We start from the raw sequence: 54,385 nt of genomic DNA, 5'->3' as shown, positions 1-54,385 counted from the left end.
CGCCGCTGCCGGGAGGAACCGCCTGCCGAGGGACTCGCTTTTGATGAGGATGTAGAGGACGGCGAGGGGGGAGACGCCGACGAACGCGGCCATCCAGGTGGTGGCGCTCACCGCGAGGCCGAACGGCGGATCGAACCCGGCCAGGACGAGTGCGCCGGGCTGGGTGAGGACGAGGAGGAGGAGGTTGATCAGGAGAAAGTCCGCTCCCGTGCGGTGTGAGGAGCCCATTTATGTCTCCCTTGGCTGCCGGGCTTTAAAGGCTTTCCGTTCCGCGCCGGGTCTCTGATAAAAGGGGATGTGAGATTTTAGAGCCCCAGTTTTGCCCGCTTCCCCTCGATGTGCGCGAGGATCCCGTCCGTCGCCGCCTTTGCGTCCGTTTCGACGTGGAGCACCCCGCCCGTGATGCCGGGCAGGTCCTCGGTGAGGAGTTTCACCAGGTCCGGCCCCCCGGTCACGGTCGGGATCGGGTTGACGTAGGTGTAGAGGCCGAGCGCGAGCGCAAACAGAGCGTCGATCGTCGCCTTCTGCTCCATGTACTCAGGAGCCGCGACGGCGACCGGGAGGTCGGGGAGGGGGACGCCGCCGAGGGCTTCGGAGACCGAGAGGAGGAGGTCGGCGCACCTGCCGGTATCGGTGCAGGTCCCGAAACCGAGCACCGGCGGAACACCGAGCGCCGTGCAGAGGCCTTTCAGCCCCGGCCCGGCCTTCTCCTTCGCCTCCGGGGAGCAGAGCCCGGCGACCTGGAGGCCCGCGACCCCGCAGCCCATCCCGAGCACCAGGACGTCGCGGGCGATCAGGTTCTCCGCGACCGCAACGGTGTGGACGTCCTGCCCGGAATCACGCAGCGTGGTGCAGGAGACGAGCCCCACGATTCCCCGGATCGTCCCGTCCTTGATAGCACCGAGCAGCGGGTCGAGGCTCCCGCCGAGCGCATCGACGATGCTCTCGGGAGCAAAGCCGACGACCGCCTCCCGCACGGGAAGGCCCCGGATCGGTTCGATCGTGTTGTGCCGCTCCTTGAAGTTCTCGACCCCCATCCGGAGGAGAGTCGCCGCCTGCTCCTTTGCCTCCTCGGGGACGTACTCGAGCCGGTCCGTTCCGCCCTCGAAGACCACGACCTCGCTCACCGGGATCAGCTTGAAGTGGTACTTCTCGGCGTAGATGGGGTCGAGCGGGAGGGAGCAGTTCATGTCGGCGGCAAAGACGTCCACCGCCCCGGTGGCGAGGACCGCCTCCTGCATGATCCAGTTCCCCGTGTAGCCGTAGAAGACCTCGTCCATCTCCCTCCGCTGGATCAGCTCCTGCCCGGTCTCGATGTTCGCGATGATCCGGAGGCCCTTCGCCCCCGCATCCTTCGCCTTCTGCTGCCACTCGCCGGTGCGGGCGAGGTCGATGAGGGCAAACCCGAGGAAGGGTTCGTGGCCGTTCGGGAGGATGTTGACGTAGTCGGGGTCGAGCACCCCAAGGTCGACCCGCATCGGGTGCGGGCGGGGGATGCCGTAGAGGATGTCCTGGATATATTCGAGGACGATCTGGCTCTGGTAGGCCATCGCGACGCCGAGGCGCATCGCCCGCATGGCGTGGCTCGCGAACCAGCCGTCGACGTTCGTGAGGGTCGAGGCCGTATCGACGATCGTCTCCCCGTAGATCCCGCCGGGGAAGAGTTTGAGCCGTTTCCAGGCCTCTTTCCGCTCAGGGGGAGCGAGCCGCTCCACGATCCGGCTCGGCTCGTGGGTGAACCGGTGGAAGTCCTCCTCCACGAAGTCGCAGAGCCGGAGCGCGACCTCGGCGTCGCTTCCGCCGGTCTCGATGCCGAGCCGTCCCGCAAACGACCGGAGTTTCTCCGGCTCCGCGATCGAGAACGGGGTCTTCCCCTCCGCGGTCGCCCGGAGGGTGCGGACCGCCTGCGCTGCGTGGAAGTGGTAGTTCGACGCGCCCATGACGTTTCGAAGAAGCATCATCCGCATCGCCATGCCGTCGGCGTTGATCCCGCAGACGCCCCGGTGGTTCCGGGAGGCGTCCGCCCGGCAGGGGCCGTTCGAGCAGAAGTCGCATCGTGCTCCAGCCTGGCAGTAGCCGCACCGCTTGTCGGGGTCTTTCCCGAGGCCCTGCGCCTCGTAACGGTCCCAGACGTTGGACATGCCGTCTCTCCTGAGCCGCTCGTAGACGGTCCTCACCGAGTCGTGGTATGAGATCCTGTTGCTCTCCATGGTCATGGGGGACTGACCTGCGGTGCAGTCATAAGTATCTGTCGGAGGACCCCCGGCAGCCCGGTCCCTGCCGGTCGTCTCCCGGACGCACCGGGACAGCCCAAAGATATATCGTGTCTCCGGTCCCCGGGCCCGCATGAAGAGAGTATTGGGTCTTCTGATCCTCACCCTGGTGGTGGGGTGTGCGGCCCTCTCCGCCGGGGCGGCCGCCCAGGAGGAGGGTGCGGAGAACGCGACCGCCGGACCGCGGGTCTCCATCGTCGAGCCCACCGAGGGGGCGATTCTGGCCGGGAACGTGACCGTCCGGGTGAACCTGACCAACTTCACCCTCGTCGAGCCCCCCGGAGAGCCGGACGCTCCGGGCGGGGGCCTGCTGCACTACTACCTGGACGCCCCGGTCCCGGCGAACGCGAGCGCTCCCGCCGTCCCGGAGACCGGCTGGTACGCCGCCTCCACGAACACCACCCACACCTGGGAGAACGTGACGCCGGGCGAGCACAACCTCTCGGTGCAGCTCGTCAACGACGACGGGACGCCGCTCGTCCCGCTCGTCTTTGAGACGGTGAACGTCACCGTCGGGGACGATGCCGCCGTGATGAATCTCACTGCAGCGGATTTCGCGTTCGATACGGAGGCCATCACGGTCCCGGCAGGAGCCGTCGTGACGGTCTTCTTCAGGAACGAGGACCAGGGCATCCCCCACAACCTCGCGGTTTACGACAGTTCACTCCGGTCGGAACGGTTCTTCATGGGCGAGTTCATCACGGGGCCTGCCGAGACCGTCTACACCTTCATAGCACCTTCATTGCCGGGGACCTACTACTTCCAGTGCGACGCCCATCCTTTCATGAACGGCGACTTCATCGTGGGGTGATGGCGGAGCAGGGGCGGATCAGATATTTATACCCCGGTCGCGATGGGATACCCGATGTCTGATGGAATGTTCCGGTGCCGATACCGGCGGGAGTGGCGGGGATGAGCGGGGACCTGAACGCCGGGAACGGGCCGCGCATCGTCTCCTGGAACGTCACGTCGCGGTGTACCCTCGCCTGCGCCCACTGCTCCATCGACGCGGACGAACACGGGTCGCCCGGCGAACTCGATACCGGCGAAGGGAAGGCCCTGATCGATGGGATAGCCGCCCTCGGGAGGCCGATCCTTGTCCTCAGCGGCGGTGAGCCCCTCCTCCGGCCCGATATCTTCGACCTCGCCGCCCACGCCGCCGGTCGCGGGCTCCGGGTCGCGATGGGGACGAGCGGCGTCCTGATCGACGACGCGGCCGCGGCCCGGATCCGGGAGGCCGGCATCGGGAGGGTGGCGGTCAGCATCGACTCGACGGACCCGGCCGTCCACGACGCTTTCCGGGGCGTCGACGGTGCATGGGAGCGGGCGGTCGACGGCATCCGCGCTCTCCGGGGGGTGGGCATCCCCGTCCAGATCAACGCCTCGATCGGCGGGGCCGGCGCCGCCGAGGTCGACGGGATCGTCGCGTTCGGGAAGGATCTCGGCGTCTTCGACTACCAGTTCTTCTTCCTGGTCCCGACGGGCCGGGCGGAAGACCTCGCCGGCATCCCGCCGGAAGCCTGCGAGGCGGCGATCGGGCGCATCCTCGCGCACGCCGGGGAACCGGGGCTCTCGGTCCGGCCGACCTGCGCCCCGCAGTTCGTCCGGGTTGCCGCAGGGATGGGGCTCGATACCGGCGGGTGGGGCAGGGGGTGCATCGCCGGCACGGCCTACTGCCGGATCACCCCGGCCGGGGACGTGACGCCCTGCCCGTACCTCCCCGTCGCGGTCGGCAACGTCCGCGAGACGCCCTTCGGCGAGATCTGGCACGGCTCCCCCGTCTTTGCCGCGCTCCGCGACCCCGACCGCCTGGGAGGGAAGTGCGGGGAGTGCGAGTACCGCCGGGCCTGCGGCGGGTGTCGCGCACGTGCCTACGGGGTCAGGCGGCGGCGGGACGACGCCTGCGGGGTGCCGGTCCGCTCATGGGGGGCGGCCGGGGATATCCTCGCGGAGGACCCCGGCTGCCCTTACCTGCCGGGCGGGGGGGGGTGAAGCATGACCGACTGCTGCCTGGACCCTCTGGACAGACGGCTCCTTGAGGTGCTGCAGGACGACTTTCCCCTGGCGTCGCGGCCGTGGCGGGAGATCGGGGACCGCATCGGGATACCGGAGGCCGAGGTGCTCCGGCGGGTGCGCCGGCTCACCGGCGAGGGGATCATCCGGAGCATATCCCCGGTCGTCGAGTCGGCACGGCTCGGCCTCGCCGCCTCCACGCTCATCGGCATGCGGGTGCCGCCGGACCGGGTGGACGAACTCGCGTCGGCGATCAACCGGGAGCCCGGCGTCTCGCACAACTACCTCAGAGACCACGACTACAACCTCTGGTTCACGCTCGCGGCCCGCGACGAGGCCGCCCTGCACCGGAAGGTGGAAGAGATCGCCGTCCGGACCGGCGTCTCCCCGCACGACCTCCTGAACCTGCCCTCGGTGCGGCGGTTCAAGATCGGCGTCCGGTTCCGTTTCGCTCCAGACGGAGGGGACGGCTTATGAACGGTTCCGACCGTTCGCTCCTCCTCAGGCTCCAGGACGGCGTCCCCCTGGTCGACGAACCCTACCGGGCGATCGCGGAGGAACTCGGTATGACGGAGACTGAGGTGATCGCCCGGACCCGCGACCTCCTCTCGCAGGGCGTCGTCCGGCGGTTCGCCGTCCGTATCGACCACCGGAAGGCCGGGATCCGGGTCAACGCGATGGTCGCGTGGCGGGTGCCGCCCGGCGACGTGGCGCGGGCGGCGGAGGTCATGGCCCGGTTTTCGGAGGTGACGCACTGCTACGAGCGTGCCGTCGCCCCCGGCAGGTGGGAGTACAACCTCTTCGTCGTCCTGCACGGCCGGCGCCGCGAGGAGGTCGACCGGGATATCGCCCGGCTCTCAGGGGCGACGGGTCTTGACGACTACGCGGTCCTCGTCAGCACCCGGGAGTTGAAGCGGGCGCCTCCCGGCCGGGCGCTCCTCATGCAGGAGGGATCCCTGTGATACGGTTCACGTACCTCATCCACGGCGAAGCCCCGGTCAGCGGCCGGGCGGCACCGCAGAGCGCCCTTGCGCTTGCGGAGAGCCGGCCCGGCCCGGTGGTCTTCTGGAACATGACGAACGGGTGCAACCTCGCCTGCACCCACTGTTACCTCAGGTCCGGGCCCGGCCGGAAGCGGGAAGACGAACTGACGACGGACGAGGCGACGGCCCTCATCGACGACCTGGCCCGGGCGGGCGTCCCGCTCCTCCTCCTCTCCGGCGGGGAGCCGCTGGTCAGAGAGGACTTCTGGACCCTTGCGGCCCACGCCCGCGAGCGCGGGCTCCGGACGGCCCTGAGCACCAACGGGACCCTGATCACCCCCGAGGTCGCCCGGAGGCTCCGGGACGTCGGGATCGGGTATGCCGGGATCTCGCTCGACGGCGCGACGGCGGCGACCCACGACCCGTTCCGGGGCGTACCGGGGAGTTTCGACCGCTCGGTGCAGGCGCTAGAGAACTGTATCGCCGCGGGCCTCCGGTGCGGCGTCCGGTTCACGGTCACGAAGAGGAACCACGGCGAGCTCGGGCGTCTGATCGCGCTTGCCCGGGAGGTCGGGGTGCACCGGTTCTGCGTCTACTGGCTCGTCCCGAGCGGGCGGGCAAGCGACGTCCACGCCGATCTCCAGGTCGGGCCCGCGGAGGTGCAGGCGGTGCTCGACCGGATCTACCGTGAGACCATCCGGACCGATCCTGCGGTCATGGAGTTCCTGACCGTCGACGCCCCACAGGACGGCGCCTACCTGCTCGCAAGGCTCGAGGCGGACGGCAACCCGGCCTACGACCGGGCATACCGGATCCTTGCCCGCACGGGCGGGTGCAGCGCCGGAAGGCGGGTGGCGAACATCGACCCCTCCGGGAACGTCTACCCCTGCCAGTTCGCGCAGTCCCCGGAGTTTCTCGCGGGCAACGTCAGGGACCGGGCGTTTGCGGAGATCTGGAGCGACCCGGAGAACCCGGCACTCAGGGCGTTCCGGACCGCCGGGGCGTGCCCGCCAGGTCCGTCGAGCGCCTGCGGCCGGCAGGAGATCTGCGGGGCGGGGTGCAGGGTCCGGGCCTATGTCAGGAGCGGCGACCCCGACGGCGGGGACCCGCTCTGCCCGAAGTACGGGTGAGCATGAGGGTGGGCGATCCCGGCACAACTGTTATCAACCCGGATGCCCTGTCCTGCCCTGCATGACGAACATTACCCCTGTCATAGCATCCCTCCTCCTGGTCCTCGCACTCGTCGTGGGTGCGGGCGCACAGGTGGTGGGATCGAGCAATCTCAGCGATATCAACGAGAGTTCAAACCAGACGATCGAAGGCATGGAGAACATGAGCGGCAACGCGACGGACCTCACGAACGCGGAATCTCCGCTCGCCGCGATACTTGAGAACGGCACGCCCCTGACGAACCTGACGGTCTCGAATGTTACGGCCGAGATCGGCCTTGAACTCGTGGCCGGGAACTTCACCGCGCCCCTCGCGGTCGCGGCCCCCGACGACGGGACCGGGCGGATCTTCGTCGTGGACCAGATCGGCGTCGTGAACGTCGTCGACGCGAACGGGACCACGCTCCCCGAGCCGTTCCTGGACCTCCGGGAGGAGATGGTCGAGCTCCGCCCGACCTACGACGAGCGCGGCCTCCTCGGCTTTACGTTCCACCCGAACTTCTCGGAGAACGGGAAGGTCTACGCGTTCTACAGCGCACCCCTGCGCGAGGAAGCCGCCGAGGACTGGAACTGCACGAACCATATCTCCGAGTTTGAGGTCGACCCACAAGACCCGAACCGGGTGAACGTGACCTCCGAGAAGGTGCTGATGTACATCGACAAGCCCTACCATAACCACAACGGCGGCCCGATCGCCTTCGGTCCCGCCGACGGTTACCTCTACGTGGCGCTCGGCGATGCCGGAAGGGCGAACGACGTCGGGATAGCCCATACCACCGGTATCGGGAACGGCCAGGACCTCACGAAGATCTACGGCAAGATCCTCCGGATCGATGTGGACAACGTCACCGACGGGAACGTGACGGCTCCGCAGAACGTGACCCCTATGGGGAACCAGACCGATGATGCAGCCGTCAACCTGACGGAGAACCCGCCCGAGCCGACGTGGACGACGTTTGCCGGCAGCCTCTACGGTATACCCGACGACAACCCGTTCGCGGAGAACCAGACCGAGATCCTCGACGCCTACGCCTACGATTCCGTCCCGCCCGAGATCTACGCCTACGGGCTCCGGAACCCGGCCTACATGTCCTTTGATTCCGGCGGCAACAACGCGCTCTTCGTCGCGGACGCGGGCCAGAACCTCTTTGAGGAGGTGGACGTCATCTATGCCGGAGGCAACTACGGCTGGAACATCCGCGAGGGCACGCACTGCTTCGACCCCGACAACCCCACGGAGCCGCCTGAGTCCTGCAACGTCACCGGATACCTGGGAGAGCCGCTGATCGGGCCTATCTTCGAGGGCGGCCGTGACCTCGGCATCGTCGTCGTCGGCGGCAACGTCTACCGCGGCACCGCGGTCCCGGAGCTCGAGGGCAGCTACGTCTTCGGCTACTGGAGCGACAGCCGGACGGTGGGCAACGGCACCCTCCTCGTCGCCACGCCTCCTGAGGGGTGGGCTGAGGGAGAACTGCCGCAGTCCGCCGGGAACCTGACGGCCGAGCAGAACGCCATGTGGGAGACCCGGACGGTGAACATCACCGGCCAGGAGAACCTCGGCATGTTCCTGCGCGGGTTCGGTGAGGACGCCGACGGCGAGCTCTACGTGCTGACGAACGACGTGGGCGGTCCCGACAACACCACCAGCACCGGCAGGGTCTGGAAGATTGTGGCGCCCGCCGCCGCCGGCCCCACGCCGACCCCGACCGGGAACGTCACTCCGGCTCCGACGATGAACGTCACCCCGGTCCCGACCGGGAACGTGACTCCGCCGGCGACGGCGAACGTGACCCCGACCCCGACCCCGACGGCCGGGGCTGCCGTGACGGTGAACGTCACCGCCGACGACATGGCCTTCGATACGGATGCCATCACGGTGCCGGCGGGAGCGAACGTGACGATGGTCTTTGAGAACCTGGACGACGGCATCCCCCACAACGTCGCTGTCTACATGGACTCCTCGGCGAGCGAAGAAATCTTCGTCGGCGAGGTCATCACCGGACCGGACGAGGTCACCTACACCTTCACGGCCCCCTCCGAGGCCGGGACCTACTACTTCCGGTGCGACGTGCACCCCTCCATGAACGGCGATTTCATCGTGGAGTGATGCGGAGAGCGGGGTTACCCCTCTCCTCCTCTTCTTCTTCTCCGTGCGGTCTCTCTCCTTTCTGCAGCGCCTGAATTTTCGGCAACCGGCGCCTCCCGTCTCTGCGAGCGGCATCCAGGAGAGACGCCTGCGGTGCGGCGTCAAAAAAAAGATGGGTTAGTTCTTCCTTCTCGCCCAGAGGAGGAAGGCCAGCGGAGCGAGGAAGGGCGCGTAGACGAGCGGTGCCGCCGGTGCCGTCGTCGGCACGGCGGTCGTCTCCGGCGTCGCCTCTTCGGTCACGTTCCCGGTCTCGGTGACGGTGACGTTCGGCTCCTCCGTGACCGTGGGGACCGGCTCTTCGGTCGGGGTCGCGTTCACCGGCGCCGCGACGATGGCGAAGGTGGAGAAGCCGGGCGTGGTTGCCCGGAACCGGTAGTTCCCGTTGCCCTCGCCGATGACCTCGGTCTCCAGGCTCTGCCATTCGCCGTTGACGCAGCGCATGAGCACGACGTCCTCAGGGGCCATGCCGTGCGCCTCAAGCCACGCGGCCGGGATGGTGAAGGCCACGGTCGCGCTGCTGACGTCCTGCGGGTTTGCCCAGTTGAGGGTGATCTCGACGTACTCGAAGATCTCGCCGGCAGGAGGCTGCGCCCCGGAGGGTGAGCCTGCACCCTTCACGGTCAGCATCAGCCTCGGGATGGTGCCGGACGCCGTGACGGAGACGCTGTCTACCGACGAGGTGGCGATGCCCGAGAACGTGAACGTCTCGCCGTTCCTCAGGTTCTCGCACGTCCCCGCATCGAAGGTGGGCCTGCTGCTGCCGCCGCTGCCTCTCGACGAGCCCGAAGAGCCGCCCGGCGTGGAGCCTCCGGCGACGGTGACCGCCACCGTCCTCTCCACGCTGCCTATCGAGGCTTTCACGGTTGCGGTGCCCTCTGCAACGGCCGTGAAGAGGCCGTTCCGGTCGATCGTGCCGACCTGCGGGTTGGAGCACGACCATGCGACCCTGACCCAGTCCATCTCGTCGTCGCACTGGTCAAAGACCGTGGCGATGAACGCCCGGCTCTCCCCCGGCTTGAGCGTGGCCGAGGCCGGTGCGACCTCGATGCAGGCCGGGACGGAGAAGGAAGGCTCGACGGTCACGCAGGCGATGCCCGAGATCCCGCCGGCCGAGGCGGTGACGGTGGCGGTCCCTGCCGCGAGGGCGGTAAAGACTCCGTCCGCACCGATCGTGCCGACATTCTCGTCGTCGCACGACCAGGCAATCCCGGGGTCTGCGACGACGTTGCCGTCCGGATCGAAGACCGTGGCGGTGAGCGCCACGCTGTTGCCGGCGGCGATGGTGAGGTCGGAGGGGCTGACCACGATCCGGCCGGGCGCCGGGAGCACCGGCCGCACGGTCACGGTCGCGGTTCCGGTCTCGCCGGTCTCTTCGACCAGGGCGGTGACGGTCGCGGTCCCCTCACCGGCGGCGGTGAAGAACCCGGCCGTGTTGATCGTGCCGACGGCCGGATCGTTGCACGACCAGATCACTTCAGCGACGGGCATCTCGTTGCCCTCCGGGTCATACAGGGTCGCGATGAACTGCCGCGAAGCCCCGGCATCAAGGGCGATCGCCGCAGGGGAGACCACAAGCCCGGGAGCGAGGCTGACGACCGTTACGGCCGCGGTCCCGGTGACGCCGTCTGCCGAGGCGGTGACGGTCGCGGTGCCCGCGGCGAGCGCGACGAAGGTTCCGTCGGCACCGATCATGCCGACATCTGCGTCGCTGCAGGCCCAGATTACTCCGACGTCCGGCATAACACGGCCGCTCTGGTCGTAGCCGGTGGCGACGAAGCGTTCGGTCTCGCCGGCGGCGAGGGTGATCGCCGACGGTGCGATGCTGATCGAGGCAAGGGCCGGGGCATCGTCGCGGACCGTTACGGCCGCGGTCCCGGTGACGCCGTCGACCGAGGCGGTGACGGCCGTGGTGCCCGCGGCGAGCGCGGTGAAGATTCCGTCCGCGCCGACCGTGCCGACGGCCTCGTCGCTGCTCGCCCAGAGGACCTCAGCGTCCGGGACGATCCTGCCGGCCCGGTCAAAGACGATCGCCTCGAACTGCCGGGCATCGGCGATGCCCAGGGTGACTGCGGACGGGGAGACGGCGACCAATCCGATCGGCTGTTCGTCGGCGGCGACGGAGACCGTTGCCGTTCCGGCGACGCCGCCCGCCGAGGCGGTGACGGTCGCGGTGCCCGCGGCGAGTGCGGTGAAGATTCCGTCCGTGCTGATCGTGCCGACGGTCCCGTTGCTGCTCGTCCAGGTGACTGCGGGTCCCGGCAGTTCGTTGCCGAACTGGTCGAGGACGGTCGCGATGAACTGCTGGTGGTCGTTCACGGCAAGCGTGGCCGCGGCGGGTGCGACGGTGATGCTCGCGGCGACCGGCGCTTCGGCGGCGACGGTCACGGTCGCGGTCCCGGTGACGCCGCCCGCCGAGGCGGTGACGGTCGTCGTGCCCACGGCACGTGCGGTGAAGGTGCCGGCGGCATCGATGGTCCCGACGGTCTCGTTACCGCTCGCCCAGGTGATGGGAACCCCGCTCATGGCGGTGCCGAACTGGTCGAGGGCGGTTGCGGTGAAGGCCAGCGTCTCGCCGGTCTCGACGGTGGCCGTGGCCGGTGCGACCTCAATCCCGGTCAGGACCGGGGACGCCGGGGCGATGACCGTGACGGCTGCCGTTGCAGAGAGTCCGCCTGCCGTTGCGGTGAGATCGGCCGTGCCTTCGGCGAGGGCGGTGAACGTGCCGCTCTCATTGACCGTGCCGACGGTCGTGTTGCTGCTCGCCCAGGCGACCGGGACGCCGGTCATGAGGTTGCCGGACTGGTCGTAGCAGGCGACGGCGAACTCTCGTGTCGTGCCGACCGCGACGGTGGCCGTGGACGGCGCGATCTCGACGGTCGTGAGGATCTGCTCGGGGGCGTCGACGATGACGGTCGCCTGTGCGGAGACCCCGGCCGTCGATGCGGTGATGGTCGCGATGCCTGCGGCGGAAGCGAGGAAGTAGCCGCCGGGGTCGATGAACCCGACCGTGGCGTTGCTGCAGGCCCAGGTGACCTTCAGGTCGGGCATGGCGTTGTCGTCCTGGTCGTAACAGGTCGCGTTGAACTTGAACTCCTCGCCGATCTCCATGACGGTCGTGGAGGGCTCAACCTCGATCCTGGTGACGATCTGTACGGGCTCGTCGGCGACGTAGGTGTAGATGCAGATGTTCGCGAAGTCGCCCCGGTTCTTCTGCCAGACGATCGTGTTGCCGCTGACGGCCGGGTAGATCTGCTCGCCGCCGGCGGTGGGCACCGACATCTCCTCGCCGCCGGGGAGGTCTGCGAGGTCATACATGTAGATGCTCCACTGCCCATCGCGCTTGTCCTCCCAGGCGATGATGCTCCCGCTGAGTGCCGGCGAGACCTGTTCGGCGCTCAGCGTCGTCAGCTGGCGCTCGCTCCCGGTGCTGAGGTCCTTGAGGTAGATCGCGGACTGCCATGCCGCTCCCCACCGGTAGTCCTCCCAGGCGATGAGGTCCCCGGCTATCGAGGGCCACGACTGGGGCATGCTGCTTGACGAGACCGTCCGCTTTGTTCCCGTGGCGATCTCGTAGAGCCGGAGCCCCGAGCCCACCTCTTCCCAGGAGACGTAATCGTCCGAGAGCGCGGGCTTGAACTTGGTCGTGTCGGTGCCGAGTTCAGGGTTGCAGCCGATCATGCCCTTCTCTTTCTTGGCGCTGATGTCGTAGAGGCAGATGTCGGTGCTTCCTCCGCGGTTGTCGTACCAGACGACGTAGTTTCCGTGGATGACCGGCAGCCACTGGTCGGCCGGACTATCGGTGAGCTGGAGGGTCTCGTCCTTCGAGAACGAGTAGAGGTAGATGTCCCAGTTCCCGTTCCGGTTCTCCTGCCAGACGACGTAGTCGCCCGAGATGGACGGCCGCTCCTGCGGTACGTTGTCGTTCGTGATCGGGCGCAAGCCGGTGCCCGATGTGCTCATACAGTAGATGTCTTTTGGTCCATTGAGCAGACTGCGCTCAAAGACGACCATATCGCCGTCGATGCTCGGATGCTCCTGCCCGCCGGGAAGGACGTATTCCCGCGGCGTTCCCGGAGCGGTACCTACCGCGAGGGCCGGCGGTATCAGCAGTCCGAGGACGATGACTGCGCACAGGAGTGCCAGGTGTGTGTGTTTTGTCATTCGTTTCCCCCTTGAATGAATCGCAGTTCGCCTGCAGGACCGCGGTACATACCTCACGGTAAGCACAAACGGGCTGGCTAAAGCAGTCACTCGCCGGAGCGCCCGACAGGCGAACTGCGAATTGCGATTAAGGCCCGGTCATAGGGTAGCCGGTGAATGCGTGAATGGCGGTATAAATATATATCCTTTACGGTGATTTATTCTCAAAATTTTATAATAAAAACAGGACGGTCCGGTATGCCCGTCAGGCTGCAGGGGGATCGTGGGAGGCTCTCCACGGGTCGCCGCCTGCCGGGGAACGGGGGGGCAGCGGCTGCGGCTATTCGTCAAAAGATGGATCCGGCTGGCGATTTTTCCATCAGTCCCCTGCGTGAGGAGCCGATCAGCGCATCGCGGCCAGGTCCCTCCGGATCCTCCGCCGGAGCACCCGCTCCACGATCCTCCCTATGACGTCATAGAGCGGGTTGACCGGGGCGTCCGTGTAGTAGCGGGCGCCCGCATCGAGCCAGCCCTGCTCCTTCCAGTAGGCGTGGTCGGTCGGGGCGGAGTCGGCGAGCTCGTCAAACGACGCCCGCTGGGCGTGGAAGATGATGACGCTCCGGAGCCCGGGCCGCCGCTCCCGTCCCTCCGCCAGGGCACGGTAGAACTCCCGTGCAGCATCGTCGAGTATTTGGTCGTTTGCCCGCGCCTGTCCGGGCGTGATATTGGGATTCGTGACGATGCCGGCGCTGGAGGCGACGTCAAAGCCCCATATGCTCGCGACGGAGTCGAGATAATCGACGACGTCCTTCTCGCCCACTGCACCGGAGGTGACGAGGAGGAGGGCTTTTTTGTCGAAGAACCGGGGGCGGTGGAAGACATAGGAGAACCGGTCGATGAAGGTCTTCATGAGGGCGGTGACGGCGAGGCCGTAGACCGGGGATGCGAAGATCACCCCGTCGGCGTCGTGCAGTTTCTGCCCGACGGCGGGGGCGTCGTCACGGACGGGGCAGCGCTCTTCGCCCCACTCGAAGCACGCCATGCAGCCCCGGCAGGGTTCGAGCCCGACGTCCCTGAGCATGAGGTATTCGAACTCGACGTCGCCGAGGGACCGCATCGTCTCCTCGATCCTCTGCGCCGCCCGGTAGGTGTTGCCCTTCCGGGGACTCCCCATGATGACCAGGACCTTCATATCTCCTCCGTCTCCCTCCGGGCCGGTCCCGCTGTTTGCGGTGGCACGGGCGGGGATGCTGCCGTGTGGCGCGGGATGTGATAAGGGTTGCCGGGGCGGACGGTTCCGGGTTGCGTAAGCGCCTCTGGCGAGAAAGATCCGGGATGAGGCGATGCCTGAACGTCCGGCGCCATCTGTCCGGACGCTGCTGTATCATACCTAATCACTGAATTATGATACACTAACTCGTCTACCGTAACAGTCCTCCCTGTTACAGTGATACTCCGCCAGCAGTTCCAGCGCCCCGACGTTCAGGGCGGCAGCTCCCTCTGTAAGGCGCTTTAACCTTCGCTGGACTTTGTATCTCACTCAATCCCCAGGTCCCGCTTCAGTGCCTCGTGCGTTACAAACTCGCCCCGCCGGATATCGTCGAGCGACGCCTGGATATCGGCGATCGTCTCCAGGCTCAGGGGTTCGCAGTCCTCGGCCTGCTCCAGCAGCCGGCACACTCTGGAACGGTAAGGTTCTCGGGGATAGCGACGAAGGCGGTTCAGCCTGTCCCGGTCGGACGCGAAGATCTCGATTGTGGTCGTCTCCTCGGGCATACCGGGTAGTATGCCGCCGCGAGGCATGAACCTGGTGCTCCGGGAGGCCCGGCCCCCGTTTCCGCGAAGAACATTTCCCGCGGTTATACCCGCATCGGAAGGATACCCGCGTCCCGGTACAATATAGACAGCCTTATCATGGGGCGCCGGGGATAGTCCTCTTTCATATGGTGCGTGCGGATACGGACGCCGGGGTCTCGGAGGTGGTGAGCACGGTCCTGATGGTGGCGCTCGTGGTCATCTTCGCCGCGGTTGCGGCATCGATGATCTACGGGATACAGATGCCGGAGGAGCCCAAGACCGTCGCGGTGACGGCGGCCCGGTCGGGGGAGACGGTCACGTTCATGGTCCACGGCGGGATGAACATGGACCGGGTATCGGAGATCCGGTGCTGGATCGGCGGGGTCGGGGGGACGAACGAGAACTTTACGCTGGACTGCCGGGCGGGGGCGGCCGAGAGTCGCAACATCACGGATGCGACACGGGTCGTTGTCGTCGGGACGTCTGTTAATAACGAGTCGTGGATACTGTTCGATAAGACGCTTTAGGTGGTGGGGGTTATCTAGCTTGATCCTGGTGCCAGATGGCCGACCCGGGCTTCCTACGGGGCCTGCAACTCGCACCTGCGTAGCTCCGTTCGCTCCACTCTCACGCTGCATGAGGGGCGCCAGATGCCTGCATCCCTCGCACCCTCGCGTGAATGGACAGGGGCAAGGGGGCCATGGGATGCCCTGGAGCAGGGGGCGAGCGATTAACGAGCGATTGCCGTTATGAGGGTTGGGGGCTGCTCCGGGAAACGCGGAGCCAGGGTTGAATCCTCCGCACCCGATCACTCTTTCCGGTACGGGTTGGTGACCGTGATCCCGGGGATGCGCAGGAGATGGGCATCTTCCGTGATGATCGTATCGATGCCGGACTCGATCATGGTTGCGGCAAGAAGTGCGTCCCAGAAGTGGACGTGATGGCTGTCCCGGATCTGGTGGGCAGCAAGGATGGTCCTGCTGCCGTAGCCGACGACGTTCCAGCCCTCAAAATCCTGGATGTTCCGGACGAACCGGGTCACATCCTCGACCGGCATCGGGTTTTCGACCTTCTCGGTCACGACCACCGAGAACTCCGCGAGGTTCTGCACCGAGACCGAGTAGCGCTTCTCGGACTTCCAGCACGCTGCAACAAGGTCCCTTGAGATCTGCCGTTTTTCGGGGGCATCCGCGTCGAAGAGGTAGACGAGGACGTTTGTGTCAATCAGCGGCGGGTTGCCGGTCATACAGGTCCTTCCTTGACGTATACTTCTTTGCCCCGAAGTGGTACGCCTTCCCGGTCAGCTCGAGGGCGTCCTGCGCAATCTCCTCCTGTGTCTTTGTTTTGATCCAGATCTTCATCGCCTCGGTCGCCGCTTCACCAAGGGCTCCCTTCCGCTTCCCGAGGATCTTTTCGACCAGTCCCCGGAACTCCTGCTCCGTCCGGTCGTCGATGCTCAGGGTTATCGTGCCCATGTCCGTAAGTATATTTTATAAATATTTAAATATTTCAAATATGTAAATTCAACCGCCACGACCGGCAGCCGACGGGGGGAGGGGGGCAGGTCGGGGCTGTCTGACTCTCCCGGTACGAGGGAAGATCCTGCATGATGTCCCGGGACCCCGGCCTTCAGAACGGGAAGATCGCGTACTGGATGTACCAGACATACTGCACCATCGGTATCCAGAAGTGGTAGCCCTCCCAGCAGCTCGTGGCGAACCGGAAGTCGACGACGAGCTCCCAAGCGAGGGGAAAGAGCATCAGCACCGGGACCGCATAGGCGAAGAGGCGGGGGGAGGCGCGGCGGGCGAGCACGGCAATGTAGAGCACCGCGGCCCCGGCGAGGAAGATATAGGTGAGGGTCGTGACGAACGTGACCTGCCCGCCGAAGTCTCGGCCGGCGATGACCTGGAGGACGACGAAGATGAGCGGGAGGTCGATGACCGCGAGCCAGAAGAGCGTCCGGAGCGCCTCCCGCACCCCGTCTCCGTCGAGGCCGGCGTGCTTCAGGGCGTAGACCCCGATGACGAGCATGGGGAGGTAGGCCGGGGAGAGATAGCGCATATCCGGGATGAACCCGGGGTCTGCCGACATGCCGGGGATCTGCCTGATGTAGGTAAGCACCACCAGGACGGCGGCGAGGGCGAAGAAGGCGAGGAGCCGTGCGTCCCGTGAGTCTATCCCGAGCGGCCTGCGGCGGATGAGTGCGTATCCGATTACCCCGGCGAGGAGGAGGGCGAAGAACGAGAGCGGGGAGACCTGGAAGAAGGCGGCGGCTCCGGCCCGGGCGGGCTCGAAGAAGGCACCGTAGAGGCCGGAGAGGAAGCTGTCAGGCCGGAGGGCATAGTGCCCGGTCACGGTGCCGAGGAGGCCCTGCGATCCGGACGGGAGCACGTCCCCTCCGGCGGAGGCGTACCCGCGACCCGGGCGTGGGAGATCGTGGAGGCAGGTTGTAAAGGGAGGGGGGTTTCTATTGGCATCGATATGATGACTATTCTGGAGTGCCACGCGGCCGATTACATGCCCGTTACATACCTTGAATGGCGATATGCAAGGGGGTATGGCGATATAGTGTTCGGTCCAGAGTTTTCTAAAGAGGGGAGACCCGGCTCTGCGAGCCGTGATGTACATGCCGGGGTCGTTGTGGATTACATACCCGTTACATATCGAAACTCAACTTTCCCTGACGCATTCTCGAAAAATCTTCCGAAATGGGGTTTTTCGGGATTGGGGGCAGAACGATCCATACCTGTGGATTACATACCTCATGCCCAGTACGGGACATATCTTCTGGTTCTGTTGGATCGAATTTCCGGATCCTGCAGTCGGATCAGACCCGTTCGTCCACAAAATAGATTTGGCACTTCATCAGATCCGCAGGTCTTCACGCATTGCATATCTCCGGACCAGGTCCGGGTTGTGAATCCAGCAGATCTTTCCCTGTGAGTCGCTCGCTATCTGGCCTGACTCATCGAGATACTTGATGATCGTCTTGAACGTCTGGCACATCATTCTCTTCAGCAGGTTCTCCCATAAGGCCCGCCGCTTGTATTTGCCACTGTGCTCCCGAATGAACCCCTCGGACCATCCGGATCGTGTCGCGCTGGGGCTGTGTTTGCCGTGGTTACACGCTGGCATGAGTGGCTATTTAGTTATATAAGTGAATGCAGCTATGAGATCCGGGCGGTCGGGAAAATGACACAGTGCAATATGCTCGGTGAGGGGGTGAGCGCGTCATAGGTTTGTCTGGGGAAGAGGAGATAGTTAAAAGGCAGCCGTGCACGGGCAGAACGTGCAGGGGATGCGGAGGCCACAACTCCGGGTTCCCGGCGGAAGGTTGGGCAAGAAGTTACTCAGCCTGCCCTCTGCGGTTATTGGGACCTAAAAAAGATAGGTCCAGAGTGGGGTCAGAACGACTTTGTCGATCCCGTGTGGGTCTTTCCGTCAAAGACATACTCACACTTGATAGTTCCCTTATAGTCGTAATATCTCTTGAGTTGTACATGCCCCACATAATGCTTCCGATCTCCGGGTTTGAGTGCACCAATGACGACGGTTTTGGACGCCTTCAGATCCTTCATACTCGAGTCCTTCGGCGTCATCTCAATGATCACCTTAAATTCGTATGCCGCTTCATCTCCTCGGTTCTCCACCTCGCCGCTCACCTCGATGAGCGTGCCCTGCTGGATTATCTTCGTGCTGTCGATGCTCACATAGATATCAGGCTTCCCCCTCTGGAGAGATTGCTTAATAGTCAACGCCTTATCTGTGATCACCGTGATGTTGGAATTACTCTCCCTATATCCGAGCATCTTCACACGGAGCGTGTGCTTTCCTGCAGGAACATTCGTTAGCGTAAGGGGGGCGACGCCCTTGTGCTCGCCGTCAAGGTAGACATCCGCACCCCAGGGATCAGATGAGATCATAACGCTCCCGTATCCAGGAGTGGGCGTCGGTGTCGGTGTATTCTTTCCTGAAAAGGTTATGCCCGGCTGGCTTGCGGTATTAGTGCATCCGGCTGAAAGTAGTGCGAAGATTAACAGACAAATGAGAAGGGTTTTGTATCGCATAAACACCATACTGGCGCTCCTGCAGTTTAAAGGTTATTATTCCTTCTCTTGGATGAACCTCCCACTCTGTCTTTTTGGAGAAAGGGGGAAGGACTTTAATTGTATCCTCGCAATCGCAGGTGGTAATCTGTAGGGGTACAATATGCAGGAAGTACTACACCGATCTTTATGGGCGGGTGTCATGCTGACAATAGTCATGAATTCTGTTACGCACCTAGGATGCGCATTAGCACTGCCACTACCCCGCCGACGACCCCGCCGGCCCCGGCGCTGACCGTCGAGAGCCGCCGCTCCTCGCCCACCTTCTCCGCCTGCCACCCCTCCAGCGCCCGGAGCCGCGCCTCGAACGCTTTGTCCTGCGCCTCCATTTTCTGGAGCGCCCGGCAGATCCACTTTACATCCCGGTTCGTCTCGTAGACAAGCTCTCGGGTGGTCTTTGCATCGATCATCCTGGTAACCCTCTCGGGGGACAGTAGAGCGTCCGAGAGAAAAAGCCTGACTGTAAGGGTTATATCGGTGAATCGAAGCCGAATTCACGCTTCCCGATAAAGTCAGACTGATATCCTCTCCCGCCCACCCTATAGTTGTCTGTCATATTCCCGGGAGCATGCAGGCATGGAGCAAAACCCATGGCAGACTTCGTGCAGAAGACCGTGAACAAGACGGCGGTGCGGGACCTCGCGGCCCCGATCGCCAGCGTAACGTCGTTTAACAACCTCGTCCAGTCCGTCATCGACGACAACCCCTTCGGGTGCGTCGGGTATACGGGCGCCGGCGGAGAGGCCGTGGCCCCGGTCGTCCGGAACCGCGAGCACTACACCGCGAAGGTGAACTTCGTCAACGAGACGACCGGCAAGCGGGTCGGGACCGTCTCCCTGCAGTCCCCGACGATCGCCGCCTTCAATGCGAACGCCGCCGCGGTGATGGGCAACGCGGCCCTGGCAACGGCGATGGGCGGAGAGGCCGAGCGGGACTTCGCCCGCGAGACCTACTACGCCCAGCTCAGGTGCCACGACCCGTCCGGTGACGACTACTACGTCACCTTCACCAGGAAGACCGTCCGGATCTCGTCCTACCAGGACGACACCATCCGGACCGCCGTCGAGACCTGGGCGGACGCGATTCCCGCGCTGGGATGAAGTGGGGGCTCATCCCCCTTCACTTTCAGTCCGCGCACGGCTCCTCGTTATCTACTACCTCTTCTCCAGTCTCCCCTATGGCACATTCCCCCCTTCTCCGCAACGACCAGACCCTCTTCAGAGATCCCGACGTCTTCGAGCTCACGTTCGTCCCCGACCACCTCCACCACCGTGACGCCGAGGTCAAAGAACTTGCCTTCCTCATCAGCCCGGCCCTCCGGGGCGGAAGCGCCCTCTCCGCCATCCTCCGCGGGCCGCCGGGGACCGGGAAGACCACCACCGTCCGCCGGATCTTCCGCGAGGTCGCCGAAGAGACGCAACAGGTCATCCCGGTCTACGTCAACTGCCGGCAGGACCGCACCCCGCTCGCCGTCTACGGGAGCATCTTCAAACAGGTCTGCGGCTCCCCGGCGCCGTTGGCCGGCCGATACCTCGACGATATCAAAGAGGGCATCGCCTCCCGGCTCCGGGACCGCAACGCCGCGCTCGTCGTCTGCCTCGACGACGCGGACGAACTCATCCCGGCCGGCACCTACAACCTCCTCCTCTACCAGCTCCTCCGGCTCTACGAGAAGTGGGACGTCCGGAAGGCCGGGGTCTTCGCGGTCACGAGCAACCTCGCCCTGAACCTCGGAGCCGAGGCGGACGCGAGCGTCTGGTCGGTCTTCCACCCGACCGAGATCACCTTCCTGCCCTACTCGAGGACCGAGATCCGCGAGATCCTGACCGACCGGGTCCGGCAGGGCCTCTACCCCCGGGTGCTGCCGAAGCCGCTCATCGACCGGATCGCCACTATCGCCGCCGGCGAGCAGGATGTCCGGGTCGGGATCGACCTCATTCGGGCAGCAGCCCTCCGGGCGGAGAAGGACGGCCGCCGCCGGGTCACCCACGCCGACGTCACCGCAGCAGCCCGGGCGGTCACGGCGCCGGCGCTCCGGGCCCGTGCTACGAGGCTCTCGGAGGCCGAACGGGTACTCGCCTGCTGGATCGCGGAGCGAGCCCGCGGCGGGGCCGATATGGCGTCGGGGGCGGTCTTTGAGGCGGCACAGGAGTACCTCCCGGTCGGGAAGACGACCTACCACGAGCACCTCAACGCCCTCACGAGGGCCGGGATCGTCGACCTGGTGCCCCGAACCGGCCGGGGGCGGGAAGTCCGGCTCCGGTACGATGCCGGGGACGTGGCCGCCGCCTGCAAATTCCCGGACTCAACCTGCAAAATCCCGAACTGAGCATAAGATCCGGAAACTCCCAGTTCTGCCCGGGATTAGAGATTCCTCTCTACTCCCCATCTTTTGAACTATTGCAATAAAGTAAGGCTTATATGGGGCTTGTTGTTTTTTCCGGGATGGTTGGCTCACTCTTTTAAGCAACAGTTCCCGATGATGCTGTATGCGCCGGAAAGAGTCCCGGTGCAGGGAGCTACAGGAAATGCAACAGCAACCAGGAGCAACCCCGGACAAACGGAGTCCGGGAGGAACCGAACAGAAAACCAGCGGCGGCAGCCCGGATACAAAGTGCCACCACGCGCTCCGCCAGGCCGCCACTGGTACATCTGCCCCGGAGGAGATAAACGTCTCCCCGGTCCCGCTCTTCCTCGTCCCGCGGGTGGTGGCGGACGAGATCCGGCGGCACGGCCGGGCGATCCGCGAGATCAACGTCCACCGGACCCGGAATCACCACTACACGATCACCGTCGGGAGGGGCCGGCCATGACCGAAGATGGAACCCTCTCTTACTGTGCCGGCGGAGTGCTCCGGATCACCGTCGAGGCCGAGCACTACCGGATCGAGGCAGAGGATCTGAAAAACCTCCTCTTCTACGGCCGGGTCAGTCCGATCATCGAGGATCGTCCGCAGGCGACAGCGGTTGCCATCGAGGGGCACGCGGCGATGAACGCGTCGGGCAAAGCGGTGATGCTCCATACCCGCGCCGGCTCCTACATCGTCCCGCTCGTCAGCTTCCAGCGGGTCGCCCGCGGGGAGGCCATCTCCGCCCCCCTCTTCCCGCTGATCCCGGAGGCGGTATGATAGACGATATCCGCCGGGCGATTGGGCTCCTCACCCTCGAAGGCGGTGTAGTCGAGGTCCGGGCGCTCGCCGACGGCGTGACCCACTCCGGCTACTTCGACGACCATGCCCTGCTCAGCGAGCAGATCGAGGCCCTCGACGCCGATCCCTCGGTCGCCGGGATCTACGTCACCTTAAACGACGTCAACCCGGCACTCCTCGCCCGGCGGGCAAACCGGATCAAGATGCGGCTCTCCCGGAAGGACGCGACGACCGCTGATGCCGACATCATCCGCCGGCGCTGGTTCCCGGTCGACATCGACCCGGTCCGGCCGAGCGGGGTCTCGTCGACGGATGAGGAGCACAATGCGGCGCTCAATGCAGCGGAGCGGATAGCGGCCTACCTCGCAGAGCAGGGGTTCCCCGCGTCCATCCGGGCCGACTCCGGGAACGGCGCCCACCTGTTGTACAGGATCGACCTCCCGAACGATGCAGAGGCAACCGCTCTCGTGAAAGGCTGCCTCGCAACTCTCGACGCCCTCTTCTCGAACGAGGCCGTCACCGTCGATACCGCGAACCACAACGCCGCCCGGATCTGGAAACTCTACGGGACCATGTCCCGGAAGGGCGACTCCACCCCGGAGCGGCCCCACCGCCGGGCGAGGATCCTCTCTCTCCCATCAGAGATCAGTGTGGTTCCCCCGGAACGGCTCCGGCACCTCGCCGGGCTCCTCCCACGGGAAGACCCGGCCGCATCGCGGCCGAAGGCCGGCATCGACCTCGCCGCCTGGCTCGCGGAGTATGGCATCGCCGTCCGGAGCACACGGCCCTGGCAGGGCGGCACCCTCTTCACCCTCGCGGAGTGCCCGTTCTCGTCAGCGCATAAGGACGGTGCGTTTGCCATCCAGTTCGTGAATGGCGCCATTTTCGCCGGCTGCCACCATGCCAGTTGCAGTGGAGGCGCCCAGCGCTGGCCGGAACTCCGGGGGATGTACGAGAAGAAGCGGCGCAAGCCAGAGGAGAAGACGCCGGGTAAGAAGGAGCAGGAGGAGAAGACAACCTCTCCCCCTCCCGCCGACGAGCACCGTGAACGGGCCTTAACAATCCTCCGCGATGGCGACCCCCTCGCGTTCCTCCTCGACACCTTCAACAAGAGCCACGTTGGCGACCGGACCGTCGCGGAGTGCCTCGCGATGTCCCTCGCCTCGCAGTCCGTGGAAAACACGAACGGCCTCCACGTCGCCGTCTCCGGCAACTCTGGGAAGGGAAAGACCCACGCCTGCACGACGATGCAGAACCTCATTCCGGCGGCCTACAAACTCAAGGGCACCGTCTCGGACAAGGCGCTCTACTACGACGACGACCTCCGGCCCGGCACCGTCCTCCTCTTCGACGACGTCTCGCTCTCCGACGACCTCCAGGAAGTCCTCAAATCCGCGACCGCAAACTTCCGGGAGCCGATCGAGCACCGGACCCTCACGACCGAGAGGAAGCTCCGGGTCTGCACCATCCCCGAGCGGTGCGTCTGGTGGCTCGCCAAGGTCGAGGACCTCGGCGGCGACCAGGTGATGAACCGGATGCTCACGGTCTGGATCGACGATACCGTCGAGCAGGACAAACGGGTCTTTGAACATATGAAGGAGGTGGAGGCGGCCGGCCGCGGCCCGGCAAAGGACGACGTTCTCACCTGCCGGGCGATCTGGGAGATCGTCAAAGAGGATATCCTCTCCGTCCGGATCCCGTTCGCCCGCAGGATCCAGTTCTCCACGATGCAGAACCGCAGGAACCCGGGCATGCTCTTTGACCTGATCAAGTGCCGGGCCCGGCTCTTCTTTCTCCAGCGCGACCGCGACGACGACGGAGCGGTGATCGCCCGGCCGGAGGACTTCGCGGCGGCAGCGACCCTTTACTCCGCCATCAACGGCGAAGCAGGGGGCCAGGAGACCAAACTGACGAAAAACGAGGCGGCGGCGCTCGCGACGGTCGCACAGATGGGGATCGAGGTCTTCACCGTCCGCCAGCTCCAGAGCGCACTCGGCCTTCCTTACCAGAGGACCTACCGGCTCCTCCACGGTTACACCAACAACCGGGCCACGTATGCCGGCCTGCTGGAGAAATGCCCGGCGGTGAGTTACATCGACGCAACGGTGACCGGGGAGATGATCGGGGTCGGGGAGACCGTCCGGCGGCGGGAGCACTACTTCTCATTCGACCGGGAGGTCTACCGTACCTGGAGTAACAGTACCACGGTCTGGCTGGATGACGGCCCGGACGATCGGGACGGTGGTCCTCATGGTTTCACCTTTTCACCCGGTTTACACCAGAAATCCGGGGAAAGTGTAAACGAAGATCCCGTCCATGATGGTGGGGATTGCTCTATTGGAGAGATATGTACAGAGATCTGTATAGATCAGAGTGGTAATTTACACCGGTTGCCGGGAACGGAGAGCCTGCCTGCAGGAGCGGGTGACGCGACTTCTGGTGTCCATGAAATCCACAGTGGTGAAAACATCCCGGATATTCCGGGGCAAATCCTGCCGATCAGAGAACCGGCTCCATATGGTGGATTTTCGCGGTGTAAGTCCGGGTGTAAAGGTGTGAAAACGAGTGTAAATGTGCAACCATCCGCCCTGGTCAACCCCGCCGACTATATCGCCCTCCCGGTGCCAAAGGACGAGCCCTGCCACGTCTGCGGCCGCCGGCCGACGTCGTCGGTAAGACGGGGCGGTGGAGGGACCTACCTCTGCTATGACTGCCTGAAGAGGGCAAAGTGGCCAGCGAAGGCGCAGCCGCTCCCCGGAGTCCTCGATCACCGGACGTTTACTCGGACGAAGGTTGAGATCGGCCGGTGCGACATTTGCGGGGAGAAGAAGGCGGTCTACCGTTCGCAGGAGGCCCACACGAGGATCTGCGAGGGGTGCTATGCAAGAATGGTCCGGGAATGGAACGGGCGGGAGGGGGTGAGGTGATGCTCTTTCTCGCTGTTTGCTATCCCCTGACCTGCTTTCAGGATAATTCCCATATCAATATGAGACAAAAGGTGCAGCGGTAAATTCAACTATCTGTCCGGAAAATTCTATCGTGTCCGGCGTGTGAAGCGCAAGGGTCAGCGTTCCGTGATAGGGAGTCCAGAACTCGGCATAGACCTCAGTGTTTGCGGGTATAGGCTGACGAACGGGCAGGATCAGTTCCACGACCTCACCCGGTTCGAGCGCATCGTCGCCGTCTCCGCTTTGCCGTCTGGCAATGGAGTAATCCCCAGGCTTAAGGATGTAGATGTCACGACCGTCTGTATAGGTGATGAAGATTGTTGTGATGTTGATCTCTCCATCCTGTTCCAGGGTGCTTGATGTCTTCGTATAGGGGATAACTGTCAAGTTGAGGGCGAATCCGGCGATTGCTGTTTCCGACCCATCCATCGGGGCTCCCTGGTAGTAAATTGGCGGCACAACCTCCAGTGGAGAGCAGGGGTAGGCATCCGCGACAGCCTGATCGTTACCCGGCGGCAGTTGTGAGGTGCAGCCGGCGGTCAGGAGAACCACAACGATCGAGATTACTACCAGAAATCCGCCGACGGCACGAATCTCCATATAGAAGGGTTGTGAGGTTCAACCAAAAGAACCTGATGCCGGGGCCGGTTTCAACGAAGCCAGGTTAGTTATGCCGTTTTGCCGTAACAAGTGCTATACGTTCAAATAATCGCCCGGCAATTCAGTAGATAGGAACGACCGGGAAACAGTCTTGTCTAACGGACGAACTAGAGGTGGCAATGGAGCCGCTTGCATTAGACGACAGAGCGTTCACTGGCCTAGAGGCAGCGATGGTCTTCATTGCCTTTATCGTCGTAGCCTCCGTCTTCGCGTACGTGGCGCTCGGTGCCGGCTTCTTCACGACCCAGAAGACGGAGCAGACTGTTTACTCAGCGGTAAAACAGGTCGGCGCCGTTGTCCAGATCGCCGAGCCGGTTATGGTGCAGGCAAGTACCGACGGTCGGCATATACGGTATATCATTGTCATGGTGAGGGGTCCCCAGGGCGGCGCTGACATCAATATGGAGCGGATTGTCGTCACCGTATCGACCGCTGATTCGATACAGACATACACGGGAGCGGCCCGGTGGCATCCGATAGGCGGCAGTGGAGGAGGCGGGAGACCGGTTTTCTGGCAGGTACAGATCCCGTTGTTCCAAGCGGATGACCCCACGCTTCCGGGGGATCTGCTCATCGCTCATAACCAGAGGTTTTTTGTTGAGGTGAAGCCCTCTGATGCGGTTTCATTCACAATGGAGCGCAGAGCGCCAGCGGGGATGAGTTCGGGTAGCTGGTATGATGTGTAGGAGAAGGTATCTACAAACGCACCTGTTAGACCTCTGACTAGGCAATCATGGTCTCACTGATGTGAAAATCTCTTATTGGGGCCGTATAACTTACTTTCATTGATTGTCAGTGCATCGCAGCACTTTATCTTGAAAATGTTACTAGATCAGGTGGATTGTCGACTATTGCATGTGGTACTGGAGAGATTACCTCACGCGAAGGTACGAAAGTTGCGAAGGTAAAATGGGATTCTTGGATGTAAGATGACAAAGAGCACTAACTAACGTGTTGGTTATTTGGAATCTTGAAATTTGTGCGCTAAATTTGATCTTTTAAAAAAAGGTTTAATAGGTGCGGTCAAGGATAATCTGCTCAGCACCGTCGCTCCACTTGCCAACGACAAGGAGTCTTCCAGAGTTCTGTCCTTCGATTGTGATCGTGTTTCCAACCTGGAATTTCTTGCCTGCTCCAAGCGTAAGTATTCCATCTGCTTCGCTGACATCAGCGTTATTACAGGTAATAGTGCCGGTAGGTACCGCTCCGTCTATTGTAATTGTCAGCTGTTGAAGAGTGGGCAGATCTGCACCTCCGTTGACAGTGAGGGCTAAATCGCCGCTGTTAAGTGCCGAGCCGATAGCCACTGTCTTCGTCGTCTGCACGTTCCCGGTCATCCCAAACACAAACGCCGCGATAACCGCAGCGAGGATCACCGTGATGGCGACCATGAGGATAACGCCGATCACCGGTGAGACTGCTTCTTCATTCTCTCTGAATTTCATCATACTCATACCTCTTTGACCTGATACCCCCGCTGGGGATTTCAGTCGACGAGATTACCTATTTTCTTATATCATATAAATCTGTCGTAGTGATTCTTTCCGGAATGATTTTATATCGTCAGACACGGCAGTGCGAAAGATCCTTTCATGCCATAAATGGGTTGTTGAAAAGAACCCCTGGGCTGGAATCGAGGTTTTGGGGATAATCCGGATTAATTTCACCGGGGATATAATACGGGGGTCCGGAGCGGTGCTCCGGGGGTGCGGCAGGTGGGGAAGATCCGGGGCCGTATCGGGGGCGGAATTTTTCGTATGCGCGACGGTTCGTTAGAACCGGAGCGGGAGAAACCCGGAGGGTTTCGACTCACGACTGGCGTGAGCGGAGCGAGCGGCAGGAGCGGGAGAAACCCGGAGAGTTTCGACTCACGACGGTTCGTTAGAACCGGAGCGGGAGAAACCCGGAGGGTTTCGACTCACGACGGTTCGTTAGAACCGGAGCGGGAGAAACCCGGGAGGGTTTCGACTCACGACTGGCGGCAGCGGCGGGAGCACCAGAGGTGCGAGGTGAGCTCCTCATCCTCTACCAAACTTCGCGTTCTTCGCGGCTTCGCGTGAGGCCATATCACTATCTCTACAATCAGCTCACGCGAAGGCGCGAAGGCGCGAAGTGCGACTGCCTGCAGGGCAGGAGCATGAGCACCGCCTGGTGCGATAACCGGCCCTCCTGAGATCCGATCGCCTTTGTGGGACCAAAAGGGCCCGCGAGGGTGCGGGGAACCGGTGAGGGGCAAAGGAAGGTTCGGAGCGTCCGGCCTGCGGTCGGGGAGGCCATGCCCGCCCGACCCGGTTAACCACGATGGATGTCGAAGAGTATACGCCCTGAGCGATTATACGCCGATATAGCCTGAAGTTTGATCAGTAATCATCATGCCCCGCATTCACAACAACTCCATCATGGTCTCGGTCAAACGACCGGGTCATCCACGAATTCGCGGCAAAGGCACGAGAGGCGTGCGGCGACGCAATAGAAGAGATCATACTCTTCGGTTCCGTGGCACGGGGGGACGACCGGCCGGACTCCAATATTGATATCCTTGTGATTACATCCGGGGAGGATCTTCGTCTTCGTGAATATCTTACAGGACTTGCTTTCGACCTGCTGATGCTCTCCGGGGAGCGGCTCTCGGTCAAGGTCATCTCCCGGGCCGATCTTGCGGCGCACCGGGAGTACCCCCTCATCAGGCATGTTCTTCATGACGGCGTGGCGGTTTAAGCGAACGACCGGTCTGTCATAACGGCGTTTTTTGTCAAATCGCACCAGCGCCTCGATGCAGCGCGTATCCTCTGTACTGAGGGGCATTACGAAGATTCAATCGAGCCTACTATGCGATGTATCTTGCAGCCCTTGCTCTTCTGCACCGAAAAGGCGTAGAAAGACTCATGCCGGGTTGATCCCGGCAATCGGCTCGGAGTACGTCAGGACCGGTGAACTCGCTCGAGAGCACGGACGGGCATTGAACCTGATCGAAGAACTCCGGGAGGAGGTGGATTACACGATCTGCCGGAGCATCATGCGGGAAGAAGTGGTCTCCGTCATCGCCAGGGCAACGGATTTTGTTGTGTGTGCAGAGCGGATCTGTGCGGAAAATCATACGGACGAGCCATCTTCCTGATCGCCTCCCTACCGATAGATGCTGCTTTGGTTTCCCGCCTCCAGTACCAGAATCAGGAGGCGCTCATCCTCGATCGTGAGCACAACCCGGTACTGGCCCACCCGGAGCCGGTAGACGGGAGTCCTGGAAAACCCGGCCAGTTTCCGGACATGCCGGTAGGGGTTCTCCCGGATCCCGGCGACCGAACGGATAATCCGGCGGGCCACCTCCGGCAGGAGACTCTGGAGGTCCCGCCGGGCCCGGGCGGTGTAGGTGACCGTGTAGGTCATTCCTCCACACCAAACTCCTTTTGGATATCGTCCTCGGAGTAGAGCCGACCCTCCCTGATGTCCTCCAGGGCCTCCTCGATACCCCGGATAGCCTCCTCCGAGAGGGGCTCGTCATCGACGGCCATGTCGAGCAGGCGGCTGATAACGTCGTTATAGGACTCCTTGGGGTGCCGTTTAAGACCCTCCAGGCGGTCTTTGTTCGCCGGCGTGATCCAGACGGTAGTGGCGGACATGTTAATGCCTATAGGTCGTTATAGAGTATGAGGCGTGTGGTCGGGCAAACTGACCGGCCTGACACTCTCTCAACCCGTCCAATGGCTTCCAGAATGTCCAGTATCCGTTCGTAGTCGTCTTTCACAGCGGCACGGCATCACGGAGAGAAGCGTCCCTGATATACCAGTGCAGCCCCTTCTCGGTCACCACGTCGACCTCGCGGCCGAGCAGGTCCTCCAGGTCCTGGGCGAGCGCGATCTGGTCGAGGAGGCTCCTCCCCGGCTCGAACTCGACGAGGAGGTCGAGGTCGCTCGCCGGGGTCTCCTCGCCCCGGGCGACCGATCCAAAGACCCTGACCGCTCGTGCGCCGTGTCTCGCCGCGACCGCGAGGATCTCCTCCCTCCTTTCAAGCAGTTCGACATGCAGGCCCAATAGGTCTCTCCCCTGTATCGATCTCACGGATCGGGGAATATAAGAACTCGCCCGCTGTCCGCGTCGGGCCCCTACCGCCACCGCGGCAGCGTCGAGAGGTAGTAGCCCACCATCTCCTGCGCCTTATCGAGGGGCATGCCGAGGTTTTCGGCCATCATCGGCGCGTACTTCACCACCGCCTGCTCCCGCGTTAGATCCGGCTCGGTGAATGCCCCGTCACGATAGCAGTAGGCGCAGTAGGCCTCTGAGGGCGACCCGTCCGCCTCAGACCCGGCATCGTCATCGCGGGCAAGCGGCATCCCGCAGCTCTCGCAGACCGGGATCTCCCTTCCGGCCCACCGCTTCAGGCACGCGAGATGCTCCTTCGTGAAGCTCTCCGCCTTCTCGATAGGGATAGCGTACATCTGCGACATCATCCCCCCGCCGATCTTCGCCATCGCCTCGAGGGTGATATCGGGCGCGGTGAACGCCCCATTCTGATAACAGTAGGTGCAGTAGTCCTTCGAGGGCGACCCGTCCGCCTCCGTCCCGAAGTGCTCCCGTGTACTCATCGGCATCCCGCAGCTCTGGCACGTCCGTATATTGCCTCTCTCCATAGTCTCGTCTCCTTATGATACTGTAAGTAAACGAACGGACGTTGCCGGAGATAAATATTTTCAAAAAAGCTCGCGAGAAGGTGCCGCCGCGCCAGAGAAACGATCCGGGCCCCTGTTATGGCCGTTCAGACCCGGAGCGGCGGCAGGGTGTCATGGAGAACCCCCGGACCGCGCTCCCCTACTTCCCGCGGGGCGGGAACCGGATCGTCATCCTGCAACCCTCGCCGGCCTCGAACACCGCGTCCGGCTGGAGCGCCCGGACATAGCCGGTGAGGTAGGGCACGGCAATCCGGACGTCCGCGAACGTCTCCCGGATCGCCGCCCCTGCGCCCTCGCCGTCGATGGTGATGGCCTGGCCCCCGTCGACCGTGTCCACGGGCTCGCAGGGGATCCCCCACATCAGGAGGAGGCCCTCCATCAGGGTAGGGGGGTCGAACCGCTCCTCGTTGCGGGCAAGGAGCACCGTCCCGTCCTCCGCACCGAGCCTTCCCGCGATCGCGGCGACCTGCTCCGTGAGGGGCGGCGAGGCATCCGTAAGGAGCCTCCGCACGAGCGGGCCCGTGACGTCGTGCTGCCGCAGGGACCGGGCGACCTTGATCAGCTGCCAGTCCCGGGCGAACGAGGTACCGGTGCGCATGCTACCCTCTCAGGATACCATAGGCCATCACGCAGAGGCCGAGGATCACCACGACGCGGGAGAAGACCGCCGCCCAGGCGATGACGAACGTGTCGGGCGTAAAGACGCTCACGAGGTCGGCGAACGTGATCCCCACCACCAGTGTAAAGAGCCCGTAGATGAAGAGGAGCAACGTCGGCTGCCTCACGATCCGGTAGGCATTGTAGATGACGCCGATGAGGAGCGCTCCGAGGAGGAGCGTCACGATCGCCAGCATCTGCTGCATGGTCTCAATCTGCATTCTGTTCCACCTATGTCTGTTCCTTGACCTTCCTCACCGAGATGATCGTCTGAATGTCCTTCACTCCCCGAAGACCGGAGAGGGGGATGAGCACGCTCCGCTTCAGCTCGGAGATGTTCTGCACCCGGACCTTGACGAAGAAGTCCCCGGGCTCCAGCACCTCGTAAAGCTCGAGGATGCACGGGAGGTCCTGCATGAACTCCTCGACCTCGGGTTTCCCATCCGGATGGACCCGGACATTCAGGAAAGCGACCAGCGTGTGCTCGAAGCACTTCTGGTTGATGACGATCGTAAATCGTTCGAGGATACCGGCGTTCTTCAGTTTCTCGATCCGTTTAAAGACCGTTGACGGTGCGATGCCCAGCATTGAGCCGAGCTCTGCCATGGACATCCGCCCGTCCCGTTGCAGTTCCCGAAGAATCGCATCGTCGATCTCGTCCATTCTAACAGTAATTACCAGTTCTCAGTTATTAAAATTCCGTATTTGGTTTATACTCCGGAATGGCTTTTTCTCATTTCTGGTGGATAATGCCGGGAATACGGGTGTTTTTTCCGGGTTTTTCCCGGGGTGAAGAATCGATGTGCTTCAGGGGAGGGGGTGAAATAATTTTTCGACCGGATACCTGAATCAGGGCAAATTGTTTCCAGGCCGGCGAACGAATGCTCCCCCGGGGTTGACGATCCGGAGCGGCCCCGGCCCTCCCGCCGCTTCCCGGATGGCCTCATCGATGAACGCCCGGGCCGCGGCGAAGGCCCGGCGCGCAGGCATCCCCCGGGCGAGGTGCGCCGCGAGCGCCGCGGAGAAGCAGCACCCCGACCCATGCACGGCATAGGGGTAACGCTCGCCGGAGAGACTCGCCGTCCCGTCCCGGTCGACGAGGAGGTCGATTGCCGCGCCGCCGGAGAGATGCCCCCCCTTCACCACCACGGCCCGGGCGCCGAGATCGAGGATCCGCCGGCCCGCCTCGGCCATCTCCTCGACGGTCGCGACGCTCATCCCGGCAAGCGCCTCCGCCTCCGGGAGGTTCGGAGTGACGACGGCCGCCCGCGGGACGAGGAGTTCCACGAGATCCCTGACCGCATCCTCCGCGAGGAGCCGGTGGCCTGAGGTCGAGACCATCACCGGGTCGATCACGAGGGCAGCCCCCTCCGGCAGGGTCTCCGCGACCGCCCGGATGACCGGGGCGTTGCCGAGCATCCCCGTCTTCCACGCCCCGATGGAGAAGTCGTCGGCGACCGCCGCAATCTGGGCCCGCACCGCCTCGGGAGGGAGCACCCAGGTCCCCCGCACCTCGCGGGTGTTCTGGGCCGTCACCGCCGTCACGACCGTCAGCCCCCAGACCTCGAGCGCCAGAAACGTCTTCAAGTCCGCCTGGATGCCCGCCCCCCCGCCGGAGTCGGAACCGGCGACCGAACATGCCGCGATCATCCCCTTACCCGTCATCCATCAGGTGTCGTCCGGTGCCTGCTTGAATCTTTGCCCTTCCTCTGCCACTCCTTTTATCTCGTTCTGCACCGACCACTCATACAATGGATGTAGAAGAGATCAGCCGCCGGCACCTCGCCGCCGGCACTCCCGACGACGAGATCGTGCGCCTTCTCGCAGAAGATATCCTTGAAGTCAAGCATCACCGCGTCTCACCCGCCTATGCCGGGGCCTTCGCCCGGGCGGTCCTTGCCGAAGCCAGGAACTCGACCGATCTTTCCGGCGACCTCTTCGCCTTCGAGCCCTCCGGCTCGACGATGGGTGAGTTCGGCGTCGGGTCGAGGGGCTCGGGGGACTTCTTCGCCCACCGGCAGCTCGCCCGGATCATCGGCCGGACGGATGCCGCGGTCGGCGTCGACGAGATGGACGACGCCGGCGCCGTCCGTGCCGGAGGCGACTACATCATCACCACCGTCGACGGGATGCACTCCCGCCTCTCCGACTTTCCCTTCCTCGCCGGGTTCCACGTCACCCGGGCGACGCTCCGCGACGTCTACGTGATGGGCGCAAAGCCCGTCGCCCTCCTCTCCGATATCCACGTCGCCGACGACGGCGACGTCGCGAAGATCTTCGACTACACCGCAGGCGTCTCCGCCGTCGGGGAGGCGATGGGCGTCCCGCTCGTCACCGGCTCCACCCTCCGAATCGGCGGGGACATGGTCCTCGGCTCCCGGATGACCGGCTGCGTCGGCGCCGTCGGGGTCGCAAACCACCTCACCGCCCGAAAACAGATCGCCCCCGGCGACGTCCTCCTCATGACCGAGGGGGCCGGCGGCGGGACGATCGCCACCGCCGCGATCTACTCCGGGTTCCCCGACGTCGTCGAGGAGACGATCAACCTCCACTTCCTCAAAGCTTGCGAGGCGCTCCTTGCGAGCAGTGTCCTCAATGGCATCCACGCCATGACCGACGTCACGAACGGCGGCCTCCGGGGCGACGCCTACGAGATGGCCGAGACCGCCAATTGCCGGATCGTCGTCGTCGAGGACGACCTCCGCACGCTCGTCCAGCCGAAGGTGCTCGAGATGCTCGACAACCTCCGGATCGACTACCTCGGCGTCTCCCTCGACGCCCTTCTCGTCGTCGCGCCGCCCGAGCTCGCGCCCGAGATCTGCCGGGTCGTCGGTTCCGCGGGCGTCGCGATGAAAGAGGTCGGCTACGTCGAGAAAGGAGCGCCCGAATCGGTCCTCTCGGTCGACGGGGAGATCCAGGACTTCACCCCCCGGTTCAGGGAGTCCGCCTACACCCCGGTCAAGAAGGTCGTGGACGAGGACAAAAGGGATTTTGAGGAGATGAAGGTCGGGGTCGAGCGGGCGGCGGAAGCGGCGCTTGCAAAGAAGCTCCGGATCCTCTCCCGGCTCCGGTCCTCGTGAATAAGGCGATCCCTGTAAGAGTGCCCGGTAGGCGAGTATAAGCGTGAGACTTATAAGAGGGTTAACGCAAGAGATCGTAGATCTCTTCTTTTGTCCTACCCTCAAATTCCGCAACGTCGGTGACGATTGCGTTGAGTGTAGCCGTGCTGAGTTCGTCGTGAAGGGGCACAGTTACCCGGAGTCGTCTGTCTTCCACAACTTTACGCATCTGGACATGACTTCCGACCTGCCGGAGAAAAGAAAATCCGAGTTTTTCAAGGACTTTGATCGTCTCAAACCCACTAACAACCGGGTGCCGCGGCAATGATATCGACCTTGTATTCGAAATTTGATGGGACCCGGCTCTCCTGCTCATGGGCTTCGTCGGATCTGTATCTGGTCACGACCGTGATCTGCTCTCCCGCCTCAAGTTCATCTGTGTAGTGGAGCGACGTTGCTTCCAGGATATTATCGATGAGTTCTCCGATGCTTTTACCCTGGGTATAGATGGCATTTTCAGGTGCATGTGCGCTGGCGCTCCACCATCCCTCAGCATAGGTTACTTCAAATGTGACCAGCATGATGTTACACCACTGCGTAATTGGGTTTTGTTCAAAGATAAGTTTGATGGCACCATGATTACGTCCCGGCTGCGGCACTCTATCTCCGGCTCAATGCGGTCATCGAGTGTGGCAACCGGCCGGCCGAAGGGTCGGGGTGCCGTTTTGTCACGAGGGCAGGACGCAACCGCCCTACACCTCCTTCTTGTGGCCGAAAAAGGTTTTGAGGCCGGGGGAATGGCCCCTTGCATCCCGCTCACAGAGAGAATCTAACTCTCCGGTTTCTTCCCGGCCGCGCAGACGTTGTAGGCGAGGTAGGGGAGGTTTCCCTCGACGAAGGGCTCCACTTTTCTCGCGAGGTCGAAGACCGGGTCCGCGAGATTTAAGTGCGCGAACGAGCACCGGCTGACCGAGACGTCCTCGAACCCGGCATCACGGAAGAGCCCGGCGATCTCCGTGTTGGTGTAGTAGTGTTCGTCGAAGTCCCCGACGCCCACCTTCTTCAAACCGACCTTCTCGCCCATCTGGTAGAAGAGAGGGACGAGACTCGTCAGGACCGTTCGCGAGAGCGTGCAGACGGCGATCCGGCCGCCGGGCTTCAGGACCCGGTAGCACTCCCGGAGCATCCCCTCAGGGTCGGGGACGTAACTGAAGGCGAGCAGGCTCGCGAGGGCGTCGAAGGTGGCGTCCTTGAACGGGAGGACGTCGGCGGTCCCGACGAAGAACCCGCAGTCAGGACAGCGCTGCCGCCCGTGCCTGACCATCCCCGGGCTGATGTCGAGCCCCACGGCCCGGCCGCCTTCGGCGACGTAGCGCTGCACGAAGAGCCCGGTCCCGCAGCCGAGGTCGAGGAGGAACCCTCCCTTCGGGAGCTCGTTCATCACGTGTTCGGAGATGTGCCCGTGGTAGTATTTCCCGCGGTGGCCGTCGTAGCGGTCGTCGTAGATATCCGCGACCTCATCATAGTGCTGCTGTACTTTCTTCACCAAACACCTCCCGGGTGATCCGGGCAAGAAGTGCGTTGATCTGCACGAAATCATTTGCGTTGTGGCAGAGCCGGCGGTCGGCGTCCGCGAGCGCGAGGGCAAGGGCCGGGTGGCTGTAGCGTTCGCGCCGGGCCACCCGCCGGAGCTCGCCGACGACCTCCCGGGCCGAAAGGCCGTACTCGATCATCAGCGACTCGGCGATCCGGCGCGCGGCGTCGAAGTTGCCGGCCCGTATGGCCTCGAACGCGGAGGCTGCCACGTTCTCGGTCTCAGAGCGCGAGACCTCCGCGAGGTCGAACTCCTTCCCCGACCCGGCGGCGATCTGCGCGTACATGATCGCCCGCCGCAGGTCGCCTTCCGCCGCATAGACGATCAGTTCAATGTCGTCGGCCGGGAGCGCGGCCCCCTCCGCGGCGAGGATCTCCTCGAGCCGGGCGCGGACGACCCCGCTCTCAAGCGGAGCGAAGAAGAGCGGCAGGCAGCGCGACGCGATCGCCGGGATGATCGCCGACGGCCGGGTCGTGACGAAGATGAACCGGCAGGTGGCGCTGTAACGCTCCATCGTCCGGCGCAGGGCCTGTTGCGCCTCGAACGTGAGGCTCCCGGCATCCTCGACGACCAACAGTTTGAAATCGGCGTCGAGCGGGCGCATCGAGGCGTACCACTTCACGATGCGCTTGAAGTTGACGATCAGGCTCTGGTCTTTCCGGTAGAGCTGGATGAACCGGTCGTCCGTCTCGAGAGCACTTCGTCCCTTACCGAGGAGATCGGCGGCGCTGAAGACGGTCGTGTTCGCCTCCCAGTTCTCACCGTAGAGCCTTCGTGCCAGGCACCCGACGGCTGCGGTCTTTCCCGTGCCGTGCGGGCCGGAGATGAGCATGTGGGGCACGCTCCGTGCGTCTGCAAACGAGGCGAGGTAGCTGACGACCTCGTCCTGTCCGATGATCTCCTCGCACCGCTTCGGGCGGTAGACCTCACTCCAGAGCATGGCTCAATCTCTCTCTCATCTCATCTATTGCCGCCCGGAGGAGATAGGTATTGTCAAGCGTGGCGATCAGGCGCCCGGCTTCATCGGGCTCGAGGGAGGCGCACGCCGCGGTGATCGCGGGAATGGCCCGCGTCACTTCGTCGACGACTGTCAGGGTCGCCGTGCGGGCGGTCCGCGAGAGCGGGTTTAAGTCGACGGTGATGACGGTCTTCCCCATCGCCCGGAGCGCCGCGCAGCGGTCCCCGTCCTCGAGCGGGACGAGGACCACGTCGGCATCGGCGATCCCGTGCGGCAGGCAGAGGGCGCGGTCGTGGGAGAGCGGGACGAGCCGTTCCACGGTCCCGGAGAGGACCCTCGCACCGTGCTTCTCGAGGATTCCGGTGATCAGCGCTATCCGCTCCTCCGTCCGGTGGAAGAGGTTCACCTCGACGTCGGCGCCGGACGCCTGCTGGAGCGCCGCGATCTCCTCGGCCGCGAGCGCCGCGGTGTTCCCGTTCACCGATATCACCGCGTGCCGGGCGGCAAGAAGCATCGCTGCGGCCGTCCGGGCGGCGAGACTGGCGCTCCCGGTCGTCTTCTCGCCGATCAGGTAGTCGAACGCCTCCCCGCGCCCGTGGGCGGTCAGCCCTTCGAGGGCGACGACGCCCTCGCGGGCGCACCGGGCCAGCCGCTCGCGGGCGACCAGGGAGCGGTAACGTGGATGGTCTTTGGGTATCATGGTCTCACTTCGATGAGGTATGGGCCGCTGCGGGCGACGTTCAGGCGATAGACCTCCCCGAACCGGGCGAGCACCTGATCTGCACCGTCTCCGCAGGCAAAGACGCCGTTCCCGAGCATCGTCATGCTCGCCGGGACCCCCGCTCCGTCGCAGGCCTCGAGCACCCCCCGGACCCCCGGTGCGATGAGCCCGCTCTTCCCGGCGAACCCTCGCGAGAGGTGGCAGAAGTCAGGGAGATCGCGGGGGCAGCGGTCCGGGAACGCGGCGGCGATCCGCGCCATAGTCTCCTCCGAGGAGAGGACCGAGGCTGTCGGGAGCGGGCCGAGGCTCACGGCGTACAGGGGTTCCTCCGGGTAGATGCGGGTGATCTCGGCGTGGATACCCGGCCCCGTCCGGCAGACGACCCCGCCCGCCTGGCTCGCGGCGACGTCGCCGAGGCCGGAACGGTGGAGGACCTCGGCCTCGTGGGCGCGGGCGGCGACCTCGTCCGTGGAGAGGCCGAGGTCGAAGAGGTGGTTTATCGCCGTGAGCGTCGAAAGGAGAGCGGCCGCCGAGAGGCCGAACCCGGCGCCGATGGGGAGCCGGCACTCGGTCGTGACGGCGGCCGTGACCCCGAGCCGGTCGAGGGCGTACTCGACCGGCGGCGACCCGGCAGCCACAATGCCCTGCCGGACCACCCGGACGCTCGTCTCATGGGCTGGGCTGACGGTCGAGCGCACCCCCTCGTCGATGACGACGCCGGCCCCGACGCTCCCGGTGGCCGCGGGGTCGCCGCCCTCGACCCGCCGGAAGAAACCGGATATGTGGCCGGGGGAGAAGGCTACAGCAGTCCGGACCATACCGCCGCCGCGACCTCCTCTTTGCTTCCGGTCACGTCAGTGACCCCGTCGGCCGTCATGAGCCGGAACGATCCCTCCGCCGCCCCCATCGCCGGGGGCGCGTTCACGACGACCATCCTCGCGCCCGCCTCGAGCATCGCCCGCGCCCGCTCTTCCTCGTCCCAGCCCAGTTTGAACGCCACCGTCACGGGGCGGCAGGATGCCATCACCTCGTCGATGACCTTCGGGAGCGGGTCGAGCCGGACGGTCTGCGGCGAGCCGCTCGGGATCTTCCCCTCCCGCCGCTCGGGGCTAAAGTCCGATATCGCCGCCGCGCTGACGTAGATATCGACCTCCTCGTCGCGGCAGACCCGGAGGACCGCCTCGCGCATCTCCGCGGCGGTCGTGACGCGGATGTTTCGGACGCACGGGAACGAGCCCGCATGCACCACCGTCACGTCGGCGCCGAGCCGGAAGGCCTCGAGGGCGAGCACCCTTCCCATCCGGCCCGTAGCGCGGGTGGTCAGGACCCGGACGTCGTCGAGGGGCTCCGCGCAGGCCCCGCTCGTGATGAGGATCTTCTTTCCTGCGAGCGGCCTGCCGGAGACCGCCCGGGCGGCGTGGAGGACGATCGTCCCGTTCTCGGCGACCTTCGCCTTCCCCTCCTCGATCCGGGGGTCGATGACGTCGATGCCCCAGGAGCGGAGTTTTCGCAGGTTCTCCGCGACCCCGGGATGGCGGTACATGCTCTCGTGCATCGCCGGGGCGAGGACCACCGGCATCCCGCGGCCGAGCGCCGTCGTGGCGAAGGTCGTCACGGTCGTGTCGTCGATCCCGCAGGCGATCTTCCCGATCGTATTCGCCGTGCAGGGCGCGACGAGGAGGAGGTCCGCCGCCCCGCCCTCGCCGCAGTAGAGGACGTGCTCCACGAGCCCGGTGATCCGGGTCACCACGGGCCGGCCGGTCGCGTAGGCCAGGGCGTCGGGGTGGACGATCCCGACCGCCGCCTCCGTCATCACCGCCTGCACCGTCGCGCCCTCGCGGCGGAGGGTGTGGGCGAGTTTCACCGTCTCGACCGCCGCGATGCTCCCCGTCACGGCGAGAACCACCGTCTTTCCCGAAAGCGTCTTCACGATATCGTCACATCCTGCACCATATGCCACGCGTGCGGACCGTACTTCTTCACCCGGCGGGAGGCGATCGCCGCCCGGAATCCGGCTTCCGCGGCCCGCTCCCGGATCGCGTCCGTCGCGTCCCCGATGCTGTGAACGTGGAGCACGCTTCCTGCCCGGACATGGGCGAGGGCGTCATCGAGCATCGAGGGCGCGTCGAAGTGCCCCATCAGGACCCGGTCGTAGACTCCGGCAAGAAGGTCCCGGCAGTCCCCGACCTCTGCCGTGACGCGGTCCGCGACATGGTTTGCCATAATATTGCGTCTCAGGTATTCAAAGGATGTCGGATTGATCTCCATCGCGTGGACCCGTGCGCCGCTCGCGGCCGCCGGTATGGAGAAGTAGCCGATCCCGGCGAACATATCGGCGACCCGCTCGCCGGGACGGATGAGAGCGGCAATTCTTGCCTTCTCCGTCCGGTTCCCCTGGGCAAACATCACCCGTGTTGGGTCGAGGATGAAGGTGTAGCCCTGCTCGCGGTGGCGGACCTCGCCGGCGGTCCCGTAGAGGACCTCCGCGTCCGGGATGCGCATCTCGCCGGTATACCCCCTGATCCGGACGATGGACCGGGGGCGGCAGTGCCGGAGGATAGCCGCGAGTTCCTCCTCTGTCGGCGCATCGCCGTGGAGGACCGCGATATCGCCGATGAGGTGGTAGCCCCTCCCGCGGTAGACCTCCCGCTCGGGCAGGTCCGCGTCGGCCGGATACCCTTCCCTGACCGGGACCCAGGCGGTGCCGTCCCGGACGTAGGGCCGGCGGGTGCGGTCCACCCACCCGGCACCGAGGGTATCGGCAAGACCCGCCGCCGGCACCTTCCGCGCACGCATGGCGCCCCTCACCCGACGATGACCAGGCGGTCCTGCTCTTCGTCGCGGAGCACCCGGATCGGCTGCCCCTCCACCGGGAACGTCCAGGGCACCGGGTTGACCTCCCGCGTCTGGAAGGTCCTCGGGTCCATCAGCCCCACGACGTTCGGCTGCGTATAGACGACGATCGCGGACTCGGCCTCGCGGACGTTCCCGAGCAGGCGCTCGACCTCGCCCTCGGCGAGGGACCGGCCCTGGCCGCTCTGGAGGTCGAAGACCCGGAGGCGCTTTCCGTCGATGTCGCGCACCTCGAAGTAGCCGCCCCGCGAGACCACCACGTCGCCCTTCTGGTAGAACGGAAGCCGGATGGAGTAGGTGATCCGGTAGAGCGCCCTCCCTTCCTTCTCCCCCACGAGCTTCGGGTGGGTCGTGAACCGGCCGCCGAGCGCCCCCGTGATCATCCGCGAGATCTCCTGGCCGAGGTGCTGCGTCCCGACGGTGACGTCGACGCCGTCTCTGGTCTCCTGGAGGTCCGATATGAACGAGAAGCGGTCGCCTCCCTGCTGGAGCGACTCTTCGGCCTGTTCCGCGATGCTCGTCGCGACCTCGCGCTCGTAGGCGTTGATCCTCCTGTCGGTCGCCCGCACCTGGACGATCCCCTCGTAGTAGCCGCCGGAGATCCGGCTGCACCGGTCGCAGGACTCCTTCTGCCAGAGGATCTCGGTCGTGCAGGTCTCCCGGACCGGGACCGTGTAGAGGGTTGCCTCCACATCGATGGTGCAGGTCGTCCTGTTCGGCCCGGTCTCCTGGGCCCGGACGTTGACCTGGATGTTCTTTGCGTCTTCGTGAATGTTCGTTGCCGATACGGCCAGTTCGGCGATGAGGTCCTCCCGCGGCATGTGCAGGTCGGACCAGGTCTTGCCGCGTTTCTGCGACTCGCAGACCGGACAGTAGACGGCCATCACGCGGGGCTGGCAGGTGAGCAGCCGGACCTCCGCGGCCCGGCACTGCGGGCAGAGTCCTTCTTCGCTTGGCTGCCCGCAGCGGGGGCAGATGCTCGTCTGTATGTTCATGGAGTTCAGATCCTGAATATCTGGGTGTGGGGCACGTCGCCGATCATGATACAGTCCGCCTCGGTGACGAGGCCCATCGCGATGGCCAGGGCTACGGCACGCTTCCCGATAATGTTTGCGTTCCCCGCATCGCAAAGCGCCTTCCTGACCTCTTCCTCGTCGACACGCTCCGTGCCGTAAAACCCTCCGGTGATGCAGACTTTCACATCGCCGCGCATCAGGGTGACATTCAGGAGCTCGGCGTCGCAGACAGCCACCACTTCACCGGCACCCGGTATGCGGTGCACTTTCAAGTACATTGCAGATCTCTTGGACGGGAGTCGTCAAAAAGGTGCGCCGTTCCGTTAAGGAAGGGCGATATCCACGCCGTAGGTGCTCGACGGGGTCTCTTGATGGATGCGCCAGGCGTCCTCTTCGGTGATGAGCCCCTCCTCGAGGTACCGGCGCGTGAACCGCGGGACCGACTTCGGCCCGATGACCGCGCCGGGCCGGGAGTTCTCGTCCATGTAGTCGCTCTCCATCGTGAACCGCCGCCCGGACCGGGCGAGCGCGGGGATCTCTTCGTGCCGCGCGATGAAGGAGGGCATGAGGGGCGTATCCGGTGTCGCGAAGTGCTTGACGACCCGCTCGACCGCTATCCCGGCCCGGCCGGCCATATCGACGACGTCGGCGCAGGGCCCGCTCTCGGCGTGGAGCTGGACGGCGCAGTCGCAGTCGGCGGCAAGTTCGAGCGCGTGGTAGAGGACGGCGTTTGAGGCGGCGAGCATCTCCGGCGTGACCTCGTAGTGGGGCCGGCCGCTCTTGAGGGCCACGGCCCGCCCGTCCTCGACGTAGCGGGCCGCAAGGTCGAGCCCGGCCATCATCACGGCGGCGGCCGCATCAAGGCTCATCCGCTCGGTAAGCCGGCCGATCTCCGCCGGGTGGACGCCGAAGACCGGGTAGACGACGAGCCCGGTCTCCCGGATCAGGTCGGCAACCCGGAGCGTCGTATCAAAGACCGCCCGGTAGTCTTCTCCGGTGGACGGTTCGACCCCGAGCGACCAGGAGGGTTTCGTGACCAGGAAGATGTGCGTCCCCCCGCCGCGGCGGAAGTCCTTTGCGGCCTCGATACCCCGGCCGTTCACGGGGTCGATATGGATGTGATCGTCAGTGATCGGTATCGCGGGAGGTTTCATGGAACTCGACGATCTCCATCATAGGGTAGTCGTCCTCGAGGTGCAGCCGGGCCCGGCAGACGGTCGAGCCGACCTCGGTCGTGATAGCGACGTCAAACATCTTCCCGGCAAGCTCCGAGTAGCCGAACCGGTTCGAGACCATCATGTCGCGGTTCAGCCGGACGGTGATATCCGTCACGTAAGGCTGGAGCCCGACGGCCTGTTCGATGGCGGTCTCGACGGCGCCGGCGGTCTCGCGGGCGATGGGGGTCCCGACGAACTGGTGGTAGAGGGCGCCGAGCTTGATCCCGGCTTCGAACGCCGCTTTCTCGCGGTCGGTGATCATGGTTAGTAGGTTTGGGGTGCGGGAGTAAGAAGGTGCGCCCCGGCGGGAGGGGATGACGAGAGGGTTTCGTTTTGTGGTTCGGGGCTCCCGAATCTGCGCGAGGGTGGCGATATGGTCTCACGCGAAGGCGCGAAGACTAGCAGAGAGTTGCTATTACTCCCCTTCGCGACTTTCGCGGCTTCGCGTGAGCCAGCGGGGTATGGAGGACCCTAGGAGAAGAAAGAGGAAAGCGTGAAACAAACTGCCGGTAACCGCATGACTTTAGACCTAAACAGCGACTTCGGCAACGAAGATCTCTATGATATCGTCGCTCCCGAAGGTCTCTATATGAAACTGTATGGCGGATTTCACCTCGGCAAGCGCCTCTTCATAGGTGTCCCCCTCTGCAACGACGACACCCTTCAGACCCAGGGGGTAGGCGACATAGCTGTCAGGGTGTCTCTCGACGATAATCTTTAAGGTCTTCATGGCTCCTCCCTTCCTGTAATTCATTGGTTTAGAGGCGATCATTGCGGTAGTTTGACCCCTGTACCAATATACTTTGGCCCGCCCTCCCCGGGGCTTAGTGTCCGGGCAAAAAGTGTTTGGTCCCTTATCCGATCAACTTCACCAGCCCGTGCCGGGGCTCGAGCACCTCGCCGCCCCGCTTCAGCTGCTCGATGGTATGCTCGATCTTGTCGCGGGCAAAGCCCTGCTGCACCAGGACATTGATGACATCCTCGACCTTCGCCTGGCCGCCTCCGTCCGCGGCGGCGTTCCGGATCGCCTCCTTGACCGACCGGATGATGTCGCGCTGCGACTTCGTGACCCCGGTCACGAGCTTGTCGATGTCGAAGCTCCCGGTCTCGGCGTCGTAGGCGACCTGCCGGAGACAGGCGTCGACGATCTTGAGGATCCGGTCGGTGTCCTCGGTATCGACGGTGTTTGAGAGGCGCATCCGTGCGCTCGCCTCCGCGAGCCGCACCAGCGCCTCGAGCTGCCGGGCCGTGACCGGGACGGGCTTGTTCCCGCCCGCGAGGTTCCGGAGGCGCATGTAGTAGGCGATCAGCGCCTCCTTCGCCCCGTCGGAGAGGATCGGGAAGCAGTTCCTCTTCGCGTAGGCGATGTACTTCCGGAGAAGCACCGGGTCGATGTCGGGGGTGACCGGCGCGAGTGCACGCTGGATGTACTCCTCGTCGACGTCCGGCAGGGGCGAGAACTCGTGCTGCTTGATCAGCTCGCCGACGGAATGCGTCTTGATGATGTGCTGCGCAATCGCCCCGTCGCGCTCGGTCTCGGGCTGGTCGGTCATCACGAAGATGAGGTCGAACCGGGAGAGGAGCGAGGGCGGCATATCGATCTGCTCCCCGATCGGGACGAACTGGTCGAACCTTCCTAATTTCGGGTTCGCCGCGCCGAGGAGGGCGCACCGGGACTTCAAGGTCGCGGTGATGCCGGCTTTTGCGACCGAGATCGAGTTGCCGCACCAGACCGGGATGCCGTTTCGCCGGACATAGAGGGTATGGTTCGGGACCTCAAGGCAGTAGATCATGCCCTTGTAGGGCCGCGTCTCGATGTGGCGCTTGCCGTTCGTATTGATGTTCGGCTCGTTCTGGCCGTCGCGGATGAACGTCACCTGGTAGAGGTCGTGGGTCGCGGCCGATCTTCCGCCCCGCGGGTTGGGCGTGACGGTCCCGGCCTCCCGCATGAGGTGGACGTTCCCCGACCACCCCTTCTTCAGCAGGAGCTCGGTGACGTCGTCGGCGAGCCTCTTTGAGGAGGTGGTGTATACCGAGACCCCGGTCGTCTTGTTGACGTAGCCGTCGCCGAGCATGAGCGCGTCGAGGAGTATCCCGATCTGCTCCGGGGGAAGGCTCTTTGCGTAATCGGGGACGTACTTCTCGTGGCATTTGCCGAAGGGCGCAAGGTGCTCCGCGAGCTGCTTTGCGTTGATCGCGAAGTTCTTGCCGTCGTAGGAGAAGTTAAACGGCAACCGCTCGAGACACTGCCGGATCGTCTCAGCCGATTCGGGGATCGTCTGAGATATGATGACGCGGTAGGGGACAGCGGTCTCGTGGTGCCGCTGGACGGAGCCCTCGGAGAGGAAGTAGCCCAGGAACTCGAGCCAGTCATCCAGCCTGACGGTGACGGGATCGGTGAGTTTCCCTTCGTCGTTCTGGTTCGCGAACTTGACGACGGGCAGGATCTCGTAGGTCTCCTGCCGCTCCCCTGTCCATACGGCGTTCTTCTTGAACCGCATCCGCTTATGGGCCGGGACCTCGTCCATGCGGACGAGCCGGAACCCCTCCCACTCGTCGGCCCGCCGGTTCAGGTTGACGTACATCCGGTGGTTCGGCGTGACCGCGAGGTCGACCTGCCGCGATTTGACGTAGTAGAGATCGCCCTCATACGCCGAGGCTACAAAGCCCACCGGGGACGCGTACTCGAGCCTGCCGTCGGGAGAGAGGGTCGCCACGCGGTCGTCGGCGGTGACGTCGCGGAAGAACTTCCACCCGGCTTGTGTGAGAACCTCGGTCTCGTCGTCGTAGCACTGCTGCTCCATCGCCTCGTGGAGCGCGCTCCGGTCCTCCTTCGCCATCTTGTCCATCTCGTCGACGGCTGCGATCCCCATATCCGCGAGGACCAGCGCACCGGCCTCGAGCGTCCAGCGCCCGTCGCCGAACTCGTCCTTGACCGCCGTCGCCGTCAGGCCGGCGGAGGTCGAGGACTTGCCGCTCGTGTAGATCCCGCGGGGCGAGAGTTTCACGACGTAGCGCAGGATCTGGCTCTTTGCGATACCCGGATCGCCGACCAGGAGGACGTGGACGTCGCCGCGGAGGCGGGAGCCGTCCGGCATATCCTTTGCGATGCCGCCGAAGAGCTGGAGGGCGATCGCCTCCTTCACGTCGTCGGTGCCGAAGATCGTCGGCGCGATCGACCGGGCGATCTTCTTGTAGGCCAGGGGGTCGCGGGCGAGCGCAGCGATCTTCGCCTCGTCCTCCTCGGTGATCGAGACCTCCTCGAACTCCTTCTCGGCGACCTCGATCGAGTTGCACTCGAGGTAGATGTCAAAGAGCGTGCTCTTCTGGCCGTAGTTGACCCGCTGCACCGACCGCAGGATACCGTTCACCACCACCCGGTCGCCCGGCGAGACGATGCCGGTGAGGTCGTCGGTGACGTCGATATCGAGCGTCTGGGGCTGCTCGCCGCCCCTGAGGCCTTCGGGCGACTCCTGGATCCGGAGTTTCTGGGCGTCGACGAACCGGCACCGGTTCATCACCAGGTCGAGGCGGGTCTTGCGCTCGCAGTTCGGGCAGACGTCGGGCTCGTCGAACTTCCCGTAGCCCTGGGGGACCGGGTCGGTGTTCTTCCCGCAGGTGCGGCACCGGAAGATCGCGCTGACGATCCGGGGACGGACCTCGGTGGTCTTCCGGAGGATCCCCTCGATGCTGACGAGGGTGTCGATCTGGTCGGCCCGGATAGCCCTGACGTCGGTCTTCTGCGGCAGGTTCGTGAACCGGATGTTGATCAGGTCCGGGTCCTGGCCTTCCTTGAGCTTGATGAGTTTGTTCTGGACGATCGCGTCCCGGATATCCCCGATGACCTTGCCCGGACTCCGGAGGAGCGAGAATGCCAGCTTGTTATTCAGGATCTTCCGGAAATCGATGACGAGCGAGCGGTTGTGCGGATACTCGCGGGAGAGCTCGGCAAGCTCCCGCTTGTACTGCTTCTTTAAGACCTTCGTCCACTCCCCGACGAGATCGGTGACTTCGACGGTTACCTCTTCGGTCACGGCGGGACCCTCACCGGTGCTCCTCTGCGGCGAGGACGAACCGGGCGAGCAGCGCCTCCATCTGGATATCGCTGCTTGCTCCTTCCGAGAGGCGGAAGTCGGTCTCGCCGAGGGCGTCGATCAGTCTCACTTTGAGCGTCCGGTCCATGTCGCGCCGGACCAGCGTGCGGTAGCACTGGTTGATCAGCTCGTTCGGGGCGATCCCGCGGCCGCGGGTCAGGTCGGAGAGCGCCTTCTCCGCCTCGTCGAACTTCCCCGCGATCGAGAGGTCGAGGAGCTCGTCGATCTCTTCCGGCCGGGCCGTCGCGGTGATCTGGTAGATCATCTCCTCGTCGATATCGGGCCGGAGGATGGCGGCGCCCTGCAGGGCGTTGATCGCTTTGCGCATATCTCCTGATGCGACGTAGACGACGGCGTCGAGCGCACCCTGTGTGACCGTGAGGCCTTCGGCCGCGGCGATCCTCCGGACCTCCTCGGCGACTGCTTCGGCATCGAGCGGCCTGAACCGGTAGATGGCGCACCGGCTCTGGATGGGGTCGATGATCTTTGAAGAGTAGTTGCAGGAGAGGACGAACCGGCAGGTCCGGGCGTAGGTCTCCATCGTCCGGCGGAGAGCCGCCTGAGCATCCGTCGTGAGCGCGTCCGCTTCATCGAGGAAGAGGATCTTGAACGTCGCGCCGGCGAGCGGGGACGTCCGGGCGAACTCCTTGATCTGGTTCCGGACGACGTCGATACCGCGCTCGTCGGAGGCGTTCATCTCGCGGAAGTTCGTCTGCCAGGAGTCTCCGAAGAACTCGCGCGCGAGCGCCACGGCGGCGGTGGTCTTCCCGATCCCCGCACTGCCCGTGAAGAGGAGGTGTGGAAGGTTCCCGGTCCTGACGTAGGATTGGAGGCGCACCACGATCTCCTTCTGTCCGACCATCTCATCGAGTCTCCGCGGCCGATACTTCTCTATCCAGATGGTGTGGTTGCCGTCCATTTGTACAGATCTTGGTGCTCGCGCATCGTAAAAGCATCGCCGCCGGTCCGATGATCCTTTTTAGATGGTTGAGGGCGATAGGATAGGTACGGAATTTCACGGAAATACCGGGACTTCGCATGGAGATCCGGTCGGCCGGATCCCGCGCGCCGGGGGACCCGTGCCCTTTTCCTCTGACGGACGGATACGATGGAATCTGTGGATCGGGTATTTGCGCGAGACCTTGCCGCCGCGCGGCATACCGTGGACTCGGGGGGCGGCTCTTACGTGGTGACGCCGGGGGGCGCCTGGTGCCGCGGCCTCTTCATCGTCGGTGCCGTCACGGAGTGCAGGGGGAGCAGCGACCTGGTCCAGGCCCGGATCGCCGACCCGACCGGGACGTTCCGGGTCACGGCGAACTGGCAGAGCCCGGACGCGGTCGAGACGCTCGGCTGCATCGAACCGCCGGCATTCGTCGCCGTCACCGGCCGGGCGGTGCTCGTCGGCTCCGGGAGGGGGGCACACGCAACGGTGGAGGCCGAAGCGCTCTGTGCGGTGAGCCGCACCGTCCGCGACCTCTGGGTGCTTGAAGCCGCCGGCGCGACACTCGATCGTCTGGAGGCCCTGCGGGCGGCCATCGGGGGCGGCGGCGACGAACGGGCCGCGACAGCCCTCCGGCTCTACGGGACGACGGAAGAGGAGATCCGCGAGATGGCCGGGACGGTGCGGACGGCGCTTGCAAGCGTCCGACCCGATCTCATCGTCGGCGAGATCGTGCCCGTCGCCGGGCGCGACCTCCTTCTCTCCGCGCTCGAGAAGGGAGGCGGTATGCGCGGGGTCGGCGTCGAGGACGCCGTCGCCGCCGGGGTGCGGTCCGGCCTCTCGGCGCGGGAGGCCCGGAGGGCGCTCGAGGAGCTCCTCGCCGCCGGAGAATGCTACCAGCCCGCATCGGGCATGATCAAACTGATCTAAAACTATGCAACTCCACTTCATCGAGAGCGGCCCGGCTCTCCTGGTCGAGCAGGACCGGCGCGTGCTGGTCATCGCCGACCTGCACATGGGGATCGAGTCGGGCCTCGAACGCCACGGCGTCCACATCGCGAGCCGGAGCGCCGCCCGGACCGGTCGGGTGCTCGCCTGTATCGAGGAGACAGAGCCCGACCTCCTCCTCCTCCTCGGCGACGTCAAGCACAACGTCCCGGTGACGAGCCGGCAGGAGTACCGGGAACTCCCCGGCGTCCTCGATGCGTTCCGCGACCGTGTCACGCTCCGTGTCGCCCCGGGCAACCACGACGGCGGCATCGGCCGGTTCCTCGAGCCCGGCGAGCTCCTGCCGCCGGAGGGTGCGCTCATCGACGGCGTCGGCTACCTCCACGGCCACACCCGCCCCGACCCCGAACTCTTCGGCCGCCTCATCGTCCTCGGCCACCATCACCCGGTCGTCTCGCTCGTGGATGCCGTCGGGTGCGCCGCCCGCGCCAGGCCGGCCTATCTCTATACGGACCTCGACGGGGAGTGCCTCCCGGCCCCGGCCGGCGCCGGCCGGACCCGGCTCCTCTTCGTCCCGGCCTTCAACGAGTTCGCGGGAGGGATCGATATCGGGCGGCTGCGGGAGAGCAGGCTCGGCCCCCTCTCCCGGTGCATAAACGAAACGACTGCGGAGGTGTTCTTAGCAGATGGCACGTACCTCGGCTCCCCGGCCGCGCTCTGCCCCGCAGACGGCAGGTGACCTCCTCGGTCCCGCGGTCCGCGAGGTCGTCAGGAAGCGCGGGTTTGCCGAACTCTCCGAGGCTCAGGAGCAGGCCATCCCGCTCCTCCTCAGAGGCGAAAACCTCGTCCTGGTGGCGCCGACCGGAACGGGAAAGACCGAGAGCGCGATGCTTCCGGTCTTCGACCGGCTCCTCGAGACCCCCGGTGCGGGGTTCAAGGCGGTCTACATCACGCCCCTCCGGTCCTTAAACCGCGACATCCTCGCCCGGATGGAGTGGTGGTGCCGCGAGCTCGGCCTCTCGGTCGGCGTCCGGCACGGGGACACCCCGCAGAACGAGCGGCGGAAGCAGGCGCTCAGTCCCCCCGACCTCCTCATCACGACGCCGGAGTCCCTCCAGGCGCTCTTCATGGGCAAACGCCTCCGCGAGCACTTAAAGAACGTCCGGCACGTCATCGTCGATGAGATCCACGAGCTCGCCGACAGCAAGCGGGGTGCCCAGCTCGCGGTGGCACTCGAGCGCCTGGCCGCCTACGCGGGGAACTTCCAGCGGATCGGCCTCTCGGCGACCGTCGGGAACCCGGACGATATCGGGAGGTTCCTCTGCGGGCCCCGGCCCTTCTCGCTCGTCGAGGTGCCGGTCGCGAGCAGCCTCGAGATCGGCGTCCGGTTTGCCGGGGAGGACTTCGCCGCCCAGACCCGGGCCGTGGGGAGGTGCCTGGATACCCCCGGCTCCACCCTCGTCTTCGTCAACACCCGCGTGACCGCCGAGGCCCTCGGCCACGAACTCTTTCCCCGCGGTGACGTCGAGGTCCACCACGGCTCGCTCTCGCGGGACGTCAGGGTCGAGGCCGAGGAGCGGTTCCGGAACGGCGAGGTCCGGACGCTGATCGCCACCTCCTCGATGGAACTCGGGATCGATATCGGGCATATCGAACACGTCGTCCAGTTCGGCTCCCCTCGCCAGGTCTCGCGCCTGGTCCAGCGGGTCGGCCGGGCCGGCCACCGCCTCGATACCATCTCGCGCGGGACCGTCCTCGCCACGGGGTTTGACGACCTCCTTGAGTCGCTCGTGATCGCACGGAGGGCGAAGGCGAACGAGTGCGAGCGGATCGTCCCGCCCGCCGGCGCCGCCGACGTCCTCGCGAACCAGGTCGCGGCGATCGCGGTCGAGTACGGCGAGATCGAGGTCTCCCGCGTCCGGGAGATGATAGGGCGGTCAGGCGTCTTTGCCGATTCGGGGTCGCTCCTCGACGACGTCTGCCGCCAGATGGCCGAGCACCGGCTGATCCGGCTCGATGGGACCCGGATCGTCCGGACCGGACGGGCCCGGCGCTACCTCATCGAGAACCTCTCGATGATCCACGACGAGCGCAAAATGGAGATCTTCGATATCGTCTCGCGCCGGACGGTCGGGACGCTCGACGAGTCGTTCGTGCTGGGCTGGATGCACACCGGCGCGGTCTTCATCACGAAGGGCCAGCTCTGGCGGGTGCTCGAGATCGAGGGCACGAGGATCACGGTCGAGCCGGCGACCCGGGCGAAAGGAGAGGTCCCGTCGTGGGAGGGCGAGCAGATCCCGGTCCCGTTCGCCGTCGCCCGCGAGGTCGGGGCGCTCCGGCGGACCCGGGCGTTCTCCCGCTACTCCGATATCCCCGAAGCCGTCCGCTACGCGGAGCGGTTCATGGCCCGGATGGACGAAGGGAACTACCCGGTCCCCTCGGACCGTCTCGTCACCCTCGAGAGCACCGACGAGGGCGTGGTCTGCAACGTCTGCGGGGGGCATAAGGCGAACGAGGCGCTGGCCCGGGCGCTCTCGGTCCTTCTCTCGGCCAGGTACGGGACGACCGTCGGGATCGAGGTCGGCGCCTACCGGTTCCTCCTCCGCCTGCCGCCGGAGGTCCGGTCGCTCGAGGTAGAGGAGACCCTTGCCGCACTCGAGCCCGCGCACCTCCCCGGTATCCTCAAGCTCGCCCTGAAACGGACGGCGCTCTTCAAGTGGAAACTCGTGCAGGTCGCAAAGAAGTTCGGCGCCATCGACGCCGACGCCGACTACGAGCGGTTCAGCATCCACCGGCTCATCGACCTCTTCGACGAGACCGTCATCGCGGCCGAGGCCTACCGGGAGCTCTTCAGCAACTCGATGGACGTCGAGGCGGCGGCGGAGATCCTCTCGGGCCTTCGGGACGGTCGGATCGCCGTCGCCTCCGGGCGGTTGAGCCCGCTCGGCAGCGAAGGGCTCTCCTCCTCGCGCGACATGATCCCACCGCCGATGGTCGACCAGGCGGTGATCGGGACGCTGATGCGCCGCCTCGAGAAGGAGGACGTCGTCCTCTTCTGCATGAACTGCCGGAAGTGGAAGAGCCGGACCGTCGTCGAGCGGGTCCCCGACCGTCCGCAGTGCCCGCTCTGCAGCGCCCGCCTCATCGCGGCGTTAAAACCCTGGGACGAGCAGCTCATCCCGGCGGTGACGAAGAAGAACAAGTCCGAGGAGGAGCGGGCGGTCGAGGTCCGGTTCCTCCGGAACGCAAACATCGTCCTCTCGAGCGGGAGAAAAGCGGTGACCGCCCTCGCCGCAAAGGGCGTCGGCCCGGAGGCGGCGTCGCGGATCCTCGCGACCCTCTCCGAGGGGGACGCCTTCTACCGCGAGATCCTGAAGGCCGAGCGGAACTACGTGAAGACGCATCGGTACTGGTAAAAGACGGAAGGAACGTCCGGAGTTTGAGCACCGTCAGGTGGGACCGGCGACGGACTGATAGGAACGGAGTTTGAGCACCGTCAGGTGCGACCCGACATGGGCTCACGCGAAGGGGAGTGCCATGGACTTCGCGCCTTCGCGGCTCGCACTTCGCGTGAGGTGCCTGGCCGTCCTTGGTAGCATGAAAAACGCCTGTCAGAGGCCATATCGCCCATAAACACAGGAAACGGAAGCCTGATGGGGCGCTTCTCCAGATCTTGACATCTGTCCCTTCAGCAATCTGCAGGACGTCCCGACAGCCAAGACCATACCCGGACAAAAAGAATGGGCCCCCTGGCCCTCATCCTCTGCTGGAATAAAATTACGGGAAAACAGATTTACATAATGGTTTCGAGCCGCTGCTCCAGGAAATCGAGTCCCCTCTTGATATCTTCGATATTCTTTCCGCCGGTCAGGATGATCTTACCTGAACTGAAGAGAAGGGCGACGATCTTCGGGTCCTCGATACGGTAGACGAGTCCCGGGAACTGCTCGGGCTCATACTCGATATTCTCGAGGTTGAGGGTGATGACCACTTTGTTCAGGTTGATGTACTTGCCCATGTCGTAGGAACAGACGATGTTCGTGACCGCGACCTGCGGCTCGCCATACGTCTCGATGCCGGCATCCCGGAGGGAATGCATGATGATCTCGAGGCCGTCGTGAAGGTCCTGCTTATTCCTGATCCCGGTGAGCACAACCTTCCCCGAAGAGAAGATCAGGGATGCAATCTTGGGCTTCTCGATACGGTAGACCGCGCCGGGGAACCTCTTCGTATTCAGCTCGCAGTTTTTTATTTTATCCGATACTTTTTCGAGGTCGATCGAGTCGGCAATCACCCCGGAGGCAACGATGTTCTCGATTTTCAGTGACTCGTATCCCTTCTCATCCATTGATATACGTATCGCTTTTTGGACCATAATACTAATGGATAATCTTTATGCCCATTCCGGATAGCAGGCGTTCTGCACCGTCGTGAATTCTTTAAACCATAACCGCGCAAACATGTATTGATCACTTTATGACTGATGACGAGCAGAAACCCGCATCTTACGAAGACCTCCGCGCGAACTTCAAGATCGACGTTCCTGAATACTATAACTTCGGCTTTGACGTGATTGACACGTGGGCGAAGAAAGACCGGAACAAGCTCGCCATGGTCTGGGTCGACCAGAAGGGGAACGAGAAGAAGTACACCTTCTTCGACCTGATGCGCCTCTCGAACCAGGCCGTCAATATGTGCATCAAATACGGCATCAAGAAGGGCGATCGGGTCATGCTGATGCTTCCCCGGACGCCTGAATGGTGGATCTTCACGATCGCGCTCATCAAGGTCGGCGCCGTCTACTGCCCCGCGACGACGATGCTGACCCCCAAAGACCTGAAATACCGCATCCAGGCGGCCGATATCAGAATGATCGTCACCATGGCCGAGTACGCGGAGAAGGTCGAGGAGGTCCAGGAGGACTGCCCCTCGCTCCTCGTCAAGCTCATGACCGACGGCACCCGCGACGGGTGGGTCAGTTACCCCGTCGAGCTCGACTACCCCGCGCCCTGCTCCCACAAACTCGTGAACCTCCCCGGCATGCACCGGACCCGGTCCACGGACCCGCTCCTGATCTTCTTCACGTCCGGCACCACCGGCGAGCCGAAGATGGTGATCCACGACCACTCCTATCCGCTCGGGCACATCGTCACCGCGCGCATCTGGCACGACCTGCACCCGAACGACCTCCACCTGACGATCTCCGATACCGGCTGGGGCAAGAGCGCGTGGGGCAAACTCTTCGGCCAGTGGATCATCGGCTCGTGCATCTTCGTCTACGACATCCGGGGCCGGTTCCACGCCACCGAGATCCTGCCGCTGCTGGAGAGATACGGCGTCACGACCTTCTGCTGCCCCCCGACCATCTACCGGATGCTGATCCTCGCCGACCTCGACAAGTTCGACCTCGCGGACCTCCGGCACTGCTGCAGCGCCGGCGAGCCTCTCAATCCCGAGGTGATCCGGGCGTGGCAGGAGGGAACCGGGAGGACGATCTACGAAGGCTACGGCCAGACCGAGACGGTTCTCTGCATCGGGACCTTCCCCGGCATGAAGTGCAAGCCCGGCTCCATGGGCCGGCCTGCACCGGGCTGGGATATCGAGCTCCATGACGACGAAGGGAGGCCGGTCGCCGCCGGGGAAGAGGGGCGGATAGCCATCCGGGCGAACCCGCGTCCGGTCGGGCTCTTCCGTGGCTACCTGAACAACGAGGAGGAGACCCGGAGAGTATTCCAGAACGGGTTCTACTACACCGGCGACAAGGCGTACATGGACGAGGACGGCTACTTCTGGTTCATCGGACGCGACGACGACGTCATCAAGTCCTCCGGCTACCGGATCGGGCCGTTCGAGGTCGAGAGCGCGCTCATGGAGCACCCCTCCGTCCAGGAGGCGGCCGTCATCGGGTCGCCCGACGTGATCCGGGGGCTGGTCGTCAAGGCGTTCATCGTCTTGAAGCCCGGCTACCGGGCTTCCGAATCGCTGATCAAGGACATCCAGCGGCACGTGAAGAAGGTGACCGCCCCTTACAAGTATCCCCGCGAGATCGAGTTCATGGAATCGCTCCCGAAGACGATCTCCGGCAAGATCAAGCGGCACGAGCTCCGCGAACTCGAGATGGAGCGGTTCATGAACAACAACTCCCACGACACCTCCCCCTCCGGGACCGGCGGGGAGTAAATACCTTTATTTTGATGAAGATCGTATAGTATCAGGCGCGAGGATCGCCGGGCAGTCCCGGAGCCATTCTCCAACGATCCGTCGCAGATCCCGAG

General features: G+C 64.4%; 56 protein-coding genes, 1 tRNA gene and 1 pseudogene (2 of these 58 only partly in view). 21 read left to right on the top strand and 37 right to left on the bottom strand.

The genetic code is table 11. The features are described from left to right. Positions 1–228, bottom strand: partial view of a hypothetical protein gene (locus tag F8E02_RS10750; protein ID WP_317065567.1) — the beginning only. It extends 288 nt beyond the left edge of the window; only the first 228 of its 516 coding nucleotides appear in the window; it begins with the start codon at positions 226–228; its stop codon lies beyond the left edge, outside the window. A gap of 77 nt (positions 229–305) precedes the next feature. After that, entirely contained in the window at positions 306–2,216 is a 1,911-nt protein-coding gene (cooS, locus tag F8E02_RS10745; RefSeq protein WP_317065566.1) for an anaerobic carbon-monoxide dehydrogenase catalytic subunit, read from the bottom strand. A gap of 130 nt (positions 2,217–2,346) precedes the next feature. Between cooS and F8E02_RS10740 the strand changes: the two genes are divergently transcribed. The 6 genes from F8E02_RS10740 to F8E02_RS10715 all read left to right on the top strand — a co-directional run bounded on the left by F8E02_RS10740 (position 2,347) and on the right by F8E02_RS10715 (position 8,545). Then, a complete protein-coding gene (locus tag F8E02_RS10740; RefSeq protein WP_317065564.1) occupies positions 2,347–3,084 on the top strand; it encodes a cupredoxin domain-containing protein in 738 nt (245 codons plus the stop codon). Between the two features lie 101 nt (positions 3,085–3,185). Next, positions 3,186–4,265: a radical SAM/SPASM domain-containing protein gene (locus F8E02_RS10735; protein WP_317065563.1), complete on the top strand. Its 1,080-nt coding sequence runs from the start codon at positions 3,186–3,188 to the stop codon at positions 4,263–4,265. 3 nt (positions 4,266–4,268) lie between these two features. Beyond that, positions 4,269–4,763, top strand: a complete 495-nt coding sequence (gene ahbA / locus F8E02_RS10730) for a siroheme decarboxylase subunit alpha (RefSeq protein WP_317065562.1) — start codon at positions 4,269–4,271, stop codon at positions 4,761–4,763. Then, positions 4,760–5,248, top strand: a complete 489-nt coding sequence (gene ahbB, locus F8E02_RS10725; RefSeq protein ID WP_317065561.1) for a siroheme decarboxylase subunit beta — start codon at positions 4,760–4,762, stop codon at positions 5,246–5,248. Before ahbA ends, ahbB begins: the two co-directional genes overlap by 4 nt. Next, complete coding sequence (locus F8E02_RS10720) at positions 5,245–6,399, top strand: radical SAM/SPASM domain-containing protein (protein ID WP_317065560.1); 1,155 nt, start codon at positions 5,245–5,247, stop codon at positions 6,397–6,399. Before ahbB ends, F8E02_RS10720 begins: the two co-directional genes overlap by 4 nt. Before the next feature lie 61 nt (positions 6,400–6,460). Then, the gene (locus tag F8E02_RS10715; protein WP_317065559.1) at positions 6,461–8,545 is read left to right on the top strand and encodes a PQQ-dependent sugar dehydrogenase; all 2,085 of its coding nucleotides are present in this window, start codon (positions 6,461–6,463) and stop codon (positions 8,543–8,545) included. A 156-nt stretch (positions 8,546–8,701) separates the two neighbouring features. Here F8E02_RS10715 and F8E02_RS10710 read toward each other — a convergent pair whose 3' ends face one another. The 3 genes from F8E02_RS10710 to F8E02_RS10700 all read right to left on the bottom strand — a co-directional run bounded on the left by F8E02_RS10710 (position 8,702) and on the right by F8E02_RS10700 (position 14,500). Further along, complete coding sequence (locus tag F8E02_RS10710; protein WP_317065558.1) at positions 8,702–12,745, bottom strand: Ig-like domain-containing protein; 4,044 nt, start codon at positions 12,743–12,745, stop codon at positions 8,702–8,704. Positions 12,746–13,127: 382 nt separating this feature from the next. Beyond that, positions 13,128–13,916 carry a flavodoxin family protein gene (locus F8E02_RS10705; RefSeq protein WP_317065557.1) on the bottom strand — a complete coding sequence of 263 codons (789 nt, stop codon included), beginning with the start codon at positions 13,914–13,916 and terminating at the stop codon, positions 13,128–13,130. A gap of 344 nt (positions 13,917–14,260) precedes the next feature. Then, positions 14,261–14,500, bottom strand: coding sequence for a hypothetical protein (locus F8E02_RS10700; protein ID WP_317065556.1), 240 nt, complete (start codon positions 14,498–14,500; stop codon positions 14,261–14,263). A gap of 167 nt (positions 14,501–14,667) precedes the next feature. Between F8E02_RS10700 and F8E02_RS10695 the strand changes: the two genes are divergently transcribed. Then, positions 14,668–15,048 (top strand): type IV pilin N-terminal domain-containing protein, encoded by a 381-nt coding sequence (locus tag F8E02_RS10695; protein ID WP_317065555.1) that lies wholly within the window; start codon positions 14,668–14,670, stop codon positions 15,046–15,048. A gap of 281 nt (positions 15,049–15,329) precedes the next feature. Here the strand turns inward: F8E02_RS10695 and F8E02_RS10690 are convergent, their stop codons facing one another. The 6 genes from F8E02_RS10690 to F8E02_RS10665 all read right to left on the bottom strand — a co-directional run bounded on the left by F8E02_RS10690 (position 15,330) and on the right by F8E02_RS10665 (position 19,040). Next, the gene (locus F8E02_RS10690; protein WP_317065554.1) at positions 15,330–15,767 is read right to left on the bottom strand and encodes a PIN domain-containing protein; all 438 of its coding nucleotides are present in this window, start codon (positions 15,765–15,767) and stop codon (positions 15,330–15,332) included. Then, entirely contained in the window at positions 15,742–15,996 is a 255-nt protein-coding gene (locus F8E02_RS10685; protein WP_317065553.1) for a hypothetical protein, read from the bottom strand. Before F8E02_RS10685 ends, F8E02_RS10690 begins: the two co-directional genes overlap by 26 nt. 154 nt (positions 15,997–16,150) lie before the next feature. Beyond that, complete coding sequence (locus F8E02_RS10680; RefSeq protein WP_317065552.1) at positions 16,151–16,915, bottom strand: hypothetical protein; 765 nt, start codon at positions 16,913–16,915, stop codon at positions 16,151–16,153. A gap of 474 nt (positions 16,916–17,389) precedes the next feature. Continuing rightward, on the bottom strand, positions 17,390–17,533 hold the full coding sequence (locus F8E02_RS10675) for a hypothetical protein (protein WP_317065550.1): 144 nt from the start codon (positions 17,531–17,533) through the stop codon (positions 17,390–17,392). Between the two features lie 395 nt (positions 17,534–17,928). After that, entirely contained in the window at positions 17,929–18,591 is a 663-nt protein-coding gene (locus F8E02_RS10670; protein WP_317065549.1) for a PEGA domain-containing protein, read from the bottom strand. Positions 18,592–18,797: 206 nt separating this feature from the next. Further along, complete coding sequence (locus tag F8E02_RS10665) at positions 18,798–19,040, bottom strand: hypothetical protein (RefSeq protein WP_317065547.1); 243 nt, start codon at positions 19,038–19,040, stop codon at positions 18,798–18,800. A 180-nt stretch (positions 19,041–19,220) separates the two neighbouring features. On the opposite strand from F8E02_RS10665, the gene F8E02_RS10660 reads away from it, so the two are divergent. From F8E02_RS10660 to F8E02_RS10640, 5 genes are all read left to right on the top strand, one after another. Further along, positions 19,221–19,730, top strand: coding sequence for a hypothetical protein (locus F8E02_RS10660; protein WP_317065546.1), 510 nt, complete (start codon positions 19,221–19,223; stop codon positions 19,728–19,730). A 77-nt stretch (positions 19,731–19,807) separates the two neighbouring features. Then, positions 19,808–20,959 carry an AAA family ATPase gene (locus F8E02_RS10655; protein ID WP_317065545.1) on the top strand — a complete coding sequence of 384 codons (1,152 nt, stop codon included), beginning with the start codon at positions 19,808–19,810 and terminating at the stop codon, positions 20,957–20,959. 199 nt (positions 20,960–21,158) lie between these two features. After that, a complete protein-coding gene (locus F8E02_RS10650) occupies positions 21,159–21,443 on the top strand; it encodes a hypothetical protein (protein WP_317065544.1) in 285 nt (94 codons plus the stop codon). After that, positions 21,440–21,757, top strand: coding sequence for a hypothetical protein (locus F8E02_RS10645; RefSeq protein WP_317065543.1), 318 nt, complete (start codon positions 21,440–21,442; stop codon positions 21,755–21,757). Before F8E02_RS10650 ends, F8E02_RS10645 begins: the two co-directional genes overlap by 4 nt. After that, positions 21,754–24,705, top strand: coding sequence for a hypothetical protein (locus F8E02_RS10640; RefSeq protein ID WP_317065542.1), 2,952 nt, complete (start codon positions 21,754–21,756; stop codon positions 24,703–24,705). Before F8E02_RS10645 ends, F8E02_RS10640 begins: the two co-directional genes overlap by 4 nt. A 54-nt stretch (positions 24,706–24,759) precedes the next feature. Here the strand turns inward: F8E02_RS10640 and F8E02_RS10635 are convergent, their stop codons facing one another. Continuing rightward, positions 24,760–25,326: a hypothetical protein gene (locus F8E02_RS10635; RefSeq protein WP_317065540.1), complete on the bottom strand. Its 567-nt coding sequence runs from the start codon at positions 25,324–25,326 to the stop codon at positions 24,760–24,762. A 179-nt stretch (positions 25,327–25,505) separates the two neighbouring features. On the opposite strand from F8E02_RS10635, the gene F8E02_RS10630 reads away from it, so the two are divergent. Then, complete coding sequence (locus tag F8E02_RS10630) at positions 25,506–26,072, top strand: archaellin/type IV pilin N-terminal domain-containing protein (RefSeq protein ID WP_317065538.1); 567 nt, start codon at positions 25,506–25,508, stop codon at positions 26,070–26,072. Positions 26,073–26,396: 324 nt separating this feature from the next. On the opposite strand, the gene F8E02_RS10625 is transcribed toward F8E02_RS10630, so the two are convergent. Then, the gene (locus tag F8E02_RS10625; RefSeq protein WP_317065537.1) at positions 26,397–26,834 is read right to left on the bottom strand and encodes a type IV pilin N-terminal domain-containing protein; all 438 of its coding nucleotides are present in this window, start codon (positions 26,832–26,834) and stop codon (positions 26,397–26,399) included. Between the two features lie 976 nt (positions 26,835–27,810). Here F8E02_RS10625 and F8E02_RS13110 point away from each other — a divergent pair. Beyond that, positions 27,811–27,981 (top strand): annotated as a pseudogene (locus F8E02_RS13110) (nucleotidyltransferase domain-containing protein); the annotation flags it as partial. 298 nt (positions 27,982–28,279) lie between these two features. Further along, the gene (locus F8E02_RS10620) at positions 28,280–28,504 is read left to right on the top strand and encodes a hypothetical protein (protein WP_317065535.1); all 225 of its coding nucleotides are present in this window, start codon (positions 28,280–28,282) and stop codon (positions 28,502–28,504) included. A gap of 8 nt (positions 28,505–28,512) precedes the next feature. Here the strand turns inward: F8E02_RS10620 and F8E02_RS10615 are convergent, their stop codons facing one another. The 8 genes from F8E02_RS10615 to thiD form a co-directional block, all read right to left on the bottom strand. Further along, positions 28,513–28,773: a type II toxin-antitoxin system RelE family toxin gene (locus F8E02_RS10615; protein ID WP_317065534.1), complete on the bottom strand. Its 261-nt coding sequence runs from the start codon at positions 28,771–28,773 to the stop codon at positions 28,513–28,515. After that, positions 28,770–29,006, bottom strand: coding sequence for a DUF7557 family protein (locus F8E02_RS10610; RefSeq protein WP_317065533.1), 237 nt, complete (start codon positions 29,004–29,006; stop codon positions 28,770–28,772). The genes F8E02_RS10615 and F8E02_RS10610 overlap by 4 nt, the downstream gene beginning before the upstream one ends. A 121-nt stretch (positions 29,007–29,127) precedes the next feature. Further along, on the bottom strand, positions 29,128–29,418 hold the full coding sequence (locus tag F8E02_RS10605; RefSeq protein ID WP_317065532.1) for a nucleotidyltransferase family protein: 291 nt from the start codon (positions 29,416–29,418) through the stop codon (positions 29,128–29,130). 71 nt (positions 29,419–29,489) lie between these two features. After that, positions 29,490–30,014, bottom strand: a complete 525-nt coding sequence (locus tag F8E02_RS10600) for a zinc ribbon domain-containing protein (RefSeq protein ID WP_317065531.1) — start codon at positions 30,012–30,014, stop codon at positions 29,490–29,492. 178 nt (positions 30,015–30,192) lie between these two features. Beyond that, the gene (locus tag F8E02_RS10595) at positions 30,193–30,651 is read right to left on the bottom strand and encodes a hypothetical protein (RefSeq protein WP_317065530.1); all 459 of its coding nucleotides are present in this window, start codon (positions 30,649–30,651) and stop codon (positions 30,193–30,195) included. A 1-nt stretch (position 30,652) separates the two neighbouring features. Further along, complete coding sequence (locus tag F8E02_RS10590; RefSeq protein ID WP_317065529.1) at positions 30,653–30,931, bottom strand: hypothetical protein; 279 nt, start codon at positions 30,929–30,931, stop codon at positions 30,653–30,655. A gap of 10 nt (positions 30,932–30,941) precedes the next feature. Then, positions 30,942–31,373: an Lrp/AsnC family transcriptional regulator gene (locus F8E02_RS10585; protein ID WP_317065528.1), complete on the bottom strand. Its 432-nt coding sequence runs from the start codon at positions 31,371–31,373 to the stop codon at positions 30,942–30,944. A gap of 186 nt (positions 31,374–31,559) precedes the next feature. Further along, positions 31,560–32,360, bottom strand: coding sequence for a bifunctional hydroxymethylpyrimidine kinase/phosphomethylpyrimidine kinase (gene thiD / locus F8E02_RS10580; protein WP_317065527.1), 801 nt, complete (start codon positions 32,358–32,360; stop codon positions 31,560–31,562). A gap of 101 nt (positions 32,361–32,461) precedes the next feature. Here thiD and F8E02_RS10575 point away from each other — a divergent pair, with 101 nt between their 5' ends. Next, a complete protein-coding gene (locus tag F8E02_RS10575; protein WP_317065526.1) occupies positions 32,462–33,790 on the top strand; it encodes an AIR synthase-related protein in 1,329 nt (442 codons plus the stop codon). A 61-nt stretch (positions 33,791–33,851) separates the two neighbouring features. Here F8E02_RS10575 and F8E02_RS13105 read toward each other — a convergent pair whose 3' ends face one another. The 15 genes from F8E02_RS13105 to F8E02_RS10505 form a co-directional block, all read right to left on the bottom strand. Then, positions 33,852–34,145: a type II toxin-antitoxin system HicA family toxin gene (locus tag F8E02_RS13105; RefSeq protein WP_394357930.1), complete on the bottom strand. Its 294-nt coding sequence runs from the start codon at positions 34,143–34,145 to the stop codon at positions 33,852–33,854. Continuing rightward, complete coding sequence (locus tag F8E02_RS10570; protein ID WP_317065525.1) at positions 34,072–34,350, bottom strand: hypothetical protein; 279 nt, start codon at positions 34,348–34,350, stop codon at positions 34,072–34,074. Before F8E02_RS10570 ends, F8E02_RS13105 begins: the two co-directional genes overlap by 74 nt. 248 nt (positions 34,351–34,598) lie before the next feature. Then, positions 34,599–35,315, bottom strand: coding sequence for a class I SAM-dependent methyltransferase (locus F8E02_RS10565; RefSeq protein WP_317065524.1), 717 nt, complete (start codon positions 35,313–35,315; stop codon positions 34,599–34,601). Further along, positions 35,290–36,303 carry an AAA family ATPase gene (locus F8E02_RS10560; protein ID WP_317065522.1) on the bottom strand — a complete coding sequence of 338 codons (1,014 nt, stop codon included), beginning with the start codon at positions 36,301–36,303 and terminating at the stop codon, positions 35,290–35,292. The genes F8E02_RS10565 and F8E02_RS10560 overlap by 26 nt, the downstream gene beginning before the upstream one ends. Then, positions 36,290–37,021, bottom strand: coding sequence for a 4-phosphopantoate--beta-alanine ligase (locus tag F8E02_RS10555; protein ID WP_317065521.1), 732 nt, complete (start codon positions 37,019–37,021; stop codon positions 36,290–36,292). Before F8E02_RS10555 ends, F8E02_RS10560 begins: the two co-directional genes overlap by 14 nt. Next, positions 37,018–37,860 (bottom strand): pantoate kinase, encoded by an 843-nt coding sequence (locus tag F8E02_RS10550; RefSeq protein ID WP_317065520.1) that lies wholly within the window; start codon positions 37,858–37,860, stop codon positions 37,018–37,020. Before F8E02_RS10550 ends, F8E02_RS10555 begins: the two co-directional genes overlap by 4 nt. Further along, positions 37,842–38,972, bottom strand: a complete 1,131-nt coding sequence (gene coaBC / locus F8E02_RS10545) for a bifunctional phosphopantothenoylcysteine decarboxylase/phosphopantothenate--cysteine ligase CoaBC (protein ID WP_317065518.1) — start codon at positions 38,970–38,972, stop codon at positions 37,842–37,844. The genes F8E02_RS10550 and coaBC overlap by 19 nt, the downstream gene beginning before the upstream one ends. Further along, positions 38,969–39,838, bottom strand: a complete 870-nt coding sequence (locus F8E02_RS10540) for a class I SAM-dependent methyltransferase (protein ID WP_317065516.1) — start codon at positions 39,836–39,838, stop codon at positions 38,969–38,971. Before F8E02_RS10540 ends, coaBC begins: the two co-directional genes overlap by 4 nt. 8 nt (positions 39,839–39,846) lie before the next feature. Then, complete coding sequence (locus tag F8E02_RS10535) at positions 39,847–40,890, bottom strand: 60S ribosomal export protein NMD3 (RefSeq protein ID WP_317065515.1); 1,044 nt, start codon at positions 40,888–40,890, stop codon at positions 39,847–39,849. A 5-nt stretch (positions 40,891–40,895) separates the two neighbouring features. Continuing rightward, on the bottom strand, positions 40,896–41,189 hold the full coding sequence (locus F8E02_RS10530; protein ID WP_317065513.1) for a DUF424 domain-containing protein: 294 nt from the start codon (positions 41,187–41,189) through the stop codon (positions 40,896–40,898). Positions 41,190–41,234: 45 nt separating this feature from the next. Further along, complete coding sequence (locus tag F8E02_RS10525; RefSeq protein ID WP_317065511.1) at positions 41,235–42,065, bottom strand: TatD family hydrolase; 831 nt, start codon at positions 42,063–42,065, stop codon at positions 41,235–41,237. Continuing rightward, positions 42,037–42,390: a dihydroneopterin aldolase family protein gene (locus F8E02_RS10520; RefSeq protein WP_317065509.1), complete on the bottom strand. Its 354-nt coding sequence runs from the start codon at positions 42,388–42,390 to the stop codon at positions 42,037–42,039. Before F8E02_RS10520 ends, F8E02_RS10525 begins: the two co-directional genes overlap by 29 nt. Positions 42,391–42,657: 267 nt before the next feature. Beyond that, positions 42,658–42,858 (bottom strand): type II toxin-antitoxin system HicB family antitoxin, encoded by a 201-nt coding sequence (locus F8E02_RS10515; RefSeq protein WP_317065508.1) that lies wholly within the window; start codon positions 42,856–42,858, stop codon positions 42,658–42,660. Positions 42,859–42,982: 124 nt separating this feature from the next. After that, positions 42,983–46,162 (bottom strand): LAGLIDADG family homing endonuclease, encoded by a 3,180-nt coding sequence (locus tag F8E02_RS10510; RefSeq protein WP_317065507.1) that lies wholly within the window; start codon positions 46,160–46,162, stop codon positions 42,983–42,985. 10 nt (positions 46,163–46,172) lie between these two features. Further along, complete coding sequence (locus F8E02_RS10505; RefSeq protein WP_317065506.1) at positions 46,173–47,141, bottom strand: replication factor C small subunit; 969 nt, start codon at positions 47,139–47,141, stop codon at positions 46,173–46,175. Between the two features lie 189 nt (positions 47,142–47,330). Here F8E02_RS10505 and F8E02_RS10500 point away from each other — a divergent pair, with 189 nt between their 5' ends. The 3 genes from F8E02_RS10500 to F8E02_RS10490 are packed head-to-tail and all read left to right on the top strand — an operon-like array spanning position 47,331 to position 51,526. Further along, positions 47,331–48,092: a hypothetical protein gene (locus tag F8E02_RS10500; protein ID WP_317065505.1), complete on the top strand. Its 762-nt coding sequence runs from the start codon at positions 47,331–47,333 to the stop codon at positions 48,090–48,092. A 4-nt stretch (positions 48,093–48,096) separates the two neighbouring features. Further along, the gene (locus tag F8E02_RS10495; protein ID WP_317065503.1) at positions 48,097–48,849 is read left to right on the top strand and encodes a metallophosphoesterase; all 753 of its coding nucleotides are present in this window, start codon (positions 48,097–48,099) and stop codon (positions 48,847–48,849) included. Beyond that, entirely contained in the window at positions 48,797–51,526 is a 2,730-nt protein-coding gene (locus tag F8E02_RS10490) for a DEAD/DEAH box helicase (protein WP_317065501.1), read from the top strand. The genes F8E02_RS10495 and F8E02_RS10490 overlap by 53 nt, the downstream gene beginning before the upstream one ends. 377 nt (positions 51,527–51,903) lie before the next feature. Here the strand turns inward: F8E02_RS10490 and F8E02_RS10485 are convergent, their stop codons facing one another. Then, complete coding sequence (locus F8E02_RS10485) at positions 51,904–52,458, bottom strand: TATA-box-binding protein (protein WP_317065499.1); 555 nt, start codon at positions 52,456–52,458, stop codon at positions 51,904–51,906. 128 nt (positions 52,459–52,586) lie between these two features. Here F8E02_RS10485 and F8E02_RS10480 point away from each other — a divergent pair, with 128 nt between their 5' ends. Next, entirely contained in the window at positions 52,587–54,290 is a 1,704-nt protein-coding gene (locus F8E02_RS10480) for an AMP-binding protein (RefSeq protein ID WP_317065497.1), read from the top strand. A gap of 94 nt (positions 54,291–54,384) precedes the next feature. After that, position 54,385 (top strand) — tRNA-Leu (locus F8E02_RS10475); it runs 84 nt beyond the window's last position.

Source organism: Methanoculleus caldifontis (assembly GCF_032842345.1).
Classification (GTDB): domain Archaea; phylum Halobacteriota; class Methanomicrobia; order Methanomicrobiales; family Methanoculleaceae; genus Methanoculleus; species Methanoculleus caldifontis.
This window is presented reverse-complemented; position numbering and strand designations above follow the sequence as displayed.

What these genes read in the sequence shown, in the direction of transcription:
- F8E02_RS10695 (WP_317065555.1), top strand. Translation starts at nt 14,668, where the DNA reads ATGGTGCGTGCGGATACGGACGCCGGGGTCTCGGAGGTGGTGAGCACG.
- F8E02_RS10685 (WP_317065553.1), bottom strand. Translation starts at nt 15,996, where the DNA reads ATGGGCACGATAACCCTGAGCATCGACGACCGGACGGAGCAGGAGTTC.
- thiD (WP_317065527.1), bottom strand. Translation starts at nt 32,360, where the DNA reads ATGATCGCGGCATGTTCGGTCGCCGGTTCCGACTCCGGCGGGGGGGCG.
- F8E02_RS10735 (WP_317065563.1), top strand. Translation starts at nt 3,186, where the DNA reads ATGAGCGGGGACCTGAACGCCGGGAACGGGCCGCGCATCGTCTCCTGG.
- F8E02_RS10595 (WP_317065530.1), bottom strand. Translation starts at nt 30,651, where the DNA reads ATGCGCACCGGTACCTCGTTCGCCCGGGACTGGCAGCTGATCAAGGTC.
- F8E02_RS10535 (WP_317065515.1), bottom strand. Translation starts at nt 40,890, where the DNA reads ATGAACATACAGACGAGCATCTGCCCCCGCTGCGGGCAGCCAAGCGAA.
- F8E02_RS10600 (WP_317065531.1), bottom strand. Translation starts at nt 30,014, where the DNA reads ATGGAGAGAGGCAATATACGGACGTGCCAGAGCTGCGGGATGCCGATG.
- F8E02_RS13105 (WP_394357930.1), bottom strand. Translation starts at nt 34,145, where the DNA reads ATGAGCAGGAGAGCCGGGTCCCATCAAATTTCGAATACAAGGTCGATA.
- F8E02_RS10640 (WP_317065542.1), top strand. Translation starts at nt 21,754, where the DNA reads ATGATAGACGATATCCGCCGGGCGATTGGGCTCCTCACCCTCGAAGGC.
- F8E02_RS10540 (WP_317065516.1), bottom strand. Translation starts at nt 39,838, where the DNA reads ATGCGTGCGCGGAAGGTGCCGGCGGCGGGTCTTGCCGATACCCTCGGT.
- F8E02_RS10710 (WP_317065558.1), bottom strand. Translation starts at nt 12,745, where the DNA reads ATGACAAAACACACACACCTGGCACTCCTGTGCGCAGTCATCGTCCTC.
- ahbA (WP_317065562.1), top strand. Translation starts at nt 4,269, where the DNA reads ATGACCGACTGCTGCCTGGACCCTCTGGACAGACGGCTCCTTGAGGTG.
- F8E02_RS10705 (WP_317065557.1), bottom strand. Translation starts at nt 13,916, where the DNA reads ATGAAGGTCCTGGTCATCATGGGGAGTCCCCGGAAGGGCAACACCTAC.
- F8E02_RS10570 (WP_317065525.1), bottom strand. Translation starts at nt 34,350, where the DNA reads ATGCTGGTCACATTTGAAGTAACCTATGCTGAGGGATGGTGGAGCGCC.
- F8E02_RS10575 (WP_317065526.1), top strand. Translation starts at nt 32,462, where the DNA reads ATGGATGTAGAAGAGATCAGCCGCCGGCACCTCGCCGCCGGCACTCCC.
- F8E02_RS10675 (WP_317065550.1), bottom strand. Translation starts at nt 17,533, where the DNA reads ATGATGTGCCAGACGTTCAAGACGATCATCAAGTATCTCGATGAGTCA.
- F8E02_RS10500 (WP_317065505.1), top strand. Translation starts at nt 47,331, where the DNA reads ATGGAATCTGTGGATCGGGTATTTGCGCGAGACCTTGCCGCCGCGCGG.
- F8E02_RS10650 (WP_317065544.1), top strand. Translation starts at nt 21,159, where the DNA reads ATGCAACAGCAACCAGGAGCAACCCCGGACAAACGGAGTCCGGGAGGA.
- F8E02_RS10670 (WP_317065549.1), bottom strand. Translation starts at nt 18,591, where the DNA reads ATGCGATACAAAACCCTTCTCATTTGTCTGTTAATCTTCGCACTACTT.
- F8E02_RS10480 (WP_317065497.1), top strand. Translation starts at nt 52,587, where the DNA reads ATGACTGATGACGAGCAGAAACCCGCATCTTACGAAGACCTCCGCGCG.
- F8E02_RS10615 (WP_317065534.1), bottom strand. Translation starts at nt 28,773, where the DNA reads ATGACCTACACGGTCACCTACACCGCCCGGGCCCGGCGGGACCTCCAG.
- F8E02_RS10645 (WP_317065543.1), top strand. Translation starts at nt 21,440, where the DNA reads ATGACCGAAGATGGAACCCTCTCTTACTGTGCCGGCGGAGTGCTCCGG.
- F8E02_RS10610 (WP_317065533.1), bottom strand. Translation starts at nt 29,006, where the DNA reads ATGTCCGCCACTACCGTCTGGATCACGCCGGCGAACAAAGACCGCCTG.
- cooS (WP_317065566.1), bottom strand. Translation starts at nt 2,216, where the DNA reads ATGACCATGGAGAGCAACAGGATCTCATACCACGACTCGGTGAGGACC.
- F8E02_RS10635 (WP_317065540.1), bottom strand. Translation starts at nt 25,326, where the DNA reads ATGGAGATTCGTGCCGTCGGCGGATTTCTGGTAGTAATCTCGATCGTT.
- F8E02_RS10655 (WP_317065545.1), top strand. Translation starts at nt 19,808, where the DNA reads ATGGCACATTCCCCCCTTCTCCGCAACGACCAGACCCTCTTCAGAGAT.
- F8E02_RS10630 (WP_317065538.1), top strand. Translation starts at nt 25,506, where the DNA reads ATGGAGCCGCTTGCATTAGACGACAGAGCGTTCACTGGCCTAGAGGCA.
- F8E02_RS10490 (WP_317065501.1), top strand. Translation starts at nt 48,797, where the DNA reads ATGGCACGTACCTCGGCTCCCCGGCCGCGCTCTGCCCCGCAGACGGCA.
- F8E02_RS10520 (WP_317065509.1), bottom strand. Translation starts at nt 42,390, where the DNA reads ATGATCACCGACCGCGAGAAAGCGGCGTTCGAAGCCGGGATCAAGCTC.
- F8E02_RS10625 (WP_317065537.1), bottom strand. Translation starts at nt 26,834, where the DNA reads ATGATGAAATTCAGAGAGAATGAAGAAGCAGTCTCACCGGTGATCGGC.
- F8E02_RS10555 (WP_317065521.1), bottom strand. Translation starts at nt 37,021, where the DNA reads ATGATACCCAAAGACCATCCACGTTACCGCTCCCTGGTCGCCCGCGAG.
- F8E02_RS10495 (WP_317065503.1), top strand. Translation starts at nt 48,097, where the DNA reads ATGCAACTCCACTTCATCGAGAGCGGCCCGGCTCTCCTGGTCGAGCAG.
- F8E02_RS10515 (WP_317065508.1), bottom strand. Translation starts at nt 42,858, where the DNA reads ATGAAGACCTTAAAGATTATCGTCGAGAGACACCCTGACAGCTATGTC.
- F8E02_RS10550 (WP_317065520.1), bottom strand. Translation starts at nt 37,860, where the DNA reads ATGGTCCGGACTGCTGTAGCCTTCTCCCCCGGCCACATATCCGGTTTC.
- F8E02_RS10585 (WP_317065528.1), bottom strand. Translation starts at nt 31,373, where the DNA reads ATGGACGAGATCGACGATGCGATTCTTCGGGAACTGCAACGGGACGGG.
- F8E02_RS10505 (WP_317065506.1), bottom strand. Translation starts at nt 47,141, where the DNA reads ATGGACGGCAACCACACCATCTGGATAGAGAAGTATCGGCCGCGGAGA.
- F8E02_RS10665 (WP_317065547.1), bottom strand. Translation starts at nt 19,040, where the DNA reads ATGATCGATGCAAAGACCACCCGAGAGCTTGTCTACGAGACGAACCGG.
- ahbB (WP_317065561.1), top strand. Translation starts at nt 4,760, where the DNA reads ATGAACGGTTCCGACCGTTCGCTCCTCCTCAGGCTCCAGGACGGCGTC.
- F8E02_RS10690 (WP_317065554.1), bottom strand. Translation starts at nt 15,767, where the DNA reads ATGACCGGCAACCCGCCGCTGATTGACACAAACGTCCTCGTCTACCTC.
- F8E02_RS10660 (WP_317065546.1), top strand. Translation starts at nt 19,221, where the DNA reads ATGGCAGACTTCGTGCAGAAGACCGTGAACAAGACGGCGGTGCGGGAC.
- F8E02_RS10715 (WP_317065559.1), top strand. Translation starts at nt 6,461, where the DNA reads ATGACGAACATTACCCCTGTCATAGCATCCCTCCTCCTGGTCCTCGCA.
- F8E02_RS10530 (WP_317065513.1), bottom strand. Translation starts at nt 41,189, where the DNA reads ATGTACTTGAAAGTGCACCGCATACCGGGTGCCGGTGAAGTGGTGGCT.
- F8E02_RS10525 (WP_317065511.1), bottom strand. Translation starts at nt 42,065, where the DNA reads ATGAAACCTCCCGCGATACCGATCACTGACGATCACATCCATATCGAC.
- F8E02_RS10560 (WP_317065522.1), bottom strand. Translation starts at nt 36,303, where the DNA reads ATGCTCTGGAGTGAGGTCTACCGCCCGAAGCGGTGCGAGGAGATCATC.
- F8E02_RS10700 (WP_317065556.1), bottom strand. Translation starts at nt 14,500, where the DNA reads ATGCCCGAGGAGACGACCACAATCGAGATCTTCGCGTCCGACCGGGAC.
- F8E02_RS10590 (WP_317065529.1), bottom strand. Translation starts at nt 30,931, where the DNA reads ATGCAGATTGAGACCATGCAGCAGATGCTGGCGATCGTGACGCTCCTC.
- F8E02_RS10485 (WP_317065499.1), bottom strand. Translation starts at nt 52,458, where the DNA reads ATGGATGAGAAGGGATACGAGTCACTGAAAATCGAGAACATCGTTGCC.
- F8E02_RS10740 (WP_317065564.1), top strand. Translation starts at nt 2,347, where the DNA reads ATGAAGAGAGTATTGGGTCTTCTGATCCTCACCCTGGTGGTGGGGTGT.